Source organism: Bacillus sp. AM1(2019) (assembly GCF_009906915.1).
GTDB classification, from domain to species: Bacteria; Bacillota; Bacilli; order Bacillales; family Bacillaceae; genus Bacillus; species Bacillus velezensis.
Genome location: NZ_CP047644.1, coordinates 3744169 through 3800857, shown reverse-complemented (window position 1 = coordinate 3800857; position 56689 = coordinate 3744169). Strand labels below are relative to the sequence as shown.

68 protein-coding genes (1 of these 68 cut by a window edge) are annotated in these 56689 nt (G+C 46.8%); 53 read left to right on the top strand and 15 right to left on the bottom strand.

Features of this window, described 5'->3' with window-relative positions:
- The 5 genes from rho to GNE05_RS18875 form a co-directional block, all read left to right on the top strand.
- Positions 1–248 carry the final stretch of a transcription termination factor Rho gene (gene rho / locus GNE05_RS18895; protein WP_003151107.1) on the top strand. The gene continues 1039 nt to the left of window position 1, outside the view, so the window shows 248 of its 1287 coding nt (coding positions 1040–1287); the start codon falls outside the window, past its left edge; the stop codon is at positions 246–248.
- A gap of 121 nt (positions 249–369) precedes the next feature.
- Complete coding sequence (gene rpmE / locus GNE05_RS18890) at positions 370–570, top strand: 50S ribosomal protein L31 (RefSeq protein ID WP_003151132.1); 201 nt, start codon at positions 370–372, stop codon at positions 568–570.
- An 84-nt stretch (positions 571–654) separates the two neighbouring features.
- Complete coding sequence (locus tag GNE05_RS18885) at positions 655–1245, top strand: thymidine kinase (RefSeq protein ID WP_160183085.1); 591 nt, start codon at positions 655–657, stop codon at positions 1243–1245.
- Positions 1246–1521: 276 nt separating this feature from the next.
- Positions 1522–3219: an oxaloacetate-decarboxylating malate dehydrogenase gene (malS, locus tag GNE05_RS18880; RefSeq protein ID WP_007407609.1), complete on the top strand. Its 1698-nt coding sequence runs from the start codon at positions 1522–1524 to the stop codon at positions 3217–3219.
- 86 nt (positions 3220–3305) lie between these two features.
- Positions 3306–4262, top strand: coding sequence for an AEC family transporter (locus GNE05_RS18875; protein ID WP_007407608.1), 957 nt, complete (start codon positions 3306–3308; stop codon positions 4260–4262).
- 33 nt (positions 4263–4295) lie between these two features.
- On the opposite strand, the gene racA is transcribed toward GNE05_RS18875, so the two are convergent.
- Both racA and gloA2 read right to left on the bottom strand, forming a co-directional pair.
- Positions 4296–4859 carry a chromosome-anchoring protein RacA gene (racA, locus tag GNE05_RS18870; protein ID WP_021494805.1) on the bottom strand — a complete coding sequence of 188 codons (564 nt, stop codon included), beginning with the start codon at positions 4857–4859 and terminating at the stop codon, positions 4296–4298.
- Between the two features lie 110 nt (positions 4860–4969).
- Positions 4970–5353: an SMU1112c/YaeR family gloxylase I-like metalloprotein gene (gene gloA2 / locus GNE05_RS18865; RefSeq protein WP_007614387.1), complete on the bottom strand. Its 384-nt coding sequence runs from the start codon at positions 5351–5353 to the stop codon at positions 4970–4972.
- A gap of 111 nt (positions 5354–5464) precedes the next feature.
- Here gloA2 and prfA point away from each other — a divergent pair, with 111 nt between their 5' ends.
- From prfA to GNE05_RS18850, 3 genes are all read left to right on the top strand, one after another.
- Positions 5465–6535, top strand: a complete 1071-nt coding sequence (gene prfA / locus GNE05_RS18860; protein ID WP_003151139.1) for a peptide chain release factor 1 — start codon at positions 5465–5467, stop codon at positions 6533–6535.
- A 1-nt stretch (position 6536) separates the two neighbouring features.
- Positions 6537–7397, top strand: a complete 861-nt coding sequence (gene prmC, locus GNE05_RS18855; protein ID WP_021494807.1) for a peptide chain release factor N(5)-glutamine methyltransferase — start codon at positions 6537–6539, stop codon at positions 7395–7397.
- Positions 7398–7467: 70 nt separating this feature from the next.
- Positions 7468–7746 (top strand): DUF5316 family protein, encoded by a 279-nt coding sequence (locus GNE05_RS18850; RefSeq protein ID WP_025649375.1) that lies wholly within the window; start codon positions 7468–7470, stop codon positions 7744–7746.
- Here GNE05_RS18850 and GNE05_RS18845 read toward each other — a convergent pair.
- Complete coding sequence (locus GNE05_RS18845; RefSeq protein WP_003151143.1) at positions 7733–8107, bottom strand: UPF0715 family protein; 375 nt, start codon at positions 8105–8107, stop codon at positions 7733–7735. The two genes, GNE05_RS18850 and GNE05_RS18845, sit on opposite strands and share 14 nt — an antisense overlap.
- A gap of 160 nt (positions 8108–8267) precedes the next feature.
- Here GNE05_RS18845 and spoIIR point away from each other — a divergent pair, with 160 nt between their 5' ends.
- From spoIIR to GNE05_RS18755, 18 genes are all read left to right on the top strand, one after another.
- Positions 8268–8948, top strand: a complete 681-nt coding sequence (gene spoIIR, locus GNE05_RS18840) for a stage II sporulation protein R (protein WP_014419106.1) — start codon at positions 8268–8270, stop codon at positions 8946–8948.
- Positions 8949–9019: 71 nt separating this feature from the next.
- Positions 9020–9463 (top strand): GNAT family N-acetyltransferase, encoded by a 444-nt coding sequence (locus GNE05_RS18835; protein WP_007614382.1) that lies wholly within the window; start codon positions 9020–9022, stop codon positions 9461–9463.
- A gap of 156 nt (positions 9464–9619) precedes the next feature.
- On the top strand, positions 9620–10660 hold the full coding sequence (locus tag GNE05_RS18830) for an L-threonylcarbamoyladenylate synthase (protein ID WP_061861621.1): 1041 nt from the start codon (positions 9620–9622) through the stop codon (positions 10658–10660).
- 68 nt (positions 10661–10728) lie between these two features.
- Positions 10729–11286, top strand: a complete 558-nt coding sequence (locus GNE05_RS18825; protein WP_017418734.1) for a manganese efflux pump MntP — start codon at positions 10729–10731, stop codon at positions 11284–11286.
- 73 nt (positions 11287–11359) lie between these two features.
- On the top strand, positions 11360–11815 hold the full coding sequence (locus GNE05_RS18820) for a low molecular weight protein arginine phosphatase (RefSeq protein ID WP_160183084.1): 456 nt from the start codon (positions 11360–11362) through the stop codon (positions 11813–11815).
- A gap of 133 nt (positions 11816–11948) precedes the next feature.
- Positions 11949–12398, top strand: a complete 450-nt coding sequence (gene rpiB, locus GNE05_RS18815) for a ribose 5-phosphate isomerase B (RefSeq protein ID WP_003151149.1) — start codon at positions 11949–11951, stop codon at positions 12396–12398.
- Between the two features lie 13 nt (positions 12399–12411).
- Positions 12412–12954, top strand: coding sequence for a TIGR01440 family protein (locus tag GNE05_RS18810; protein WP_007407598.1), 543 nt, complete (start codon positions 12412–12414; stop codon positions 12952–12954).
- A gap of 147 nt (positions 12955–13101) precedes the next feature.
- On the top strand, positions 13102–14349 hold the full coding sequence (gene glyA / locus GNE05_RS18805) for a serine hydroxymethyltransferase (RefSeq protein ID WP_014419101.1): 1248 nt from the start codon (positions 13102–13104) through the stop codon (positions 14347–14349).
- A gap of 134 nt (positions 14350–14483) precedes the next feature.
- Complete coding sequence (gene upp, locus GNE05_RS18800) at positions 14484–15113, top strand: uracil phosphoribosyltransferase (RefSeq protein WP_014419100.1); 630 nt, start codon at positions 14484–14486, stop codon at positions 15111–15113.
- A 419-nt stretch (positions 15114–15532) separates the two neighbouring features.
- Positions 15533–15916 carry an ATP synthase subunit I gene (gene atpI / locus GNE05_RS18795; protein WP_003151155.1) on the top strand — a complete coding sequence of 128 codons (384 nt, stop codon included), beginning with the start codon at positions 15533–15535 and terminating at the stop codon, positions 15914–15916.
- Positions 15917–15923: 7 nt separating this feature from the next.
- Positions 15924–16658 (top strand): F0F1 ATP synthase subunit A, encoded by a 735-nt coding sequence (atpB, locus tag GNE05_RS18790; RefSeq protein WP_014419099.1) that lies wholly within the window; start codon positions 15924–15926, stop codon positions 16656–16658.
- A 45-nt stretch (positions 16659–16703) separates the two neighbouring features.
- Positions 16704–16916, top strand: a complete 213-nt coding sequence (gene atpE, locus GNE05_RS18785; RefSeq protein ID WP_003151167.1) for a F0F1 ATP synthase subunit C — start codon at positions 16704–16706, stop codon at positions 16914–16916.
- A 142-nt stretch (positions 16917–17058) separates the two neighbouring features.
- Positions 17059–17571 (top strand): F0F1 ATP synthase subunit B, encoded by a 513-nt coding sequence (gene atpF / locus GNE05_RS18780; protein WP_003151168.1) that lies wholly within the window; start codon positions 17059–17061, stop codon positions 17569–17571.
- On the top strand, positions 17568–18113 hold the full coding sequence (locus GNE05_RS18775; protein WP_003151169.1) for a F0F1 ATP synthase subunit delta: 546 nt from the start codon (positions 17568–17570) through the stop codon (positions 18111–18113). Before atpF ends, GNE05_RS18775 begins: the two co-directional genes overlap by 4 nt.
- 16 nt (positions 18114–18129) lie before the next feature.
- Positions 18130–19638 (top strand): F0F1 ATP synthase subunit alpha, encoded by a 1509-nt coding sequence (atpA, locus tag GNE05_RS18770; RefSeq protein WP_017418736.1) that lies wholly within the window; start codon positions 18130–18132, stop codon positions 19636–19638.
- Positions 19639–19713: 75 nt separating this feature from the next.
- Positions 19714–20577 carry an ATP synthase F1 subunit gamma gene (atpG, locus tag GNE05_RS18765; RefSeq protein ID WP_003151172.1) on the top strand — a complete coding sequence of 288 codons (864 nt, stop codon included), beginning with the start codon at positions 19714–19716 and terminating at the stop codon, positions 20575–20577.
- Between the two features lie 25 nt (positions 20578–20602).
- Complete coding sequence (gene atpD, locus GNE05_RS18760; protein ID WP_003151173.1) at positions 20603–22024, top strand: F0F1 ATP synthase subunit beta; 1422 nt, start codon at positions 20603–20605, stop codon at positions 22022–22024.
- A 23-nt stretch (positions 22025–22047) separates the two neighbouring features.
- The gene (locus GNE05_RS18755; RefSeq protein ID WP_003151176.1) at positions 22048–22446 is read left to right on the top strand and encodes a F0F1 ATP synthase subunit epsilon; all 399 of its coding nucleotides are present in this window, start codon (positions 22048–22050) and stop codon (positions 22444–22446) included.
- A 44-nt stretch (positions 22447–22490) separates the two neighbouring features.
- On the opposite strand, the gene GNE05_RS18750 is transcribed toward GNE05_RS18755, so the two are convergent.
- Positions 22491–22961, bottom strand: a complete 471-nt coding sequence (locus GNE05_RS18750; RefSeq protein ID WP_007407595.1) for a hypothetical protein — start codon at positions 22959–22961, stop codon at positions 22491–22493.
- Between the two features lie 172 nt (positions 22962–23133).
- Between GNE05_RS18750 and GNE05_RS18745 the strand changes: the two genes are divergently transcribed.
- The 16 genes from GNE05_RS18745 to GNE05_RS18675 all read left to right on the top strand — a co-directional run bounded on the left by GNE05_RS18745 (position 23134) and on the right by GNE05_RS18675 (position 36416).
- Complete coding sequence (locus GNE05_RS18745) at positions 23134–23364, top strand: DUF1146 family protein (RefSeq protein WP_007614366.1); 231 nt, start codon at positions 23134–23136, stop codon at positions 23362–23364.
- A gap of 141 nt (positions 23365–23505) precedes the next feature.
- Complete coding sequence (locus GNE05_RS18740; RefSeq protein ID WP_007614364.1) at positions 23506–24246, top strand: YwmB family TATA-box binding protein; 741 nt, start codon at positions 23506–23508, stop codon at positions 24244–24246.
- 33 nt (positions 24247–24279) lie between these two features.
- Positions 24280–25590, top strand: a complete 1311-nt coding sequence (gene murA / locus GNE05_RS18735) for a UDP-N-acetylglucosamine 1-carboxyvinyltransferase (RefSeq protein ID WP_007614362.1) — start codon at positions 24280–24282, stop codon at positions 25588–25590.
- 199 nt (positions 25591–25789) lie between these two features.
- Positions 25790–26821 (top strand): stage II sporulation protein D, encoded by a 1032-nt coding sequence (gene spoIID, locus GNE05_RS18730; RefSeq protein ID WP_063094033.1) that lies wholly within the window; start codon positions 25790–25792, stop codon positions 26819–26821.
- Between the two features lie 264 nt (positions 26822–27085).
- Positions 27086–27772, top strand: a complete 687-nt coding sequence (locus GNE05_RS18725; protein ID WP_007407590.1) for a VWA domain-containing protein — start codon at positions 27086–27088, stop codon at positions 27770–27772.
- Positions 27773–28081: 309 nt separating this feature from the next.
- Positions 28082–28762: a VWA domain-containing protein gene (locus GNE05_RS18720; protein ID WP_201741789.1), complete on the top strand. Its 681-nt coding sequence runs from the start codon at positions 28082–28084 to the stop codon at positions 28760–28762.
- 85 nt (positions 28763–28847) lie between these two features.
- A complete protein-coding gene (locus tag GNE05_RS21070) occupies positions 28848–29012 on the top strand; it encodes a hypothetical protein (RefSeq protein ID WP_007407587.1) in 165 nt (54 codons plus the stop codon).
- 94 nt (positions 29013–29106) lie between these two features.
- On the top strand, positions 29107–29895 hold the full coding sequence (gene fdhD / locus GNE05_RS18715; RefSeq protein ID WP_015240754.1) for a formate dehydrogenase accessory sulfurtransferase FdhD: 789 nt from the start codon (positions 29107–29109) through the stop codon (positions 29893–29895).
- A 17-nt stretch (positions 29896–29912) separates the two neighbouring features.
- Positions 29913–30938 (top strand): GTP 3',8-cyclase MoaA, encoded by a 1026-nt coding sequence (gene moaA / locus GNE05_RS18710; RefSeq protein ID WP_160183082.1) that lies wholly within the window; start codon positions 29913–29915, stop codon positions 30936–30938.
- Positions 30939–31127: 189 nt separating this feature from the next.
- Entirely contained in the window at positions 31128–32258 is a 1131-nt protein-coding gene (locus tag GNE05_RS18705; protein ID WP_160183081.1) for a response regulator aspartate phosphatase, read from the top strand.
- 121 nt (positions 32259–32379) lie between these two features.
- Positions 32380–32859, top strand: a complete 480-nt coding sequence (locus GNE05_RS18700) for a hypothetical protein (protein ID WP_025285407.1) — start codon at positions 32380–32382, stop codon at positions 32857–32859.
- 74 nt (positions 32860–32933) lie between these two features.
- Positions 32934–33122, top strand: coding sequence for a CsbD family protein (locus GNE05_RS18695; RefSeq protein WP_026092293.1), 189 nt, complete (start codon positions 32934–32936; stop codon positions 33120–33122).
- A gap of 353 nt (positions 33123–33475) precedes the next feature.
- Positions 33476–33793, top strand: coding sequence for an urease subunit gamma (gene ureA, locus GNE05_RS18690; RefSeq protein ID WP_007407581.1), 318 nt, complete (start codon positions 33476–33478; stop codon positions 33791–33793).
- Positions 33790–34164, top strand: a complete 375-nt coding sequence (ureB, locus tag GNE05_RS18685; protein WP_017418746.1) for an urease subunit beta — start codon at positions 33790–33792, stop codon at positions 34162–34164. Before ureA ends, ureB begins: the two co-directional genes overlap by 4 nt.
- Entirely contained in the window at positions 34161–35870 is a 1710-nt protein-coding gene (gene ureC / locus GNE05_RS18680; protein WP_007407580.1) for an urease subunit alpha, read from the top strand. Before ureB ends, ureC begins: the two co-directional genes overlap by 4 nt.
- Positions 35871–36011: 141 nt before the next feature.
- Complete coding sequence (locus GNE05_RS18675) at positions 36012–36416, top strand: Rrf2 family transcriptional regulator (RefSeq protein WP_003151203.1); 405 nt, start codon at positions 36012–36014, stop codon at positions 36414–36416.
- A gap of 330 nt (positions 36417–36746) precedes the next feature.
- On the opposite strand, the gene xynA is transcribed toward GNE05_RS18675, so the two are convergent.
- From xynA to cls, 3 genes are all read right to left on the bottom strand, one after another.
- Positions 36747–37388 carry an endo-1,4-beta-xylanase XynA gene (xynA, locus tag GNE05_RS18670; RefSeq protein WP_007407578.1) on the bottom strand — a complete coding sequence of 214 codons (642 nt, stop codon included), beginning with the start codon at positions 37386–37388 and terminating at the stop codon, positions 36747–36749.
- Positions 37389–37831: 443 nt separating this feature from the next.
- Positions 37832–38218, bottom strand: a complete 387-nt coding sequence (locus GNE05_RS18665; protein ID WP_021494822.1) for a DUF5362 family protein — start codon at positions 38216–38218, stop codon at positions 37832–37834.
- 135 nt (positions 38219–38353) lie between these two features.
- Entirely contained in the window at positions 38354–39802 is a 1449-nt protein-coding gene (cls, locus tag GNE05_RS18660; protein WP_007407575.1) for a cardiolipin synthase, read from the bottom strand.
- A gap of 220 nt (positions 39803–40022) precedes the next feature.
- Here cls and GNE05_RS18655 point away from each other — a divergent pair, with 220 nt between their 5' ends.
- The gene (locus GNE05_RS18655) at positions 40023–40460 is read left to right on the top strand and encodes a DUF5392 family protein (RefSeq protein ID WP_014419085.1); all 438 of its coding nucleotides are present in this window, start codon (positions 40023–40025) and stop codon (positions 40458–40460) included.
- A 31-nt stretch (positions 40461–40491) separates the two neighbouring features.
- On the opposite strand, the gene GNE05_RS18650 is transcribed toward GNE05_RS18655, so the two are convergent.
- Together GNE05_RS18650 and GNE05_RS18645 are read right to left on the bottom strand one after the other, a co-directional pair.
- A complete protein-coding gene (locus tag GNE05_RS18650; RefSeq protein WP_007407573.1) occupies positions 40492–40941 on the bottom strand; it encodes a DUF5362 family protein in 450 nt (149 codons plus the stop codon).
- Positions 40938–41429 (bottom strand): GNAT family N-acetyltransferase, encoded by a 492-nt coding sequence (locus GNE05_RS18645; RefSeq protein ID WP_087920810.1) that lies wholly within the window; start codon positions 41427–41429, stop codon positions 40938–40940. The genes GNE05_RS18650 and GNE05_RS18645 overlap by 4 nt, the downstream gene beginning before the upstream one ends.
- A gap of 138 nt (positions 41430–41567) precedes the next feature.
- Here GNE05_RS18645 and GNE05_RS18640 point away from each other — a divergent pair, with 138 nt between their 5' ends.
- Both GNE05_RS18640 and GNE05_RS18635 read left to right on the top strand, forming a co-directional pair.
- Positions 41568–42437: a stage II sporulation protein SpoIIQ gene (locus GNE05_RS18640; protein WP_160183080.1), complete on the top strand. Its 870-nt coding sequence runs from the start codon at positions 41568–41570 to the stop codon at positions 42435–42437.
- A 91-nt stretch (positions 42438–42528) separates the two neighbouring features.
- Complete coding sequence (locus GNE05_RS18635) at positions 42529–42951, top strand: VanZ family protein (RefSeq protein ID WP_007407570.1); 423 nt, start codon at positions 42529–42531, stop codon at positions 42949–42951.
- A 17-nt stretch (positions 42952–42968) separates the two neighbouring features.
- Here the strand turns inward: GNE05_RS18635 and GNE05_RS18630 are convergent, their stop codons facing one another.
- Positions 42969–43544 carry an undecaprenyl-diphosphatase gene (locus GNE05_RS18630; protein ID WP_012118646.1) on the bottom strand — a complete coding sequence of 192 codons (576 nt, stop codon included), beginning with the start codon at positions 43542–43544 and terminating at the stop codon, positions 42969–42971.
- Between the two features lie 164 nt (positions 43545–43708).
- Between GNE05_RS18630 and ftsW the strand changes: the two genes are divergently transcribed.
- On the top strand, positions 43709–44863 hold the full coding sequence (gene ftsW, locus GNE05_RS18625; RefSeq protein ID WP_060562447.1) for a putative lipid II flippase FtsW: 1155 nt from the start codon (positions 43709–43711) through the stop codon (positions 44861–44863).
- Between the two features lie 51 nt (positions 44864–44914).
- Here ftsW and GNE05_RS18620 read toward each other — a convergent pair whose 3' ends face one another.
- Entirely contained in the window at positions 44915–45265 is a 351-nt protein-coding gene (locus tag GNE05_RS18620; RefSeq protein WP_003151222.1) for a P-II family nitrogen regulator, read from the bottom strand.
- 17 nt (positions 45266–45282) lie between these two features.
- Entirely contained in the window at positions 45283–46494 is a 1212-nt protein-coding gene (locus GNE05_RS18615; protein WP_003151223.1) for an ammonium transporter, read from the bottom strand.
- Positions 46495–46746: 252 nt separating this feature from the next.
- Between GNE05_RS18615 and GNE05_RS18610 the strand changes: the two genes are divergently transcribed.
- From GNE05_RS18610 to GNE05_RS18600, 3 genes are all read left to right on the top strand, one after another.
- The gene (locus GNE05_RS18610; RefSeq protein WP_012118644.1) at positions 46747–47313 is read left to right on the top strand and encodes an isochorismatase family protein; all 567 of its coding nucleotides are present in this window, start codon (positions 46747–46749) and stop codon (positions 47311–47313) included.
- Complete coding sequence (locus GNE05_RS18605) at positions 47310–48674, top strand: MFS transporter (RefSeq protein WP_160183079.1); 1365 nt, start codon at positions 47310–47312, stop codon at positions 48672–48674. Before GNE05_RS18610 ends, GNE05_RS18605 begins: the two co-directional genes overlap by 4 nt.
- Before the next feature lie 164 nt (positions 48675–48838).
- On the top strand, positions 48839–50272 hold the full coding sequence (locus tag GNE05_RS18600; RefSeq protein WP_160183078.1) for an NCS1 family nucleobase:cation symporter-1: 1434 nt from the start codon (positions 48839–48841) through the stop codon (positions 50270–50272).
- Positions 50273–50307: 35 nt separating this feature from the next.
- Here the strand turns inward: GNE05_RS18600 and GNE05_RS18595 are convergent, their stop codons facing one another.
- On the bottom strand, positions 50308–51504 hold the full coding sequence (locus GNE05_RS18595; protein WP_012118641.1) for an MFS transporter: 1197 nt from the start codon (positions 51502–51504) through the stop codon (positions 50308–50310).
- 24 nt (positions 51505–51528) lie between these two features.
- Complete coding sequence (locus tag GNE05_RS18590; protein WP_007407562.1) at positions 51529–51942, bottom strand: MarR family winged helix-turn-helix transcriptional regulator; 414 nt, start codon at positions 51940–51942, stop codon at positions 51529–51531.
- Between the two features lie 331 nt (positions 51943–52273).
- Between GNE05_RS18590 and spoIIID the strand changes: the two genes are divergently transcribed.
- The 4 genes from spoIIID to GNE05_RS18570 all read left to right on the top strand — a co-directional run bounded on the left by spoIIID (position 52274) and on the right by GNE05_RS18570 (position 55540).
- Entirely contained in the window at positions 52274–52555 is a 282-nt protein-coding gene (spoIIID, locus tag GNE05_RS18585) for a sporulation transcriptional regulator SpoIIID (protein ID WP_003151236.1), read from the top strand.
- 180 nt (positions 52556–52735) lie between these two features.
- On the top strand, positions 52736–53737 hold the full coding sequence (mbl, locus tag GNE05_RS18580; RefSeq protein WP_003151237.1) for a cell shape-determining protein Mbl: 1002 nt from the start codon (positions 52736–52738) through the stop codon (positions 53735–53737).
- Positions 53738–53896: 159 nt separating this feature from the next.
- Complete coding sequence (locus GNE05_RS18575; protein ID WP_007614310.1) at positions 53897–54694, top strand: flagellar hook-basal body complex protein FlhO; 798 nt, start codon at positions 53897–53899, stop codon at positions 54692–54694.
- A 24-nt stretch (positions 54695–54718) separates the two neighbouring features.
- Complete coding sequence (locus GNE05_RS18570) at positions 54719–55540, top strand: flagellar hook-basal body protein (RefSeq protein ID WP_160183219.1); 822 nt, start codon at positions 54719–54721, stop codon at positions 55538–55540.
- A gap of 17 nt (positions 55541–55557) precedes the next feature.
- On the opposite strand, the gene GNE05_RS18565 is transcribed toward GNE05_RS18570, so the two are convergent.
- Positions 55558–56622 (bottom strand): tetratricopeptide repeat protein, encoded by a 1065-nt coding sequence (locus tag GNE05_RS18565; RefSeq protein ID WP_017418759.1) that lies wholly within the window; start codon positions 56620–56622, stop codon positions 55558–55560.
- Positions 56623–56689 lie beyond the last annotated feature (67 nt).

Here is a 56689-nt window from a genome sequence, read left to right as displayed (position 1 = left end):
CTCTTGCGGAAAGACGGATTTTCCCGGCGATCGATATCCGCCGCTCCGGCACACGGAAGGAAGAGCTGCTCGTGCCGAAAGAGCATCTTGACCGTCTATGGGCGATCCGCAAATCGATGTCTGATTCTCCGGACTTCGCAGAGAAGTTTATGAGAAAAATGAAAAAAACAAAAACGAATCAAGAATTCTTCGATCTGATCAACCAAGAATGGAAGCAGGCGAACCTTTCATCATCAGCCCGCCGCTGATAAAAAATGTATTTGCAAATGCAGTAAATGACTGATATAATTCTCTCATATGCGTTCCGGATTACTCCGGAATAATAACTCTGTTTCCACACGGGATTCAGGGCGGAAGGAGATGGATACAATGAAAGCAGGAATTCATCCTAATTTCAAAAAAGCAACAGTTAAATGCGCTTGCGGAAATGAATTTGAAACAGGCTCAGTAAAAGAAGAGGTACGCGTTGAGATTTGCTCTGAATGCCACCCATTCTACACTGGACGTCAAAAATTCGCTTCTGCTGATGGTCGTGTTGATCGCTTTAACAAAAAATACGGTCTTAAGTAATAATAGATTTTACAGGCAGGCAAGAATTGCTTCTTGCCTGTTTTTTATGTCCATAAACAGGAAAAAAAGGGGAGCGGATAGCCTATGTACATAATGAAGCAAAGCGGATGGCTTGAGCTGATATGCGGCAGCATGTTCTCTGGGAAATCAGAAGAGCTGATCCGCAGAGTGAAAAGAGCGACATATGCGAAGCAGGAGGTCAAGGTGTTCAAACCTGCTATTGATAATCGCTACAGTGAGGAGGCCGTCGTTTCTCACAACGGCACATCCATGACAAGCCACGTCATCTCGTCTTCGGCTGAAATATGGGATCATATCAGTGAAAGCACGGACGTCATCGCGGTAGATGAAGTGCAGTTTTTCGGCGAATCGATCATCGGCGACTTATCCTCGCTTGCGGATAAAGGCTATCGTGTCATCGCGGCCGGACTTGATATGGATTTCCGGGGAGAGCCTTTCGGCGTGGTGCCGATTCTGATGGCGGTTGCCGAATCGGTGACGAAGCTGCAGGCGGTCTGCTCCGTTTGCGGGTCGCCGGCAAGCCGTACGCAGCGTTTGATTGACGGGAAGCCCGCTTCCTATGATGATCCGGTCATTTTAGTCGGCGCATCGGAGTCATACGAAGCGAGATGCAGACATCATCACGAAGTGCCGAAAAAACAGTCTGATAAATAACCCTTTTCATGAAAACATCGGTAAAAAATCCGGTGTTTTTTTGACGTTTTTTCAAAAATTGTAGTTAAATAACTTAAAAAAGAGTATGAAAAAATTAAGTAATTTTCATCTCTTGAATTTTCATTTTTACAGGCATAAAATGACTAAGTAATGTAAATAGTTATGAGACATTGTTCGAATAATTGTCAAAAAAAGATATAGCAGATCGCGATCACACTAGCCAAAACGGGTAATTACTTAACTTTGTTAACTATTTGAAGAAAGAAGGAGATTTTCTTGAATAATATTAAAGTAACGAAGGAAGGCAACTTAGAAACTACTTTAAGAGGAAAAGAAGTTCTATCTATCCCTACTTTAAATAAAGGTGTTGCGTTTTCAGCAGAAGAAAGAAAAAGCCTTGGATTAGACGGGCTGCTTCCTCCGACAATTCTGTCTCTTGATGAGCAGGCAAAACGCGCATACGAGCAGTTTCAAGCTCAGCCGGACCGCCTTCGCCAAAACGTGTATTTGAATGATTTGCAAAACCGTAACGAAGTTCTTTTCTTTAAATTGCTTCAAAACCATCTTCGTGAAATGCTGCCGGTTGTTTACACACCGACTGTCGGTGAAGCGATTCAAGAATACAGTCATGAGTACAGAAGACCTCAAGGAATTTACCTTTCTATCGACAACGTGGAAGGAATTGAAGAGGCATTTGAAAACCTTCATGCCACTGCCGGAGATATTGATCTGATCGTTGCGACAGACTCAGAAAGCATCCTTGGAATCGGTGACTGGGGTGTAGGCGGTATCAACATCGCCATCGGTAAATTAGCGGTATACACAGCTGCTGCCGGTATTGACCCAAGCCGCGTCATTCCTGTCGTTCTTGACGTCGGTACGAACAATGAAAAACTTCTGAACGATCCTTTATACATCGGTAACCGCCATGAACGTATCCAAGGCGAACGTTACGAAGCTTTCGTTGACGCTTATGTAAAAGCTGCGCTTAAATATTTCCCTAAAGCTCTTCTTCACTGGGAAGACCTTGGAAACAAAAACGCGCGCAATATCATGAAGAAATACAACCATGAAATTCTTACATTCAACGATGACATTCAAGGAACAGGTGCGATTACGCTTGCAGGTGTGCTTGCGGCTATGAAGAAAACAGGCGCGTCTATTAAAGACCAGCGTGTGGTTGTCTTCGGTGCGGGATCTGCCGGAATCGGAATCGCTGACCAAATCCGCGACACTATGGTGCTTGCCGGTCTTTCTGAAGAAGAAGCCAACAAAGCGTTCTACACAATGGACTACAGAGGCTTGTTAATTGAAGGTATGGAAAACATTCTTGATTTCCAAGAGCCGTACCTGCGCACAGCTGAAGAAATTAAAGATTGGAAACGCGATGAAAATGGACAAATTCCTTTCATTGAAGTGATCCGTCAAGCGAAACCGACAATCTTAATCGGTACATCAGGCCAAAGCGGCGCGTTCAGTGAAGAAATCGTCAAAGAAATGGCAAAACACGTTGAGCGTCCGGTCATCATGCCGATGTCTAACCCGACACCGCTTGCTGAAGCCGTTCCTAGCGATCTTTTCAAATGGACTGACGGCAAAGTGCTTGTGGCGACAGGAAGCCCGTTTGACAATGTAGAGTACAATGGCGTTTCTCATGAAATCGGACAATCTAACAACGCATTCGCGTTCCCTGGACTTGGTCTCGGTTCAATCGTTGTAGAAGCGAAAGTGATTACTCCTGCAATGTTTGCGGCAACTGCTGACGCAATCGCAGAAAGCGTTGATTTTGAAACACCGGGTGCAGGCCTTCTGCCGAGCATGAGCGACTTACAAGAAGTTTCAATTAAAGTTGCGATCGCCGTAGCGGAAACTGCCATTAAAGAAGGCGTGGCAAACCGCATTCCTGAAAATGTAGAACAAGCCGTTCTTGATGCAATGTGGAAACCGCAATATAAGCAAGTTGTCGCTAAATAATTTTTACGATTAATTTTACAGTCCGAGGGAAAGCTTTTATGTAAAGGCTAAAGTATACGGACATTAAGGATTTGGAGGAGAACATTTTGAGCTTCTTAGATATTTTAATCCTCCTGGCGCCGATCTTTTTCGTGATCGTGCTGGGATGGTTCGCAGGTCGCTTCGGAAGTTATGACGCGAAGTCAGCAAAAGGGGTAAGCACCTTAGTTACGAAGTACGCGCTTCCGGCGCATTTTATCGCAAGTATTTTAACCACTTCAAGAAGTGCGTTTTTATCACAGGTTCCTTTGATGGTCGCTTTGATCATTGGGATTGTCGGATTCTTTATCGTCATTCTGTTGGTTTGCAAATTTATCTTCAAGTATGATTTAACGAATTCATCTGTATTTTCTTTAAACTCTGCACAGCCGACATTTGCTTTTATGGGTATTCCCGTACTAGGAAGCTTATTCGGAGCAAGCGAAGTAGCGATTCCTATCGCCGTTACGGGTATCGTGGTTAACGCCATCCTTGACCCGCTTGCGATCATTATCGCTACTGTCGGTGAGTCATCTAAGAAAAAAGACACTGAAAACGAGAACTTCTGGAAAATGACTGGTAAGTCTATTCTTCACGGTCTTTCCGAACCGCTTGCGGCTGCACCGCTTATCAGTATCATTCTGGTACTCTGCGGTGTAACACTCCCTGGCTTGGGAGAAAAAATGCTTGATCAGCTCGGAAGCACAACATCAGGTGTTGCGCTCTTCGCCGTCGGTGTAACTGTCGGTATCCGCAACATTAAGCTCAGTCTGCCGGCTTTCGGTATCGCTTTGTTAAAAGTTGCCGTTCAGCCTGCGCTGATGTACTTAATCGCTCTTGCAGTCGGACTTCCGGCTGACCAGATCACGAAAGCGGTATTGCTCGTTGCATTCCCTGGATCTGCGGTAGCGGCGATGATTGCCACACGTTTCGAAAAACAAGAGGAAGAAACTGCGTCCGCGTTTGTAATCAGTGCGATTTTATCTCTAATCTCACTGCCGATCATCATTGCGCTGACTGCATAATGAAAAGCTCCCTGTTTCAGGGAGCTTTTTTAGTTAGAATTGAAATTTAAAAGGCGAAAATCTCGTTTTTTTTCTGGGTTTCTTATGTTCAGAAGAAGCGGCTGTTTCTGAGAGGGGAGCTGTCTGGGCAAGTTCCTGGATGCGGGAGGCCAATGTCTGCAATTCGGAATTGAGGTCGTCAATTTCCCGTCTGTGCTGAAGAAGCTGATAAGACACCCCTTCATCCGCCTTTTGTTTCAGCTGGCGTTCAAGCTCCTCTATCCTTGAAAGCAGATGGTTCTCACCTTGTTTCTCTTTCGTGAGAATGTCCAGTTTGCGCTCCAGCTCTGCCAATCTTTGTTCAGCGCCGCCATTGATTTTCGGACGCTGCAAAATGAAGCCCGTCCGTTTTTTCGGCTGCCGGGGCACTTGAACATCCAGAAGGGCAGTGCCTTCAGAAATTTGCCGTTTGACCGATTTCAGCACATCAAGATCCTCAGGTGTAAAGGAATAATGTCCGAGCTCATTCCGTTCAGCCGGAAGATTCAGCTGCTTGACCCACCTTTGCACCGTTTTTGCGGAGACACCGAGCTCTTTCGCGGCCATGTTTGTATTCATGATCACATACCTCCTTTTTGCTAGGTATTCGACCATGAGGCGGCGTTCCCTTCATGTTAGACAAAACAAGAAGGAATTCGCCAAAGAAAGCGGCATTTCTTCAAAAAACGTTACGCTTCATACAATTCAAGCGGAAGCTTGTCGGGATCGAAGAAGAAGGTAAACCGTTTCCCTGTCAGCGGATCGGTTCTGATCGGTTCTGTGCCGACGCCCTTTTCCTTTAACTCCCTGACGGCTGCTTCAAGATCGTTTACGGTGAAGGCGAGATGCCGGAGACCCGCGGCTTCCGGTCTGGTCGGCCGTTCGGGCGGATCGGGAAAGGAAAACAATTCAATCGCGTACGCGCCGTCCAGCGCAAGATCAAGTTTATAAGATCCGCGATCCTTTCGGTATGTTTCTTTTATAATGCCGAAACCGAGAATCTCGGTGTAAAAAGCTTTCGACTTTTCATAATCAGAGCATATGATTGCTATATGGTGGATGGATTTCAGCATATCCGCTCCTCCTTTTTTGCTTCAGTATAACAGAGGCGAATTGCTTTTGACTGGCGATAAGCCCTATACTATAATGAGAATGTTACGCACAGGAAAACAGAGGTGAAGACCGTGTTAGACCGTTTACAGTCAATTGAACAACGATACGAAAAATTAAATGAGCTTTTAAGTGATCCGGAAGTGGTCAACGATCCGAAAAAGCTTAGAGAATATTCGAAAGAGCAATCTGATATACAAGAAACCGTTGAAGTCTATAGACAATACAGAGACGCATCAGAACAGCTTGCCGATGCGAAAGCGATGCTTGAGGAAAAGCTTGATGCCGATATGAGAGAAATGGTGAAGGAAGAAATCTCCGAACTGCAGGGAGAGACGGAAACCCTATCGGAGCGTTTGAAAGTGCTCCTCATCCCGAAAGACCCGAACGATGACAAAAACGTAATCATGGAGATCCGCGGAGCAGCGGGAGGAGAAGAAGCCGCGCTGTTTGCGGGAAATCTCTACAGAATGTACTCCCGTTACGCCGAAATCCAAGGCTGGAAGACTGAAGTCATGGAAGCAAACGTGACCGGAACGGGCGGTTACAAAGAAATCATCTTTATGATTACGGGAAAAGGCGCATACTCCAAGCTGAAGTATGAAAATGGCGCGCACCGCGTACAGCGTGTTCCGGAAACGGAATCAGGCGGCCGTATTCATACATCCACGGCGACGGTGGCGTGTCTTCCTGAAGCGGAAGAAGTAGAAGTGGACATCCACGAAAAAGACATCCGCGTCGATACATTTGCATCAAGCGGACCGGGCGGACAAAGCGTAAACACGACGATGTCGGCCGTACGCCTGACGCATTTACCGACCGGTGTCGTCGTATCCTGTCAGGATGAAAAATCTCAGATTAAAAACAAAGAAAAAGCGATGAAGGTGCTCCGCGCCAGAATTTATGACAAATTCCAGCAGGAAGCTCAGGCTGAATATGATCAGACCCGCAAATCAGCCGTCGGTTCAGGCGACCGTTCCGAGCGTATCCGCACATACAATTTCCCGCAAAACCGTGTGACGGATCACCGCATCGGCCTGACGATTCAAAAGCTGGATCAAATCCTGGAAGGCAAGCTTGATGAAGTGGTTGAAGCGTTAATCGTAGAAGACCAGTCAAGCAAGCTCCAGCAGGCGGAAAATTAAGATGAAGACCGTTTTTGAAGCCCTAAGCTGGGCTTCTTCTTATTTAACCGAAGCGGGAAGAGAAAAAAACGCGGCCGAGCTGCTGCTGTTAAATGATACCGGAATGGATCGGAGCAAACTTCTCGCAAGTCTGCAGGAGACCGTCGGCGAGGATGAGCTTTATCGATTCAGACGGCACGTGGAGATGCATAAAGAAGGTATTCCGATTCAATATATTATCGGGAAAGAACAGTTTTACGGCAGGGAATTTTTTGTGAATGACGATGTTCTCATTCCGCGTCCGGAAACGGAAGAAGTCGTCTTTCATCTGCTGGACAGACAGAAGCGGGCATTTTCCGAGGCAGAACGCCTGAACGTCATTGATATCGGTACGGGGAGCGGAGCCATTGCGGTGACGCTCGCGCTTGAATGCGGACATTTTTCAGTATCGGCTTCGGATATTTCAAAAGAAGCGCTGCAGGTGGCGGAAAGAAATGCGCAAAACCTCGGAGCGGACGTGTGTTTTTTGCAGGGAGATCTGTTAACTCCTTTTATTTCATCAGGAAAAAAAGCGGATATTATTGTTTCCAATCCGCCGTATATTTCTGAAGAAGAAATGGCGGATTTGTCGGATATCGTCCGTTTCCATGAGCCGCTTCATGCTCTTACGGACGGCGGTGACGGTTTGAAATTCTACAAGCGGTTTATGGAGGAGCTGCCTCTTGTCATGAAAGATAAAGCGCTTGTCGTCTTTGAAATCGGATATAATCAGGGAAAAGCCGTGAAAGACCTGTTCCGTCATTCCTTTCCGAATGCGGAAGTGGAAGTCGTACAGGACATCAACGGAAAAGACAGAACCGTATCCGCGGTCATCACATCATGAAAAAAGCCCGCCGGTGACGCACACGGCGGGCTTTTGTTACAATGGAAAGAAAATGAAAGGGGCATCCGCCTTGAAAAAAGCGTTCGCCTTCGGATGTATACTCGCCGCCGCAGCTTATGCGGCGGGGTTTGTTCTGCCGTTTGGCTTTGGCATCATTTTCGGCGCCGTTACGGCTGTTCTTATCGTCACAGCGATCATCGTTTCCGGGTTGGCCGTAAGCGGAGCGGAGCAGCGGGCCAATTATCATTCTGAAACAGAAGAAGGACGGCACGCCCGTTTAAAGATGGCCGCCGTTTTCTTTTGCGCCGCTCTCCCTTCAGCCGGCTGTCTGCTGATTACGCTTCTGTAGCCGGATTTTGTCTTTGCAGCAATACGGAATCCCATACCCAATAGACGACGGCTGTTAAAACCGCAAAGATATAAAAGGCTGAATTAGAAAACAGAGATTGGCCTGACGGCTGCAAAAGACCGAAGATGATCCCGTTTGCAATGAATGACACCCCTAAATAATAAAGAAAATACAGCGGATGAAATCTCTTCGGCTTTTTATTCAGAAAGTATTGAAGCGGCAGCGCAAAAATCAAATAAGGAAACAAAAAATAAAACGCCATCGAAATGAAAGCCGCGATAATGAATTGATGAACATACAAAATAGAATAAATGACAGACATACATGCCGCCGACAGCAGCACGGTGTAATTATATTTCATCTGAAAACCTCCTATCAAAATAATATCGTACCATATTTTGAATCTGTCAATGCAGATTATCAGCTTGCTAGATTTTTTTCTTCCCGCCGGTTTAAACCTTTTCCGTCATGTCCATAATGGGACTAGATAAAAAAAGCACGGAGAGGAACGGTGGGGACCGATGAAACAGACGATGATGATCTGCATATATATTTTTCTTTTATTATCAGGAGCGCTTGCGGGTTTGACAAAAGAAGAAACGGCGCGGGCATCAGCCGATGAGCCCGTCGTCATACCGGATGAAGCGATCCGGCTCAGGATTTTGGCCAACAGTGATAACGATGAGGATCAAAAGCTCAAGCGCCAGATCAGAGATGCTGTAAACAAGCAAATCACGGACTGGGTGAAAGATATCACTTCCATTGAAGAAGCGCGGCGGCTCATTCGTTCGAAGCTTCCTGAAATTAAAGAAATCGCCAAACAAACGATGAAAGAAAAGGGTGCGCATCAATCCGTTTCAGTTCAATTCAATAAAATCTCGTTTCCGACAAAGCTGTACGGCAATATGGTCTATCCGGCCGGAAAATATGAAGCGATTTTAATTACACTCGGCAATGGCGAGGGCGCCAACTGGTGGTGCGTTTTGTTTCCGCCGCTGTGCTTCCTTGATTTCTCAAACGGCGAAGCGGTGAAAGATCAGGAAGACGGCGGACAGAAGCAGGAAGAAACGCAGAAACAGACTAAAAAAGTGCTGGATGACGTAAAAGCAAAGGCTGATAAAGCGAAGAAAGAAAAGAAAGATGACGATGATACGGAAGTGAAGTTTTTCCTCGTCGATTGGATTTCAGATCTATTTTCCTAAAAGCAAAAGGCATAAATCCGGATTCGATTCATAGATTGGAAGAAAGAGTTGATCGAAACGGAGGGAAATATATGTTTTATCAGCTGAGAGTGGCAAGAGATCAAGATACGGAGGCGCTGGAGGCCTTTTTGAAAAAGGCTGATACGGCACATGCGGAAATCGATCAGCAGATCAGCCGGTTTATCGTGCTGGAAGACAGTGAAAAAAAGATTGCCGCCTGTCTCGGGATCGAAAAATTCAGCGGCGGAAAAGGGCTTCTCCGTTCACTCGTCATGTCGGACAGGCTGAATCAAAGCCATATCGTTACACTGTTTCAAAGTATGGATGTGCTGTGCAAAAAACATGAGATTCAAGATGTCTACTTAGTCGCCAATCAGCCCTCATCTGCTGAGTTTCTGAATGTGATGGGATTTGAAGCGTGCGCCGATGCGCCTGATGAACTGTATACGTCCGAACATTTCCGCAATTCGTTATGCACAGAAGGTTCGTTTTTAATGGTGAAAACCTCTGCCTGATCTAACTTATACACAAGGTTATCCACTTATTAAAAAGTGTTGTCCACAGTTTGTGGATAACACTTGTTTTATTAAAGGACATCTTTTATACTTTCAAAAGGAATACACGAGAGAAAATAAAGTTTTACCGCTTTAAAATAAGGAGTTTGGTTATACATGAAAACAAAAAGATGGTTTGTGGATTGTTCGCGCGAATTATCCACAACCGATCCCCAGATTACACAAGCCGCGGAATTGCTCCGGCAGAATGAGGTTGTGGCTTTTCCGACAGAAACCGTTTACGGACTGGGTGCTAACGCTGAAAATACGGAAGCCGTAACGAAAATATATGAGGCGAAAGGAAGGCCGAGCGATAACCCGCTGATTGTGCATATATCCCATATCAGCCAGCTTGATCGTTTTATCAGCCATATTCCTGATACGGCGAAAAAGCTTATGAAGCTATTCTGGCCGGGGGCGCTGACCCTTGTCCTGCCGTGTAAGCCCGGTGTGCTGTCACCCCGTGTCACCGCGGGACTTGAGACGGTAGCGGTCAGAATGCCTGATCATCCGGTGGCATTAGCCCTCATCAGCTCGGCCGGACTGCCGATCGCAGCGCCGAGCGCCAATTTATCAGGAAAACCGAGCCCGACGAAGGCCGAGCATGTAGCTCATGATTTAAACGGCCGCATTGCCGGTATTGTGGACGGCGGCGCGACGGGAATCGGAGTGGAATCAACCGTTCTGTCCTGTACGGGGAAACAGCCCGTGCTGCTTCGTCCGGGCGGCGTGACAAAAGAGCAGATTGAATCCGCCGCCGGTCCGGTTCTTGTGGATAAAGGGCTGACCGAAGAAGATGAGGTTCCTATTTCTCCGGGTATGAAATATACACATTACGCGCCTTCTGCGCCGATGGCTATTGCCGACGGCGGCGCCCGGAGAATTCAAGAACTGGCAGACACATATAAAAGCCGGGGAAAACGAATCGGCATTTTGACAACAGAAGAGAACGCCGATAGTTACCAGGCTGATTATATCAAGGTCTGCGGCAGACGCGCCGACCTTGAAACAGTGGCGTCCGCCTTATACGATGCGCTCCGCAGCTTTGATGAAGCGGAAGTGGACATGATTATTTCTGAGTCCTTTCCGGATACCGGAGTGGGGCTCGCCGTTATGAACAGGCTGATGAAAGCCGCAGGCGGCACCGTTATCCATTAACTTGTTCTACCCCTTATCGGACATGCATAAGCTAAACAAGCGGGCACGTCCAAGGGGGTTTTTATTTCATGTCGAATCTATTCATCGGGGAACTTGTCTCCTTAAGCATCATGGCATTTGCTTTGGGGACGGATGCCTTTTCCGTCGGGCTCGGGATGGGAATGATTCAGCTGAAGAAAAAACAGATTTTTCATATAGGGGTTGTCATCGGGCTGTTTCATGTCATGATGCCGCTTACGGGAATGGCGGCCGGGCATCTGCTGTCCGGTTTTCTGGGGATGCTCGCCGTTTACATCGGCGGATCTCTTCTTTTCATTTTAGGGGTGCAGATGATCATTGCCGCGTTTAAACAATCAGACGGGCCGCTCATATCTCCGGCAGGCTCGGGACTGTTGCTGTTTGCGGTCGGTGTCAGTCTGGACAGCTTTTCTGTCGGGCTCAGTCTCGGGATGAACGGCTCCAATCCGTTTCTGGCCGTTACGCTGTTCGGGGTTTTCAGCACCGTTTTAACATGGGCGGGCCTTTTGGCTGGAAGAAAGGTGCAGTCGTGGCTCGGCTCCTACAGCGAAGCGCTCGGCGGAGCCATTTTGATCGGATTCGGGCTGAAACTGCTTTTACCGATATAAGATACGTAAAAAAAGAAACGAAGATGCCGTTTCTTTTTTCTTCATTTATAATAGGCAGTAAGAGGTGACGGACATGAAAATAATCTTTGTATGTACAGGCAATACGTGCCGCAGTCCCATGGCTGAGGCTCTTTTTAAATCCATTGCAGAAACGAAAGGGCTGGATGTCAGCGTAAGCTCGGCCGGCGTATTCGCGTCTCCGCACGGAAAAGCGTCGGCCCATGCCGTAGAAGCGCTGTTTGAAAAACGGATCGCTCTCAATCACAGTTCATCTCCCTTATCGGAAGAACATATCGAGACGGCTGATCTGGTGCTGGCGATGACTGAACAGCACAAACAGCTGATTGAAGGCCGATATCAAAACAGGCAGGGCAAAGTCTTTACCATTAAAGAATACGTAACGGGGGAAAACGGCGATATCTCTGACCCGTTCGGCGGTCCGCTTGATGTTTATAAACAGACGCGGGACGAACTGGAGGAGCTGCTGACCCTTTTGGCTGATCAATTGCTTGACGGAAAAAGCAAGTAATCTGTCAGAAAATCTGCAAACAGGTCATTTGCAAAACGAATGTGAAAGAGTAGAATGAAATCAACGGATTTCGTAATAAAAAGGACAAGCACACTGGGCTGTCTTCGCCCAGCCACACCTAGGAGGTAAATGAATGAAAGTAGCTATTGCGTCAGATCACGGCGGCGTCCATATCCGCGAAGAAATAAAAAGTCTTTTGGATGAATTGCAGATTGAATACATTGATATGGGCTGTGAATGCGGCGCCGGCTCTGTCGATTATTCAGACTACGCTTTTCCGGTAGCGGAAAAAGTGGTGAACGGCGAAGCTGACAGGGGAATTTTAATTTGCGGCACAGGCATCGGCATGAGCATCTCCGCAAATAAGGTAAAGGGCATACGCTGTGCGCTTGCCCATGACACCTTCAGCGCAAAAGCGACGCGTGAACACAATGACACGAATGTTCTTGCGATGGGCGAACGCGTCATCGGCCCGGGGCTGGCGCGCGAAATCGCAAAAGTCTGGCTGACGACTGAATTTACGGGCGGCCGCCACGAACGGCGGATCGGCAAAATCGCAGATTACGAAGAAAAAAATCTGTAAGAGGTGCTGGACAATGGAAGAGATGAAGCAAAAATGGACGGACATGCTGACTGAGTTTCAAGAGCAGGCAGGACTGACGGACGGCAGTCTGCTGGTGATCGGGTGCAGTACAAGTGAAGCCGCCGGAAGCCGGATCGGCACCGCCGGAAGCGGGGATTGGGCTGAATTGATATACGGCGGACTTAACCGGTTTAAGGAAAAAACGGGTGTGCATCTTGCTTTTCAATGCTGCGAGCATTTAAACAGGGCGCTTGTCATTGAAGCGGAAACGGCCGAGCGGTTCAGGCTCCCCATTGTTTCAGCCGTCCCCGTCCCGAAAGCGGGCGGAGCGATGGCCTCTTATGCATACCGGCAGATGCGTTCTCCCGTGCTCGCCGAATCGATTCAGGCTGACGCCGGGATTGACATCGGCGATACGTTCATCGGCATGCATCTGAAACCCGTTGCCGTCCCTGTCCGGATATCGAGCCGTGAGCTTGGAGAAGCACATGTGACGATGGCCCGGACAAGGCCGAAGCTGATAGGCGGGATTCGCGCCGTTTATGAATGCGAATGATGAAAATACTTTTCCTATATAATGTTCGTGTTTTCTAATTAAATTTTGTGATTTTTTTAAATAAGCTGTTACATTCACCTGAAAAACCATGTACAATAAGGGTGGTAAAAATAAAGAACAGGAAACGGATAGGAGAGGATCTCGCTGATGAAACATTTACCTGTACAAGACAAACAAGTGTTTAACGCCATCAAAGATGAGCGTAAGCGTCAACAGACTAAGATCGAATTAATTGCTTCTGAAAACTTCGTGACGGAAGCGGTAATGGAAGCACAAGGCTCTGTTTTAACAAACAAATATGCTGAAGGCTACCCCGGCAAACGCTACTACGGCGGCTGTGAGCATGTTGATGTCGTTGAGGACATCGCCCGCGACCGCGCGAAAGAGATTTTCGGAGCTGAGCATGTAAACGTTCAGCCGCACTCAGGCGCTCAGGCGAACATGGCTGTTTACTTCACGATTTTAGAGCACGGCGACACGGTGCTCGGGATGAACCTCTCCCACGGCGGCCACTTAACACACGGAAGCCCGGTTAATTTCAGCGGCGTTCAATACAACTTTGTAGAATACGGTGTCGATAAAGACACGCAATATATAGATTATGAAGATGTGCGTGAAAAAGCGCTGGCGCATAAGCCGAAACTCATCGTTGCCGGAGCGAGCGCGTACCCCCGCACGATCGACTTTAAAAAATTCCGTGAAATCGCTGATGAAGTCGGCGCTTACTTCATGGTCGACATGGCGCATATCGCGGGTCTTGTCGCAGCCGGTCTTCATCCGAATCCGGTTCCTTACGCTGACTTTGTAACGACAACGACTCACAAAACACTTCGCGGACCCCGCGGAGGAATGATCCTTTGCCGTGAAGAGTTCGGCAAAAAGATTGATAAATCCATTTTCCCGGGAATCCAAGGCGGACCGCTTATGCATGTCATCGCGGCCAAAGCCGTTTCTTTCGGAGAAGTGCTTGAAGATGAGTTCAAAACATATGCACAAAACGTCATCTCGAACGCGAAGCGCCTGGCTGAGTCTCTGAACAAAGAGGGCATTCAGCTCGTATCAGGCGGAACGGATAACCACCTTGTGCTTGTTGACCTCCGTTCTCTCGGTCTGACCGGAAAAGTCGCTGAACACGTTCTTGATGAAATCGGCATTACATCTAATAAAAACGCGATCCCTTACGATCCGGAAAAACCGTTCGTCACAAGCGGAATCCGTCTCGGTACGGCAGCTGTGACAAGCCGCGGCTTTGACGGTGACGCCCTTGAAGAAGTCGGCGCCATCATCGGCCTCGCACTGAAAAATCATGAAGACGAAGCAAAACTTGAAGAAGCGAGACAGCGCGTATCTGCCTTGACTGAAAAGTTTCCTTTATATAAAGAACTGGACTATTAATAAGGAAGAAACCCGCCGGAACCTTAATCCGGCGGGTTTTTTTATGATTTTCTTGAAACTGTTTGTCTTTTTCTGTAGAATCAATAGAAGTGTGAAAAAGTCACTCGGACAACAAAAAAGGAGCTGAACACAGTATGGGAAAGGTTTACGTATTTGATCATCCTTTAATCCAGCATAAGCTGACATATATTCGGAATGAAAATACAGGCACAAAGGATTTCAGAGACCTTGTGGACGAAGTCGCATCACTGATGGCGTTTGAAATTACACGTGATCTTCCTCTTAAAGAAGTGGAAGTGAAAACACCTGTTCAAACAGCGACATCCAAAGTGATTTCAGGGAAGAAACTCGGTATCGTGCCGATCCTGAGAGCGGGTCTCGGAATGGTTGACGGCATGCTGAAATTAATCCCGGCCGCTAAAGTGGGACATGTCGGATTATACCGTGATCCGGAAACCTTAAAACCGGTGGAATACTATGTCAAGCTTCCTTCTGATGTAGAAGAACGCGAATTTATTGTCGTGGATCCGATGCTTGCTACGGGAGGCTCTGCGGTGGAAGCGATAAACAGCCTGAAAAAGCGCGGCGCGAGAAACATTCGTTTTATGTGTCTTGTAGCGGCTCCGGAAGGCGTGGAAGAGCTGATGAAACATCATTCTGACGTTGATATTTATATCGCCGCCCTTGATGAAAAACTGAATGAAAAAGGCTATATCGTTCCGGGCCTCGGTGACGCGGGTGACAGACTGTACGGAACCAAATAAATCGGAAAACCTCATTCAGGGGTTTTCTTTTTTTTATCCAGATATTTGCTGAATGGGCAGAGTTCATACATTTATAGGTGAATTTGTGAACATTCTGTGTATGCTTCCGGTATAAAAAGTTTTTTAACTTTAAACAGATTGACACATGTTAGGGGCTATTGTATGCTAAACGAGGGTATTATGAGAAGGTTTTCATTCCTTTCATTTCTAGTATCCATCCTCATTTTAAATCCTCCAAAAAACCCGTTATATGAGGATTTATCTAAGCGAATGAAACAGCATCCCGTGGCATCAGGAGGATGAGTGGTTTTTTCGAACAGGCCGTTTTGCGGACAAAAAAGGCCTTCTGCAAAGGGTTAACCGCATGTTTTGCCGTATCCAGGAATTATATTACATTTTCATCAGGAGACAGATAGTTGATGGACGATCCCAATCTTACATTCAGCAGACAACGAAGATATGTATTTGTGATCTTAGCAATCTATTTGCTGGGATATGGTCTTACGGCGTATAAAACTGTTTTTTTAGGCCTCTTTTTGGGAACTGTTTTCAGTTTGTTTAATTTGTGGCTCTTGACCAGAAGAATGAATGCTTTTGACAAGGCCGTGGCGAAAGGAAAGTCCATACGATCACTCGGGAGCGCAGCGCGTTGGTGCAATGCGATACTTGCGATGGCTGTCGCCTTTAAATATCCCGATAAAGTCAGTGTGGCAAGTGTGATTATTGGATTAATGACAATTTATCCCGTCATTATGATAGATTCCATTATTCAGCTCAAACGTTCATCAATGGAAGAGAGGTGAAAACCCATTGAATCACGATTACAGAACTATTGATTTGTTTGGTCTTACTTTTAATCTGACAAACATTCTGATGATTACTGTGGCAAGTGTGATTGTGCTGCTGATTGCGATTCTTACTACGAGAACGCTGTCTATACGTCCGGGAAAAGCCCAGAACTTCATGGAATGGATTGTTGATTTTGTCCGCAATATTATAGGCAGTACAATGGATTTAAAAACAGGGGCTAACTTCTTGGCGCTTGGTGTAACCTTGCTGATGTACATATTTGTATCAAATATGCTGGGGCTGCCGTTTTCTGTAACGGTCGGACACGAGCTTTGGTGGAAATCACCGACGGCCGATCCGGCTATTACTCTGACTCTAGCCGTTATGGTTGTGTCGTTAACGCACTATTACGGCGTGAAGATGAAAGGTTTGAAGGAATACTCTAAGGATTACCTCAGACCGGTTCCGCTTATGTTCCCGATGAAGATCATTGAGGAGTTTGCGAATACGCTGACACTCGGACTTCGTCTTTACGGTAACATTTTCGCCGGGGAAATTCTTCTTGGCCTGCTTGCGAATCTGGCGACGAATTTCTACTCAAACAGCTTCTTTCTCGGTTTGGTCGGCACAGTCGGAGCCATTCTTCCGATGCTTGCATGGCAGGCGTTCAGCTTGTTCATCGGGACCATCCAGGCATTTATCTTTACGATGCTGACGATGGTGTACATGTCACACAAAATCAGTCATGATCATTAAAATCATATATCCATTCGGATAACATTTTAAAGGAGGAACTTTTTCATGAATTTAATAGCAGCTGCAATTGCAATCGGTTTAGGTGCACTTGGTGCAGGTATTGGTAACGGTCTGATCGTTTCACGTACGGTAGAGGGAATCGCCCGTCAGCCGGAAGCAGGAAAAGAACTTAGAACTCTTATGTTCATGGGTATCGCATTGGTTGAGGCCCTTCCGATTATCGCTGTCGTTATCGCGTTCTTAGCGTTCTTTGGCTAAGCAAAAAAGCCTTATATGAACTAAAAATGGCGAAGATCACTCTAAGAGAACCTTCGCCATTGCTTTATGTCTGATAAGCAGGCCGTACCGAAACGGCTTTTTATCAGCAGAGAAAACCTGCAGAAGGGAGTTGCCGTAGTAGATGTCTCAATTACCTCTTGAATTAGGACTGTCGTTTAACGGCGGAGATATCCTATTCCAATTGTTAGCTATGTTAGTTTTATTAGCGCTTCTCAAGAAATTCGCTCTTGGACCGCTATTAAATATAATGAAACAGCGTGAAGATCATATCGCCGGCGAAATTACGTCCGCTGAAGAAAGAAATAAAGAAGCGCAGAAGCTGATTGAAGAGCAGCGCGTTCTTTTAAAAGAAGCGAAACAGGAATCACAATCACTCATTGAAAATGCGAAAAAACTGGGTGAAAAGCAGAAGGAAGACATTATTCAGGCTGCACGTGCCGAGTCTGAAAGATTGAAAGAAGCGGCGAGAACCGAAATTGTCAAAGAAAAAGAACAAGCGGTTTCCGCACTTCGCGAGCAAGTCGCATCACTTTCTGTCTTAATCGCATCGAAAGTGATTGAAAAAGAGCTTGATGAACAAGCCCAGGAACAACTGATTCAGGACTATCTTAAAGAGGTAGGAGAAAGCCGATGAGTGGATCTGCTGTCTCTAAACGATACGCGTCAGCGCTTTTCGACATTGCCGTTGAGACTTCTCAAATCAATGAAATCGAAGAAGAGCTTACCGTACTAAAAGAAGTGTTCCGGAACGAAGCCGGATTACAGGAAGTGTTAAGCCATCCGAAGGTATCGGCCGCTAAGAAAAAAGAGCTGATTCAGCAATCGTTCGGCGCACTGTCTGAGTCTGTGCTGCATACGATTTTTCTTCTGATTGACCGCCGCCGGTCTTCGATTGTGCCTGATCTCACAGACGAGTTTATCAAACTTGCCAATCAGGCCCGTCAGACAGAGGACGCGGTTGTTTATTCAGTAAAACCGCTGTCAGAAGCGGAAATGTTATCATTGTCTCAAGTGTTTGCAAAGAAAGCCGGAATCGCTTCGCTCAGAATCAGAAATGAAGTGCAGACGGATTTAATAGGCGGCATTAAAGTCCGCATTGGAAACCGGATTTATGACGGAAGCGTGAGCGGAAAGCTTGAGCGCATGGAACGTCAACTTGCCGGAGGAAATCGATAGAAGGGGTGAAACCTAAGTGAGCATCAAAGCTGAAGAGATTAGCACGCTGATAAAGCAGCAAATTCAAAATTACCAATCTGAAATTGAAGTTCATGACGTAGGTACAGTCATCCAAGTCGGAGACGGTATTGCGCGTGTGCACGGCCTTGACAATTGTATGGCCGGTGAACTTGTTGAGTTTTCAAACGGCGTTTTGGGTATGGCTCAAAACCTTGAAGAATCCAACGTAGGTATCGTTATCTTAGGACCTTACAGAGATATCCGTGAAGGTGATGAGGTCAAAAGAACGGGCCGCATCATGGAAGTTCCTGTAGGTGAAGAATTAATCGGACGTATCGTCAACCCGCTCGGACAGCCGGTAGACGGACTGGGTCCGATTCTGACAAGCAAAACACGTCCGATCGAAAGCCCGGCTCCGGGCGTAATGGACCGTAAATCAGTACATGAGCCGCTGCAAACGGGTATCAAAGCGATCGACGCGTTAATTCCGATCGGCCGCGGACAGCGTGAGCTGATTATCGGGGACCGTCAGACAGGTAAAACATCTGTTGCGATTGATACAATCTTAAACCAAAAAGATCAAGACATGATCTGTGTGTACGTAGCGATCGGTCAAAAAGAATCTACAGTGCGCGGCGTAGTGGAAACACTTCGTAAGCATGGCGCGCTTGATTACACGATTGTCGTGACGGCGTCCGCTTCACAGCCGGCTCCGCTTCTGTACCTTGCACCGTATGCAGGGGTGACAATGGGTGAAGAATTCATGTACAACGGCAAGCACGTTCTCGTCGTATATGATGATTTATCCAAACAAGCGGCCGCTTATCGTGAGCTGTCATTGCTTCTTCGCCGTCCGCCGGGCCGTGAAGCATTCCCTGGGGATGTATTCTATCTTCACTCCCGTCTGCTTGAGCGCGCAGCCAAGCTGAGTGACGCAAAAGGCGCAGGATCAATTACGGCGCTGCCGTTCGTCGAAACACAAGCAGGAGATATCTCCGCTTATATCCCGACAAACGTCATTTCCATTACTGACGGACAGATTTTCCTTCAATCCGACCTATTCTTCTCAGGCGTGCGTCCTGCGATCAATGCCGGATTATCCGTATCCCGTGTCGGCGGATCAGCCCAAATCAAAGCGATGAAAAAGGTAGCGGGAACATTGCGTCTTGACCTGGCTTCATACCGTGAACTTGAAGCGTTCGCCCAATTCGGATCTGATCTTGACCAGGCGACTCAGGCGAAACTGAACCGCGGTGCGCGTACAGTTGAAGTGCTGAAGCAAGACTTGAATAAACCGCTTCCGGTTGAAAAACAGGTAGCCATTCTTTATGCGCTGACAAAAGGATATCTTGATGATATTCCGGTTGCGGATATCAGACGTTTTGAAGAAGAGTACTACATGTACCTTGATCAAAACCATAAAGATTTGCTTGACGGCATTGCGAAAACAGGAAACCTTCCTGCTGATGAAGACTTCAAAGCTGCAATCGAAGGCTTCAAACGCACATTTGCACCAAGCAACTAACCCTTAGAAGATGAGAGAAAAAGGTTCTCTTTTTCTCTCTTTTTACGCAAATGAAGAATAAAGGTGGTGAAATCTTTGGCCTCATTACGCGATATTAAGTCAAGGATCACGTCAACGAAAAAAACAAGCCAGATTACAAAAGCCATGCAGATGGTATCCGCTGCGAAGCTGAACCGTGCGGAAACCAACGCGAAGTCATTTGCTCCGTATATGGATAAGATCCAGGAGGTTGTGTTTAACGTCGGAAAAGGCGCGAAAAACGCGAAACACCCGATGCTTGTCTCAAGAGAAGTGAAAAAGACGGCGTATCTCGTCATTACGTCTGACCGCGGGCTTGCGGGTGCGTTTAACAGTTCGGTTTTGCGAAACGCTTACCGCACCATTCAAGAACGCCATCAGTCTAAAGATGAATACACGGTGATTGCAATCGGCAGAGTCGGCCGCGATTTCTTCAAAAAACGGGAGATGCCGATTTTGTCTGAGTTAGTGGGGCTTGGCGACGAGGTCACTTTTGCTCAGATTAAAGATTTGACCCGTCAGACGGTTCAAATGTTTATCGACGGCGCTTTTGATGAACTGCATTTGGTGTATAACCATTTCGTCAGTGCGATTTCACAGGAAGTGACGGAGAAAAAAGTGCTGCCTTTAACGGATTTCGGAACGAGCGGCGGGAAGCGCACGGCTTCTTACGAGTTCGAACCGGATGAAGAAGAGGTGCTCGAAGTGCTGCTTCCTCAATATGCGGAAAGCTTAATTTACGGCGCGCTTCTTGACAGTAAAGCAAGTGAACACGCTGCGAGAATGACAGCAATGAAAAATGCGACGGATAATGCGAAAGAACTCATTGATTCACTTTCGCTTTCATATAACCGCGCGCGTCAAGCGGCGATTACACAAGAAATTACCGAAATTGTCGGCGGTGCAGCCGCTTTAGAATAGAAAGATTTTGTCAGGAGGGATAGCGATGAAGAAAGGACGCGTAAGTCAGGTGCTTGGACCGGTTGTCGACGTACGTTTCGAGGACGGCCACTTGCCTGCGATTTATAATGCGATTAAAGTTTCACAGCCAGCTACAGGCGAAAATGAAGTAGGCATCGACCTAACGCTAGAGGTTGCTCTTCATTTAGGCGATGATACAGTCCGTACAATTGCCATGGCATCTACGGACGGAATTCAGCGCGGAATGGAAGCTGTTGATACAGGTGCGCCGATTTCCGTTCCTGTCGGTGATGTGACTCTCGGACGCGTATTTAACGTACTGGGAGATAAAATTGATTTAAATGAACCGCTGCCTGCGGATGCTCAAAAGGACCCGATCCACAGATCAGCTCCTTCATTCGATGAGCTTTCAACTGAGGTTGAAATTCTTGAAACGGGAATTAAGGTTGTTGACCTGCTCGCTCCTTACATCAAGGGCGGTAAAATCGGATTGTTCGGCGGCGCCGGCGTAGGTAAAACCGTATTAATCCAGGAATTAATCAACAATATCGCGCAAGAGCACGGCGGTATTTCCGTATTCGCCGGTGTAGGAGAGCGTACTCGTGAAGGGAACGACCTTTTCTACGAAATGAGCGATTCAGGCGTTATTAAGAAAACAGCCATGGTCTTCGGACAAATGAACGAGCCGCCGGGCGCACGTATGCGTGTAGCACTGACGGGTCTTACAATGGCTGAGCATTTCCGTGATAAACAAGGACAGGACGTACTATTCTTTATCGATAACATTTTCCGTTTCACACAAGCGGGTTCAGAGGTTTCCGCGCTTCTCGGCCGTATGCCTTCTGCGGTTGGTTATCAGCCGACGCTTGCGACAGAAATGGGTCAGCTTCAAGAGCGTATTACGTCTACAAACGTTGGTTCAGTTACATCTATCCAGGCGATCTACGTGCCTGCCGATGACTACACTGACCCGGCTCCGGCGACAACGTTCGCTCACTTGGATGCGACGACTAACCTTGAGCGTAAATTAACTGAAATGGGTATCTACCCTGCGGTTGATCCGCTGGCTTCCACTTCCCGCGCGCTTGCTCCGGAAATTGTCGGAGAAGAGCATTATGCGGTGGCGCGTGAAGTCCAGTCAACGCTTCAGCGTTACAAAGAACTTCAGGATATTATCGCGATTCTCGGTATGGACGAATTAGGTGAAGAAGACAAGCTTGTCGTTCACCGCGCACGCCGTATCCAGTTCTTCCTTTCTCAAAACTTCCACGTAGCTGAGCAGTTTACGGGACAAAAGGGTTCTTACGTGCCTGTTAAAGAAACGGTACGAGGCTTTAAAGAAATCCTTTCCGGTAAATATGACCATCTTCCGGAAGATGCATTCCGTCTTGTGGGACGCATTGAAGAAGTCATTGAGAATGCAAAAGAGATGGGTGTAGAAGTTTAATCTGGTCCTAGGAGGGTAAAAGCATGAAGACCGTTAAAGTCAATATCGTTACTCCCGACGGCCCAGTATATGATGCTGATATTGAAATGGTAAGTGTAAGAGCCGAGAGCGGTGATCTCGGTATCTTGCCTGGCCATATTCCGACCGTGGCTCCGCTTAAAATCGGCGCTGTCCGCCTTAAAAAAGACGGGCAGACCGAATTGGCGGCTGTCAGCGGCGGATTTTTAGAAGTCCGTCCTGATCAGGTCACTATCCTTGCACAAGCCGCTGAAACAGCGGAAAGCATTGATAAAGAGCGCGCCCTTGCTGCGAAAAAGCGGGCGGAAGACCGTTTGAACAAACGATCAGATGATACTGACATTCGTCGGGCTGAGCTTGCGCTACAGCGGGCTGTAAACAGATTGGATGTTGCAGGAAACTAAAAAAGAATCCTTCTCGGCTGTCTGAGAAGGATTCTTTTTCTATATTAACGCATAAGAGATTCATAGACGCCGATAAGCGGATGATCCTCTTCTTTTTGCAGATATAAATGTTCGCAGCAGTTGTCGGTGTGCCACGTTTTGTTTCCTCTCCGCACACCCGTCGTATAAGCGCCGTCCGTATACGGATAAGGTTTGACGACCCATTCGGCATCGTCATGGTGTCTGATGGCGCAATCGATGACATACACACTGAGCATTTTCTCAAATTCGTCAATCGGCAGGTTCCAATCCGCCAAAAGCAGCTCTTGTATGCTGCGGAAGTAAAGAGCTTCCACTTCCAGCAGGCTGCCGCGTGAATAATCAAGAGAAATATTGAAAAACTGACATAATTCTTTCAGTTCCTCTGTTTGAGACTGTCTATAATCATAGTAGAATGCTATCGCTTCCCACTCGTGGTCAAATACGGGAAGAGTTTCTCCATACTGCTTTTCCGGATGAAAAAAGGAATGATTCATATTCCCATCTCCTTTCCAAAAAAGTATATCATGCCGGAGAACGGACATTTAAGCGGGGATTGCCCCTAATTTTGGATAAAAATTCTGATGTAAAAATGATCATCTTTCTCTCTTCTTCTTATATAATAAGAGAGGATATGAGGGGCGGAAAAAATGAAAGGAGATGGGATTTGTGAATGTATTGGGGCAGCAGGCCGCAATCAGCATCCTGGTTCACCTGGTATGCATTGCGGTGACATGGTGGGCGCTTCAGGCCGTCAACTTTGATCCGCTGATCCGAAAAGGAAAAATAGTGCAGGCGAGGCTGCTGATCATTCTTCTTACCATTGCGATCGGTACGGCAGTCGCTGACTTCTTTTTAGATTATCTTACCTATTCGAAACAGCTTCCATACTTATTTTAAGATGTTTCGTTTGTTAAAATGAAGGGAATCGCTGGGTGAGAAACCAATTTTTCTTCACCCGCTTGGCGAGTTTTGACGAAGTTTTCCATGTATTGCTTTCCCCGGCTCCGGCAAAAATGGGAGTAAGGGGGAGAGATCGATATGAAGAAAAAAAGAGCAGGCCGCATCATCTTGTTTTTTGTTTTTTTAAGCGCCTTAATAGCGGTATTTCATTCCATTCATGCAAGTGAGCTGTCTCCGCTTGCCCAGATTGCCGAAGGAATGGAGCGGCAGCAGGTCACTGTAGATGAATGGACGCTTCATGCGAAAAAAAATCTGAACCTGTCACTGAGTGAATTTGATGACAAGGTAAAAGAACTGAAGACGCAGTATCCGCAATATCATTGGGAATCCGCGCGGGAAGATAAAATCGTAAAGGCCGTCGGCACGTATTCTGACAAAAAAAATCACACAACTTTTAAACTGCAGCTCGTCACTACCCTCAAAAACCAGAACCCAACTTCGTATTTATTATATGAGCAAATGAGCCCGGAGCAACCGGAAAACTGGAATGATACATATGAACAGTTTGAACGGCAGGCACATGACATATTTCAAAATAAAGTATTTATTTTTACTTGTCTAAAGGGTCATTTAAATGATAATATGAGTATTGTTTTGCAAAAAAAAGCAGAACAGCTCATGAAAGAATTTGAAGCAAGTCCAGTTGAACATGTAGTTGAGCCTCATTTCGTTTCTGTTTCTGCATTTACATATAAGTGGACAGATTACATCATGACATCGAAACATAAGATGAATGTGCAAGTTGCGCTTAGAAGTGCGGGAATGGGCGAAAAACATACCGTTACGGTTGGCACACCAATCGTGACGACTGAATATTAATATAGAGAATATAGGGACGCGGAGGGGAATACCTTGGAAAAAATCATCGTCCGCGGCGGTCAGAAGTTAAACGGCACAGTGAAAGTTGAAGGAGCAAAAAATGCCGTTTTACCAGTTATCGCTGCATCTTTATTAGCAAGTGAAGAAAAAAGCGTAATATGTGATGTACCTACGCTCTCCGATGTATATACAATCAACGAAGTGTTGCGTCATTTAGGAGCAGATGTGCATTTTGAGAATAATGAAGTTACCGTAAACGCTTCTTACGCTTTAGAAACAGAAGCACCTTTTGAATATGTGCGTAAAATGCGCGCGTCAGTGCTTGTTATGGGCCCTCTGTTAGCCCGTACGGGTCATTCAAGAGTAGCGCTTCCGGGCGGCTGCGCAATCGGCTCAAGACCGATTGATCAGCATTTAAAAGGCTTTGAAGCAATGGGTGCAAAAATCAAAGTAGGCAACGGCTTTATTGAAGCAGAAGTGGAAGGCCGTCTGCAGGGCGCAAAAATCTATTTAGATTTCCCAAGTGTGGGTGCGACAGAAAACTTGATTATGGCAGCTGCTTTAGCTGAAGGAACAACAACGCTTGAAAACGTGGCAAAAGAGCCTGAAATCGTTGACTTAGCGAACTATATCAATGCGATGGGCGGAAAAATCCGCGGAGCCGGCACAGGCACCATTAAAATTGAAGGTGTCGAGAAGCTTCACGGCGTAAGACACAACATCATTCCTGACCGTATTGAAGCGGGTACTTTCATGGTGGCTGCGGCTATCACGGAAGGAAATGTATTAGTCAAAGGTGCGGTTCCTGAGCATCTTACGTCTTTAATTGCGAAGATGGAAGAAATGGGAGTCAAAATTACGGATGAAGGAGAAGGCCTTCGTGTCATCGGTCCTGCCCAGCTGAAGCCGATCGACATTAAAACGATGCCTCACCCAGGATTCCCGACTGACATGCAGTCGCAAATGATGGCGCTGCTTCTCCGTGCGAGCGGAACAAGCATGATTACTGAAACTGTGTTTGAAAACCGTTTTATGCATGCTGAAGAATTCCGCCGGATGAATGGCGACATTAAAATTGAAGGACGTTCTGTGATTATTAACGGTCCTGTACAGCTGCAAGGCGCAGAAGTTGCCGCTACGGACCTGCGTGCGGGCGCGGCGCTGATTCTTGCGGGATTAGTGGCTGAAGGTCATACACGCGTCACGGAACTGAAGCACTTGGATCGCGGTTATGTGAATTTCCATCAAAAACTTGCGGCTCTCGGCGCTGATATCGAGCGTGTCGTTGATGAAACGGCCGCTGAACAAGAAAGCAAAGAAGTCGTAACTGACCTAAACGCATAATGGCTGTAAAAACAGTATGTCAATCTGGCATACTGTTTTTTTATGGTTTATCATCATTATTATGCTCTGATTTCCAAAAAAGAATACGTTTTTCGCGTGAAAAATGGAATAAAGATTCTGTCCAAAAGGAAGTCATATTAGCTTGTCCCTGCCCATAAGATGAAGTAGAGTCGAATCCCAAGCAGGAGGCAGCTGATATATGAAACCGATTGTATTTCTACTATCCGGGCTGTGTATACTTATTCTTCTTGTCCCCACCATTCTCGTCCTTCCGTTTCAGGCAGAAAAAGGAGCAGCCGTAAACAGAGAGCCCGGACACAAAACAGCACACACCACACGAGAAACAAAAGGAGCAGAAACATTGAAAGAATCACCTGTATCCATTCCGGTTTATCGGACATCCAATCAATCTGTAGAAAACATTCCGCTTGAAGAGTACGTGATCGGTGTCGTGGCTTCCGAAATGCCCGCAGATTTTAAACCGGAGGCCTTAAAAGCCCAGGCGCTCGCCGCCCGGACATTCATCGTCAGACTGATGGTCGCTGACTCAGCCGTTCAGGCGCCGAAAGGATCACTGGTGGATGATACGCAAATGTTCCAAGTCTATCAAAGCAAAAGCCAGCTGAAAAAAGAATGGGGTTCTAAGTACGCACACAACCTCAAGAAAATCACAAACGCGGTGGCCGGCACGCAAGGAAAGATTTTAACGTACGATAACAAGCCGATTGAGGCATCTTTCTTCTCTACGAGCAACGGGTATACAGAAAATGCGGAAGCCTATTGGACAAGCGCCATTCCTTATTTAAAAAGCGTGAAAAGTCCGTGGGATAAGCAATCGCCGAAATATCTCGCCACCCAGACCTTCAGTGTGCCGGAGTTTCAGCAAAAGCTCGGCGTACAGCTCTCGGGACAAAACACGGTGGGACAGATTACAGCCAGAACGCCGGGCCATCAAGTGGCAACGGCCGTCATCAACGGCAAAAAGCTGAAGGGAAGAGACATCCGGGAAAAACTCGGACTCCGTTCTGCCGACTTTGAATGGAAACGAAACGGCGGCAGCATCACCATTACGACAAAAGGATTCGGCCACGGCGTCGGCATGAGCCAGTACGGGGCCAATTACATGGCGGAGCAGGGAAAATCAGTGGCGGACATCGTCAAGCATTATTATCAGGGAGTAGACATTTCCGAAGCAGATTCATTTTTAAACAAATATATGGCGAAAAAATAGACGCTTTCATGAGCGTCTGTTTTTTTGAAAACTATTCCATAAACGGTAAAGCAACCAACAGACTCATATAACGAAAGCCTAAAGGCTGACAAATGCCGATTGAAGGCTGAGCGCCGGGTGTAAATCACTGATAAAAATGCCGCTTCTATGTGAATATACGCAAAAATAATGAGGAACGCCGTCCTATTTATTTCCCTTTTCATCTCATTTACGATAAATATTGTTCGGCGTTGAACGTAAATCTATTGAAAAGGGGAAAAAGCAATGAAAAAAACATTTTCACTCATACTCATGCTCGGATTGATGCTGACTGCTGCATCTCCTGCTTTTGCTGCCGAGAATGCAAACGAGAAGACTCTTTCATTTAAAAACAATACCGCCATTTTACTTGATGCGAGCGGCAGTATGGCAAAACGGATTGACGGTGTTTCTAAATACAACATGGCAAAAGAAGAAATTGTCCGTTTTGCGGATCAAATTAAATCTAAATCACAGGTCAGAATGACGGTTTTCGGTTCGGAAGGCAACAATAAAAACTCCGGAAAGGTTCAATCTTGTGAATCCATTCGCGGTGTGTACGGATTCCAAAGGTTTGACAGACAGAGCTTCCTTAACTCTCTTAACGGAATCGGGCCTACGGGCTGGACACCGATTGCAAAAGCATTAGAGGATGCGAAGGCTTCCTTTACCGGTTTGCACAAACTTGGCAGTAAATCCGTTTTCCTGTTGACGGACGGCGAGGAGACATGCGGAGGAGATCCTGTTAAGACAGCGAAAGAACTTCGCAAACAGCATATTAAAGTTAACGTGATCGGCTTTGACTTTAAGGAAGGCTTCAACGGCCAGCTTCACGAGATTGCCAAAGCGGGCGGAGGAAAATATTACGAAGCTCACAGCCAAAAGGATATGAACCGCATCTTTACAATGGCAGCGAGTTCATTAGCGGAATAAGAAAAGGTGCCGTTTATCGGCCCTTTTTTTTATCTTTATTTAACAAAAATTTCAAGAAAAGATGAAGAGAAAACTGTAAAAAGCATCAGATTCCGGACTTATATTACAAAAAGGGCGAAAAAGGCATTAAATCTGTCATCATTTATCCAATCTTTTTAGGATGATGCGCATAATTCTGTTCATTTTTAACGGTGTACAGCCGCTTATACAAAAGGAATCCCGCCCTATATCTTTTTGCATACACGTCATCTAGCATAGAGAAGAGCCGGGGGCCCATCGGCCAAAAACAAACGGAGAGGAATGAAGGAAATGAAAAAAATGTTCACTGCGGGGATTGTCGGACTTTTGACGCTTTCACTCGGATCACCTGTTTTTGCAGCTGAGAAAAAGCACGAAGAAACAAACGTTGCCGTGCTGTTTGATGCAAGCGGAAGCATGATACAAAAAACAGGGGGAGAGCGTAAAATAGATGTCGCGAAAGAGTCTGTCACTTCTTTTGCGGAAGTTCTTCCTGAAGACACGAATCTGATGCTTCGGGTATTCGGGCATAAGGGCAATAATAAAAACTCAGGCAAAGCCGTATCATGTAATGCGACAGAAACGTTATATGGCCTTCAGCCGTACGCCGTGACTCCATTTGAGCAATCACTCAGCAAGATTAAACCGACAGGCTGGACACCGATTGCGAAAGCGCTCTCTGATACGCGTGAAGAATTTGAGCGGGCCGGCGCCGCGGGGAAAAACGTCGTATATCTGATCACAGACGGTGAAGAAACATGCGGAGGTAATCCTCAGGCCGAAATTCAAAAGCTCCGTAAAGTGAACGTCAACACGATCGTCAATATCATCGGCTTCAACTTCGGCATGAAAGGAAGCGAAAGCCTTGAAAAAGCGGCGGAAGCGGGAGGCGGCACATATGTCTCAGCTGACAGCGCGGACGAGTTCAAACAGGCTTGGGAAGACGCTGCAAAGGATTTAGCAAAAGAATAGGTTAAAAAAGGACGCCCGCGCGGCGTCTTTTTTGTTTAGAAAACGGAACCGCGGGAATGATACGGATAAAAGGAGATGAACGCTGTTGTTAAAAGGAGCAGGCATTATATTAGTGCTGGCGGCAGTCGTTTTTGTTCTGATGGGAATTTTTCTGAAGCTTGCCGCCTTCATATTCGTCAGTATATTGGCCATTATCGCCGCAGTTATTTTATTCACCATTCTGAGCAGACATCATCGCAATGAAACATAGAGTCCTAAGAGGGCTCTTTTTTTAAACCGCAAATTCGACAAAATACAGGGATTGTGGAAGAATAAAAGAGAAGGATACTGCGGAGGGGAAAACAGTGGATGAAAAAACAACAGCGGTAAGAGACATATACCGCTATGAAAAAGGGGTATTAACAAAGACGGCAGATCGGATGGTTTCAGAGTATCCGCTGACCGTCATGGTGAACGGGCAGGAATTTGTTACGCTCGTCTGCACGCCTGACCATTTAGAGGAACTCGTCATCGGATTTCTCGCATCAGAAGGCGTCATTCGTTTTGAAAAAGAAATCAAAAGCTTTACTATAGATGAAAGTCTCGGGTTTGCATATGTTGAACTGACGAATCCCGGAGTGCTTGAGCAAAAAGACTATACGAAGAGGGTCATCGGTTCATGCTGCGGGAAAGGCCGCCATTTTTACTTTCAGCAGGATGTGAAAACGGCCAAAACCGCCGTCAGCCGTATCACCATAACTCCTGAGACGTGCCTTCGCCTGATGAAGGAGATGCAAAGCGGGAGCGGCACCTTCCAGGAAACGGGCGGCGTCCATAATGCGGCGCTGTGCGATACGGAAAAGCTGCTCTTCATGAGGACGGACATCGGGCGCCACAACGCGCTGGATAAGCTGTACGGCTGCTGTTTGAAAAACGGAATGCCGGTCCGTGACAAGCTGATCGTCTTCAGCGGCCGGATTTCCTCAGAGGTTTTATTAAAAGCCGCAAAAATCGGCGTGTCGATTGTCATTTCAAAATCGGCGCCGACGGAGCTCGCGCTGCAAATGGCGGAAGAGCTGAACATAACCGCGATAGGTTTTGTCAGAAACGGATCATTTAACGTATACACACATCCTGAACGGGTTGAACAATAGAAAGGGGTCTTGGGCTTATGAATACAGAAACGCGCCGGGTGACAGACAAAAGGGAAAGGCCGCTCAGGGATCTTCGTATCTCTGTAACCGACCGCTGCAACTTCAGATGCACGTACTGTATGCCAGCCGAATTATTCGGACCGGATTATCCATTTTTACAAAAGACGGAATTGCTCTCCTTCGAGGAGCTTGAGCGGCTTGCGAAGCTGTTTGTCGGCCGCTTCGGCGTTGAAAAAATCAGGCTGACGGGCGGAGAGCCGCTCATGAGAAAAGATATGCCTGAATTGATCAAAAAACTTGCGCGCATCCCCGGACTTAAAGATATCGCGATGACGACAAACGGCTCTCTGCTTCCCGTGTATGCGGAAAAACTGAAGCAGGCGGGGCTGCATCGCGTGACAGTCAGCCTCGATTCTTTAGAGGATGAGCGGTTTAAGGCCATTAACGGCCGCGGGGTTTCGGTGAACAAGGTGCTTGAGGGCATTGAGGCGGCAAAAGCGGCCGGACTTGGTGTGAAAATCAATATGGTTGTTCAAAAGGGCGTCAATGAAAATGATATCCTGCCGATGGCCCGCTATTTTAAAGAAAAGGGTCATATTCTCCGGTTTATTGAATTTATGGATGTAGGCAATACGAATCAATGGAATAAAAAAGACGTGATCACGAAGGCAGAGATTATTGATCTGATCAACCAGCACATGCCGACGGAGCCGATAGAAGCGAATTATAAAGGAGAGGTCGCTTCCAGGTTCCGCTATCTTGACGGTTCCGGCGAAATCGGCGTGATTTCCTCCGTCTCGGATGCATTCTGCGCCTCCTGCAACAGAGCGCGCCTGTCGGCGAGAGGCGAGCTGTTTACGTGCCTGTTTGCGTCAAGCGGCTATGATGTTCGGAAACTCGTGCGCGGCGGTCTGACCGATGATGAATTGACGGAATCCATCGCTTCTGTCTGGAGAAATCGCACGGATCAGTATTCAACTGACCGCGCGCTTTCTAAAACGGATGGAAAAAAGAAAGTGGAAATGTCTTATATAGGCGGATGAAGAAAAGCTTGCCCGGACAAGGGCAGGCTTTTTTATTCACAATATAGAGCGGTCTGTTCAAAAAATACCGATGACAGCCGAAATATATGATAGGAATTTTGATGCAGGACAATCAAGTTATGCAATTCCAAAGCCATACAATATGTTAAAATATAACCAATAGAAATTAGAAAAGGTTGTGAAAGGGGCATGACCGCATACGAGATTCCGTCATCTCAAGTTGGAGTCAAGATCAACAAATGGTACAAGCACATTTTAGCGTTTCAAGCGGCTGATGCCATAAAGCTGAAAGAAGAAATTGATGAGGATATACAACGTATGGAGGAAGACCAGCTGCTGCTGTTATATTATCAGCTGATCAGCTACCGCCATCATATTATGCTTGATTACGTCAAGCCGGAATGCACCGAACAATCACAGATTCAGTACAGCGAGCTGCAAAAGACGATCGAAAGCACGGACAGCATATCGGGACTGTCTGAGTATTATTTCCATTTGTTCAGAGGGATGTATGAATTCGATCACAATAACTATGTTGCGGCTATTTCTTTTTACCGGAAAGCGGAAAAACTCCTTTCATTTGTCGAGGATGATATAGAGAGGGCGGAATTCCATTTCAAGATGTCTGAAGTGTTTTATGTCATGAAGCAGACTCATTTTTCCATGAATCACGGGATTCAGGCGCTGGATACGTATATGAAACACGATTTCTATAGAGTGCGGAGAATTCAATGCCATTTCGTCATCTCAGGAAACTACATCGACTGCAAAAACTACGACAAAGCGCTTGAGCATTTAGACGAAGCCCTCCGCCTTTCTTTGCTTGAAGGACAGCCCCGCCTGATCGGGTCTTCGCTTTACAATCTGGGGAATTGTTATTCTGAAAAGCGCGATCTGGATGAAGCGGCCCGGTACTTTAGAAAAGCGGTTCCCGTTTTTGAAGAGCATCAGCTTGAACAGCTTCCGAAGGCGCTGTTCAGCTTAACGCACACCCTTTTCAGGATGCATGATGACCAAGCGGCCCTTACCTATTATGAAAGAGGGGTCATGATCGCGAAAGAACGGGGCGATCGATTCAGTTTAGAGAAGTATAAGTTTTTACAAGCGCTTTATTTAGAGTCACTCAATATGGATTTAATCCATGAAGTGTTTGACTATATGAATGAAAAATCGCTGTATGTGTATATCGAAGATTTCGCCTTGGAGGCCGCCGTTTACACAAGCGCACATGAGCAATATAAAGAAGCGGCGTATTTTTATGAAAAAGCGATTCGCATGAGAGAAAACATTCAAAAAGAACAATGTTTATACGATATATAATTTTCTTAACCATCTGATCAGCAGATGGTTATTTTTTTATGCACATCATAACGTTTGACCATAGAAAAAAACGGAAAAATCGCAAAAGAGAGAAAAAAGTACGATGGGAAGGAGGGATTTGTTGTTCGGATTCAATGATATGATAAAGTTTTTCGTATCATTTCTCATCATTCTGCCGATGGTGTCTGTCATTCATGTGTCGGGACACAGCTTTATGGCCATGCTGTTCGGAGGCAAGGCATCATTGGATATCGGAATGGGGAAACGTCTTTTAAAAGTAGGGCCGATTCAGGTTCGGCGTATCTACTTCATAGATTCTTTCTGCAAGTTCGGCGAATTGCGGATAGATAACCGTCTGACGAGCGCGCTCGTCTATTCCGGAGGCTGTCTGTTTAATATCGCTTCTATCTTTTTAGTAAATCTGCTGATCATGAAAGATGTCCTCGAGCCAAACTTATTTTTTTACCAATTTGTCTATTTTTCAACTTATTATGTTTTCTTTGCCCTTCTGCCGGTGCAATACGGGGATAATAAGCTGTCAGACGGATTGGCTGTTTACAAAGTGCTCCGCTACGGGGAACGCTGTGAAATCAATAATTGAGAGTTTACATGTTTGTGTTCGGGCTGAAAGGGAAGAAAACAAGTACACAGAACAAAAAAGGAGCTGAAGAGATCATGAGTGAAGATAACGGTTTAAAAGACAAAGTAAAAGGCGGCATGAACAAAATGAAAGGGGAAGCAAAGGACAAAGCAGGCGACATGGCAGACAAGTCCGACTTAAAAGCGGAAGGTAAAAAAGACAAAGCGAAAGGCAGCCTGCAAAAGGGTGTCGGCAAAACGAAAGATAAACTCAGTGATGATTAATTTGATAGTGAAACACAGCAAAAGCCCAAAATATTTTGGGCTTTTTGTTATGAGAAATGACAAAAATTCCAGTTCATTTGGTTAATATCCACTAAATTTTTAAATATTCTATAAATTCCCCGGCGATTTCTTTATAATATTCACATAGAATGTAACCTTTCTTCACATTTGATTAAACGTTTGTTGAAGAAAAAAATGAGAAATCGGTAATTTCTGCAAAAGGAATCGGGTCGTTCACCGTCGAATAACTTTTATCACTTAACATTTCATGAGGTGAAGGGGGTGACGGCCGCCTGCATCGTTTCGGTATGACCATGCGGATTGTGTTTGACTATCACTAAGGGGGAATACAGATGAAACTGACACCGGTTGAACAAGAAAAATTGCTTATTTTTACGGCGGGAGAGCTCGCTAAGCAGCGGAAGGCGCGCGGCGTTCTGCTGAATTATCCCGAAGCCGCCGCATATTTGACCTGTTATCTGATGGAAGGCGCGAGAGACGGAAAAAGCGTTGCTGAGCTGATGGAATCCGGCCGCAATGTATTGACGGAAAAAGATGTTATGGAAGGCGTTCCGGAAATGCTGGACAGCATTCAGGTGGAAGCGACGTTCCCGGACGGGGTTAAGCTTGTCACCGTTCATCAGCCGATCAAAGCGGAGGTGAAGTCATGAAGCCGGGAGCGATTCAAGTCGCAAAGGGAACCATCACCATTAACGAAGGCCGGAAGACGCTGGAGGTGTCAGTCACCAATAACGGAACACGGTCAGTGCAGATAGGATCGCATTTTCATTTTGCCGAAGCCAACGGCGCCCTTTCCTTCAATCGGGACAAAGCAATCGGCATGCGCCTTGATATTCCGTCAGGCACATCTGTCCGTTTTGAACCGGGAGAAGAGAAAACCGTCACGCTCGTGGAAATCGGAGGGCGAAAAACGGTCAGAGGTCTCAACGGCATGGCCGATACGTATATGGATGAGCGGGGAAAAGAGAAGACTCTGTCAAATCTTAAAAAAGCCGGATGGATGGAGGAGGCGATCCGATGAAAATGTCACGTGAGCAATACGCAGAACTGTTCGGACCGACAACGGGAGACAAAGTCAGACTCGGAGATACGGATTTATGGATTGAAGTCGAAAAAGATTTCACGAATTACGGTGAAGAAATGATTTTCGGCGGAGGGAAAACAATCCGGGACGGCATGGGGCAGAACGGGCGTATCACCGGGAAAGACGGAGCGCTTGATCTGGTCATTACAAACGCCGTTATCCTGGATTATACCGGAATCGTCAAGGCGGATATCGGGGTGAAGGACGGCCGGATTGTCGGCGTCGGAAAAAGCGGCAATCCTGATATTATGGATGGGGTGGACCCGCACATGATTATCGGTGCCGGAACAGAAGTTATTTCCGGCGAAGGGAAAATCGTAACGGCCGGCGGGGTGGATACGCATATCCACTTTATCTGCCCGCAGCAGATGGAAGTCGCGCTTTCTTCAGGCGTGACCACGCTTCTCGGCGGCGGAACGGGTCCTGCGACGGGAAGTAAAGCGACGACTTGTACATCCGGTGCATGGTACATGTCGAGAATGCTGGAAGCGGCCGAGGAGTTTCCGATCAACGTCGGTTTCTTAGGAAAAGGGAATGCATCCGATAAAGCGCCGCTGATCGAGCAGGTGGAAGCAGGCGCGATCGGCCTGAAGCTGCATGAAGATTGGGGATCAACGCCAAGCGCCATTAAAGCTTGCATGGAAGCAGCGGATGAGGCGGACATTCAGGTGGCGATCCACACAGACACGATTAATGAAGCGGGCTTTTTAGAAAATACGCTTGATGCGATCGGCGACCGGGTTATCCATACATATCACATAGAGGGAGCCGGCGGAGGCCACGCACCGGATATTATGAAACTCGCATCTTACGCCAATATCCTGCCGTCCTCTACGACGCCGACGATCCCGTATACCGTCAACACGATGGACGAGCATCTTGATATGATGATGGTCTGCCATCATTTAGATTCAAAAGTGCCTGAAGACGTGGCGTTCAGTCATTCACGCATCAGAGCGGCCACCATTGCGGCGGAGGATATTCTGCACGATATCGGCGCGATCAGCATGACGTCGTCTGACTCGCAGGCGATGGGCAGGGTGGGAGAAGTGATTATCCGGACATGGCAGGTTGCCGATAAAATGAAAAAACAGCGCGGCGCTCTATCAGGAGAAAACGGCAATGACAATGTGCGCGCCAAACGCTATATCGCCAAATACACGATCAACCCGGCCGTCACTCACGGCCTGAGCCATGAAGTCGGTTCCGTTGAAAAAGGAAAGCTCGCCGACCTTGTACTATGGGACCCGGTTTTCTTCGGCGTCAAACCTGAACTTGTGCTCAAAGGCGGCATGATCGCCCGCGCCCAGATGGGAGATCCGAATGCTTCCATTCCGACGCCTGAGCCCGTGTTTATGCGGCAGATGTACGCATCATACGGTAAAGCAAACCGAAATACCTCTATTACATTTATGTCCCAGGCCGGTATCGCAAACGGTGTGCCGGAAAAGCTCGGCCTTGAAAAAATGATTTCTCCCGTACGGAATATCCGTAAGCTGAGTAAGCTCGACATGAAGCTGAATGACGCGATGCCGAATATACAAGTCGATCCGAAAACCTATCAGGTGTTCGCCGACGGAGAAGAGCTGGCATGCCAGCCCGTCAGCTATGTTCCGCTCGGACAGCGTTATTTCTTATTTTAATCCCTCTCCGGCCGGTTTCCCGCCGGCCTATTTACACTTCTATTGCCAACTTGATTTCATCCTGCCGCCCGTTTTAGTGTATATTAGTAGTTGACAAACAAATGAAATGTAACTATTGTGGTTACAACGGTGGTGAAAAACATGATTAACAGCCGTCTTGCTGTGGCCATTCACATTCTATCGCTGATCTCAACGGATGAACGGGCGTCATCGGATATGATTGCGGGTAGCGTAAACACCAATCCCGTCGTCGTGCGGAGAACGATCAGCCAGCTGAAAAAAGCGGGTATTCTGACATCCCGGGCGGGTGTTCCGGGAGCCAGCCTGAAAAAAGATCCGTCGGAGATCACCCTCTTAGAGGTTTACAGGGCGGTGCAGAATAAGGAAGAGCTTTTTGCGGTTCACGACAATCCGAACCCCGACTGTCCGGTCGGCAAAAATATTCAGCGCGCGCTCGATGAGACGTTCGGAAGCGTACAGCGGGCAATGGAGAATGAACTTGCGAGCAAGTCCCTTTACGATGTAATGAATCATCTCTTTTGTTAAAAAGAGATGGGTTCATGCCGCTAGCGGTGTAACAAAAATGGTTACAATTAGTAATGAGGAAATCGCGGTTTTGGCTCCATATTCAGACACGCCTGGATGCGGATTGCGATCTGTTTAATGAAGAAATCCTCCGAAACTAAAGGAGGTGGTTACCGGGATATTTTTATTTTGCTTAAGACTTATGTGAAGGTGTCAGCTGTGAGCAAGTTAAACAAAAAATGATACCCTGCCTCCAGCAATGCCAAAACCGTTCGCCTCTTAACAATGATTATAAAATTTCTCTAGGAACGATCAGCAGCCCGTTAGCTGCCCCTAATTAAAGATGAGCTGTTACCACACTGTTACATTAGAACTTCCGCTGCTTTTATATCCTTCTGTCGCTAAGACTTGATAAGCCCAATTACTGCCCAGATTCATTCCATGGCTCTTCCATGCGTTAACATGATTGCTGAAAGTGATTGCAGCGTTGCTTCCAGTCGGCCTCTTCGACTGGCGAACACTCCAGTACTGCGTAAAAGTAGTGTTATCGCCATCAATGGAAGGTGCGTTATAACGTGTCGTTGTATATATGTCATATGTACCTCCATCACTCTTTACAGTACCTTTATACGTTCCGGTAGGTCTGTAAGTACCCCATGAATCCACTACATAATATTCGATGAGAGGTGCTCTCGTCCAGCCATATAAAGTCAAATATCCATTGCCATTCGGCGCCCAGACTCCGGCATTATAGTTTATTGTTCTAAATGGCGAGCCTGTAGTCCAGCCTTTACCAACAACGAAATTTCCGGTATTAGACCAATTAACACTGTAATTCCCGCCAGATCCATTGACTGCGTTTACTGTTCCGCCCCCATCAGTCCAATTTTGCCAGTAATCTGTGCCGGCTGCAGAGGCGGTTGCCGAAAACATGCTGATACTCATGAAAGCTGCCGTTAATCCAACTAAGAATTTCTTTTTAAACTTAAACATATGTTACCTCCTATACTATTTTTTCTGACTTTGACATGAGGCAGCACTCGTAAATATTTAACGAACGCCAACGCTTTTGATCGTTCCTTTCAATATAATAGCATGAATACATGAGTGAATATTAAGAGCAATTGTAATTTAATTACAAAGACCCAAAAAAATGTATTAAAAGTGGTCTTGTTCCGCCATGGCTTTTATCCTTATTTTGCAGAATCACAATTCTTGCTTCTAAACCTGATCAGGAACAGTCGAACAATTGAGTGATTTCAGTTGAAACTCTGAGGAAAAGTTTTATTTGAAAAAACTTTTTTGAGCTGAAGCCGGAATGTCCGAAAAAATATCTGCAGACAGCGTTATTGGAAAATCCAAAGCAGAAAAACTTTCCCGTTACCGAAGAAGCGGAATAAGAAAAAATCCCGGGCGGATGCGCCGGGATTTTCTTTTTAATATGTATTGGCATCAATATTATTAAACGCGTCGTCCACGATGCCGAGCGTCATGAGGATAACGAAAAGAACGATGCCGAGAACGGACAAGCCGACCGTCACAATCAGGTAGATCCCCTGCATTTTCACGAACTTTGCATAATTCTCCAGCATATGTTCCTCTGTCAGTTCATTGAACTGCTCCGCCATCTGTCCCGCTTCATTTGCCGAGCGCATCAGAAAAATGCCGGCAATGATCTGCAAAACGCCGGGAATGGCTCCGATTAAAAAGAAAAACGCGCCTGACAGCGCCGCAAACGCACCCACGATAATAAATAAAATACCTGTCGCTTTTCCCCATTTCGAAATAGAAATAAGCGAGCGATTCACTGATTCAGGTTTCAAACTATGGCACTCCTTTACAAAAAAATACTCACTTTTCATTTATACACTATTCGGTCATTCTTTTGAATATAAAATGTGTTTTTTCATGCCGTGTCCGTTTTTGTATCAGAAAATTCCCGAGAAACACCCCGGGAATTACAAAATCGGCGAAAGAAGTCTTGAAATCGATTCTTTAATGCGGATCCGCAGCGAACGCTCCTGATATTCTTCATACGTATATTTTCTGGAGACGAGCAGATCTTCTTTAAATGAGGAAATGAGTTTTTTCGCGATGGTGACGTCATAAATAAAGGCGTTGACTTCAAAATTAAGTCTGAAGCTTCTGACGTCGATATTCGCCGTACCGACGGAAGCCGTCTCATCATCGACGACAATCGTTTTTGCATGAATAAAGCCGTTATCGTAAATGTAGACTGAGGCTCCGGCTTTTAAAAGATCGCCGATGTAAGATAAAGTCGCCCAGTAAACGAAAGCGTGATCCGGCTTGTTCGGAATCATGATTTTGACGTCGATGCCTGACAGACAGGCGATCCTGAGGGCATCTAAAAGACTTGAGTCAGGAATAAAGTAAGGCGTCTGAATCAGGATCGACCGTTTGGCCGTTGAGATCATCTTGATATAGCCGTTTTTAATTTGTTCCCATTCTGAGTCCGGTCCGCTCGTGACAATCTGCATCCCGACATTGCCCTTCGGCTCGCATTCCGGAAAATGATTCGGAACGTATGTGAGCGTATGATGATGGGAGGCTTGGTTCCAATCGAGGATAAACCGTGTCTGAATGGCGTGTACCGCCGTGCCTTGAAGCCTGAGGTGCGTATCGCGCCAGTAGCCGAATTTCGGATTCAGGCCGAGATATTCATCTCCGACGTTAAAGCCGCCGACATAGCCGGTTTCGCCGTCAATGATGACGAGCTTGCGGTGATTCCGATAATTGAGCCGCAAATTAATCGGACGAAGCCTGGAAGGAAAAAAGACTTCCACATGGCCGCCGGCGTCCCGCAGCGGTTTGAAGAATTTTTTTCTGAGTGATCTTGAACCGAGTTCATCATATAACACTCTGACTTTTACGCCTTCCCGTGCTTTTTTTACTAAGGCATCGCGCAATTTTTTTCCCAGTTCATCACCTTTATAAATATAGTATTGAAGGTGAATGTGATCTTTTGCGTTGGAAATGTCCTTCATTAAGCGTTTGAACTTATCGCGCCCGTCCGTCAAAATCTCCACCGAATTATCCTCTGTAAAGACTGCGTGGTTGTTCATGACAAGCATATAGATGAGGTCTTTATTATCCACAGTCGCTCTGTTGTTAAATTGGAATTGCCTCGACTTCAGATCTTTCAGCTGAGACTTCAGCAGCTTTTCAATCCCGATTTTTTTACGGTCCTCCCATTGAAACAGATGCTTGCGTCTCAGGTTATGGCCGAATAACAGGTATAAAATAAACCCTAAAATGGGAATAAAAAAAAGAACCAAGAGCCAAGCCCATGAAGCGCTGGCATCGCGTCTTTCTTTGAAAATCATGATGACGGCCAAAAGTATATTTAAAACGAAAAAAAATCCGAATAAAATAAATGAAATGCTCACTTTGCAACCCCGCTATATCATATTTATCAAGACTGTGCCCATTAGTATTCCGACAAGTGCAGCAATCTGATTCCCATTTCAAATTATAACATTGACATTTTGAAAGAATAAAGAGCCGGAATCAAAGATGAATGCAGTTTTCTTTCAAAGAAAGTTCCGGGTGCGGTAAAATATGCATATATGAAAAAGAAGACAAAAATGACAGCAAAGGGGAGAGGGCATGAAGCTGGAGCATGCGGAACAATTGCCGGGATTCATAAAAAAAGAAATTCAGAAAATACAAATTGCCATTGCGCCGCTGATGAAAAAAAGCATCATTTACCGTTTTCTTGCTTTCCCGCTCGCCGCTTTTAGTCTGTTTCATCTGGCATCGCTTTTGATTCAGGCCCCTTCCGGGAGAGGAGCTCTCGTGTCGGCCGGCATTTTTGCCCTCCTTGCGGCCTTGGGTCTTGCGTTGTTTAAGGAAGCCGGCTATCAGCGGAAACAGGTGCAAAAAACGATCCGCCTTTATATGCTGAACAGAATCAGAAAAAGCGATATTCTGTCCGAGGAACGGAAAAGCGCCTATACCCGGCTGATTGCCGAGGAGCCGTCTGCGATGAAGAGCTTTATTGAATTTTTAACGGAAGAAGACCGGAAAAAAGAAATGCTTTATTAAAAAAGAGCTGACGCGCGATCAGCTCTTTTTGTCATTCAAACACAGGGTCGTTCTCATAGTAATATGAATCAGGCGTGTCATACGTATCAGTGCTGTGATAAGCGATAATTCCGATGACAGCGAAAATGACGACTAAAATAAAAGCGAGAATGCCCAATACCACACTGGAAGCCGCGTAAAAAAACTGCATTTTGATAAATGACGCGTAATGTGCAAGCATATTTTCTTCCGCGTTTTCTTCTAGTCCTTCCTGAAGGGCGGCCGCCGCTTTTGCCGAGCGCATCAGCATGACGCCGGAAATGATGAGCAGGACCCCCGGAATGGCTCCAAGCAGCGTCACAATGGCTGACAGAGCGGAAAGAGAGCCCGTGATGATCAGAAACACGGCGGTGATCTTTCCCCATTTGGCGATGTCGGCAAGGGAACGGGCTTTTTTATTGAGCGGCTGGTTTTCGTCTTTGTCTTTATCGATGGTGATCATGACAGTTCTCTCCCTAAAATGTTCAAGTCATATCGTTTTCCGTCCATTTCGGCGATACCCGGGAATACGCCCCATTCGGTAAAACCGAATTTTTCAAACAGCTTAATGCTCGGCACATTATGTCCGAAGATAAAAGCCATCAGGCTGCGGATGCCGATTGCCGGAGCGAGTGCCAGGGCTTCTTTCAGCAGAAAGCTTCCTGCTCCTTTGCCGCGGCAATCCTGATGCAGATAGATGCTGATCTCCGCCGTTTTGTCATAGGCCGGACGGCCGTAAAACGTTTCAAAGCTGATCCAGGCCGCCACTTTGCCGGTCTCATCTTCCGCGACCATCAGCGGGCGCCGGTCCGTGTGCCGCAAAAACCAATCCATCCGGTCTGCGGGCGTCACTTCTTCCGTATCAGCCGTTACCATCCGTGAGGCAATCGTCGAGTTGTATATGGCCACCACCGCATCTAAATCCTCCAATACGGCTTTGCGCAGGGTCAAATTCATATTCCGGGATCTCCCTTCACATTTCATTACATAAATAAGTGCAATCTGCACATACTATTTCCAAAAAAGTTTTTTATGGATGTGTATATATTTTCAGAAAAGTGTTCAGAATGTTGCTGAGGTGATGAACAAATGAGAGAGGAAGAAAAGAAAACTTCTCAAGTCAAAAAACTTCAGCGGTTTTTTCGCAAACGCTGGATATTCCCTGCAATCTACTTAGTCAGTGCGGCCGTCATTTTAACAGCTGTCCTTTGGTATCAATCCGTTTCGAATGATGTGAAGGACAATCTGACGAACAACGGCGGAAACTCCGCGTATGACAGCGGCAAAGACGATGCCGTCGAAGTAGGCAAGTCAATGGAAAACGTCGCAATGCCGGCTGCTCATTCTGAAAATGTTTCTGTTGTGAAAAAGTTTTATGAAACTGATGCCGCAAAAAAAGAGAAAGAAGCAGCACTTGTTAACTATAATAACACGTACAGCCTCAGTAAAGGAATTGACTTAGCTGAGAAAGACGGAAAATCATTTGATGTTTCTGCTTCTCTGAGCGGTACGGTTGTTAAAGCTGCTAAAGACCCGGTACTGGGACATGTGGTTGAAATTGAACACTCAGACGGCCTGTCTACTGTCTATCAGTCTTTATCTGAAGTCAGCGTCGATCAGGGCGACAAAGTAAAGCAGAACCAGGTCATCGGTAAATCCGGAAAAAACCTTTACAGTGAAGAAAGCGGAAATCACGTGCACTTTGAAATCCGCAAGGACGGCGTAGCGATGAACCCGCTCAATTTTATGGACAAGCCGGTAACATCTATTGAAAAAGCGGCGGCTGAAGAGAAAAACGCTGTGACAGAAGAAACGGAAGGGTCAATTCAGCAGTCTTCCGAGAAAAAAGATGTGACGCCTAAAAAAGAAACCGAAGAAAAACCGGGTGACAAAGAGGACGGCACAAAAGACAAGACAGATGGTAAAGATGACGGCTCAATGAAAGATTCGGGCAAGTAATCTTGATCCCAAAGCGCCTATCAGCTCAGATAGGCGCTTTTCATATTGCCGCATGTGCCTTTATACTAGTAGAAAACGAAGGAGATGCTGAATGAATAAATGTCTGGCGGCCGGGTGGCTCGTCTTTGTTTTCGTTTCGGCTTTGACTGAAAGCTTTCACGATATGATTGTGTCGCAGACGGTGTCCTTCCGTTTCACGCCCCATCCGGATGTGTCCGGTTTCTTTGTGTTCGATATGGCGGAGCTCGCCATACCGGAAGCGGCGATTCAAAAGCTCGGGCACGCGTTTTCATTTTTTGTGCTCGCCTATTTGTTTTTCAGAGAGCGCAGGCGCATGAAGAGGGCAGTGCTGTATGCATTGGCCGCCGCTTTCCTGACAGAAATCGTCCAGCTCTTTTTCGGCAGAAACGGATGTCTCCGCGATGTGCTGATTGACAGTCTCGGCATTGCCGCATTCTGTGCTTTACAAAGGAAAAAGCATACAGCCAAACATACAAAAACCGGCAGTCTGTGACAGACGCCGGCTTTTTTTTATATATTATGGTTTGTCGATTTGCTTTTATGAACGATACTTTCATAGATTCGCACGATCAGATCGACAATCGGACGAAGCACATTTGAAAATCTGAACAGCAGGAATCCGACAATGAGGGAAACGATAATGCTTCCGAGCACATCGATCGGATAATGGTGGCCGACCCAAATTCTTGAGAAGCCGGTCAAAAGGCCGAAAATCACAAGCGGCCAGCCGAGTTTTTTGTTGCGGAACAGAATCGCAATTGAAATCGCCAAAGCGCCTGTCGTATGGTCACTTGGAAATGAAGCATCCGCGGCATGAGGGATCAGCGTATGAACCGTATGCTCGACAAAGGGGCGCGGCTCGATATAGACCTTCGTGATGAGGTAGTTGACGATAAGCGCTGCAACACCCGTGAAGCCCGCGTACAGGGCGTTTTGTCTGCCTTTTGTGCTTCCGAACAGCCACATGGCAAGCAGGAAAAGGGCGTAGGCGTAAATGGCGTATTCCGTAATAAATACCATGATAGAGTCGAGAATGGCACTATGGTGCGACAAACCATTGATCGCTTTAAATAGTTCGTAATTCACAAATATCACCTTTTATCTTTATTTTATATGAACAGTGTAATGCTTTTTTCTATGAGACACAATTGGTATTAAAAATAATCATAAAAAAGTAAACAGAATGAAACGTGACTGTATTACTGTGCGTCAAGTATGCGGGAAAAGAATAGCCGAAGGAGTTTTGTCCGTTGCTGAAACGTTTGAAAAACGCCGATCTGCCGCTTGTGTTTGTCATTATGCTGCTTTGCGGATTCGGCTTGTTAATGGTGTATAGCGCCAGTGATGTGATGGGGTCTCAGCGGTACGGAGATCCATCCTATTTCTTCCATAAGCAGAGTGTCTCTTTACTGATCGGATTATGCTTATTTCTATTTGCCGCCTGTCTGCCGTATAAGCGGTATGCGCGGCTTGTACCGCTGTTTGTGGTCGGTTCGCTGGTATTGCTGCTGCTCGTATTGATACCGGGAATCGGGCTGGAGCGGAATTTCTCCCGCAGGTGGCTGGGAGCGGGCCCGCTTGTCGTACAGCCGTCTGAATTGGCGAAGATCGCGATGATTTTGTATTTCGCTTCGATTTATACGAAAAAGCAGCCGTACATTCATCAATTTGTGAAAGGGGTTCTGCCGCCTTTAGTGATTTTGGGAACTGCTTTTCTGCTGACATTGGCGGAGCCTGATTTAGGGACGGCTTCCTTAATCCTGGCGGCGTGCGGGTCGATTTTATTATGTGCCGGCTTGAAAAAGCGCCATCTGTTCGTGCTCGGCGCGACGGCGGTGTCCGGGGTTGTTTATCTCGCATTTTCCGCCTCCTATCGTGTGAAGCGCCTCGTTTCCTTTACCAATCCGTTTGGTGACGCGAACGGGGACGGCTATCAGCTGATTCAATCCTATTTTGCTATTTCCGGAGGCGGATTTTTCGGAAGAGGGCTTGGAAACAGTGTTGAAAAAATGAACTATCTGCCTGAGGCGCATACCGATTTCATTATGGCCGTGATCAGCGAAGAGCTGGGGATATTCGGTGTTCTGATCGTTTTGGGATTATATTTTGCGTTAATGCTTCTCGGCGTAAAAACGGCCGTGCGGGCTGATGACCCGTTCGGGAAGCTTCTTGCCATCGGAATTACGTTTCAATTAATGTTTCAGGTTGTATTGAATTTGGGAGCGATGAGCGGACTTCTCCCGGTTACGGGTGTGCCGCTTCCGTTTATCAGCTACGGCGGTTCTTCATTAATTATGACGCTGTTTTTGTGCGGCATACTGGTCAATATCAGTACATATGCGAAAAAACAACCCGTACGGCATAAGCGGCCTGTCCCGCATGAAAAAAAGGTTTCTTCTTTTTAATGAAGCTGAAAAAACGCCCGGGACATTTCTGTCTCCGGGCGTTCTGCCTGTTTATAAAGCTCCTGGTCCTTCTTCTCCGGTGCGGATATTAATCGTGTTTCCGATTTCATAGACGAATATTTTGCCGTCTCCGGGCTCTCCCGTTTTTAGCACTTTTTTCGCCGTTTCCACCACTTGATCAACGGGGACCTTGCTGACAACGATTTCCACTTTCAGCCGTTCATACACATTGCTCTCAATTTTGACTCCGCGGTACAGTTCGGTGTGGGCTTTTTGAAGGCCGCATCCGTGTACGTTGGAGAAGGTCAGCGATGTGACTCCGATTTTACCGAGTTCCTGTTTCAATGTTTCAAACTTAGCCGGACGCGTAACGATTTCTACCTTGAACATTTGACCGCTCATCTAAGCCACTCCTCACTTTATAAGTCCTGATATGCTTTTTCCCCGTGCATCGTTAAATCAAGCCCAAGTGACTCTTCTTCTTCACTGGCGCGCAGGGGAATGAACAGACCTACAATTTTAATGATAACGAAAGTGACAATAAATACAAATACATAGGTTGCCGCAATGGCCGCAATCTGCTTCCAGAGCAGTCCCGGATCGCCGTAAAACAGCCCGTTTGCCCCGCCGTCATTGACGGAAGTGGTTGCGAATAAACCGGTCGCGATGCCGCCCCATGTCCCGCCGATCCCATGCAGGCCGAAAGCGTCAAGCGCATCATCATAACCGAAAGTCTTTTTGAGCCAATAAACGCCCCAAAAGCAGACAAGCCCGCCGATGAAACCGATTACGATGGAAGAGAACGGCGTAACGAACCCGGCAGCCGGCGTAATGGCGACAAGCCCTGCGATTGCGCCCGATACAGCGCCCAGCATGGTCGGTTTTTTATTCAGCATCCATTCGATTAAAATCCAGCCGATAATTCCGGCTGCAGCCGCGGTGTTTGTGTTAATGAAGGCAAACATCGCGATACTGTCAAGCGTGAGGGCGCTGCCGACATTGAAGCCGAACCATCCGAACCAGATGAGCGCTCCGCCCAAGAACGTGTAAATTAAGTTGTGAGGCGAAGCAGCCGTGCCGTCCTTGCGTTTCCCGAGCACAATCGCCAGCACAAGCCCGGCGACTCCGGAAGAAATGTGGACGACGTTTCCGCCTGCGAAGTCAAGAGCGCCCATTTGGCCGATCCAGCCGCCGCCCCATACCCAGTGCGCAACGGGCGTATATACGAGGGAAGCCCACAAAAAGGAAAATACAAGAAAAGCACTGAATCTCATGCGTTCAGCAAATGCTCCGGAAATAATGGCTGTCGTCAGTACGGCAAACGTCATTTGGAACATCATGAACAAGGAATGCGGGATCGTATCACTGTAACTTCCGGGTTCAAAGCCGACCCCCTTCAGCCCCGCCCATTCAATCCCGCCAAGCCATGTATTGCCGGGGGCAAAAGCAAGTGAATATCCGTACAAAACCCAAACGACGGATACGATGGCGAGAGAAGAAAAACTATGCATCGCCGTGCTGAGCACATTTTTGCTTTTTACCATTCCGCCGTAAAACAAAGCCAGCCCGGGGGTCATCAGCCACACGAGTAAAGCGCAAAAGAACATAAATACTGTATCGCCCATCTGCATGTTGTATTCCTCCGTCTCATTCAGAATGTAATTGTGATTAATTCATTATTATAGAGAAAAAAGAACGATAAAACATTTTCGTGTAAGGTTATCTGACATGGTTTTTTGCGTTCATAATGCTGCTTTTTCAAATGGGTGTCGTGCGACTTTATATCCATAAAAAGAGCGCCGGAGCACGGCGTAAGAAATCCTGTCCGGGAAAGAGTAAAATAAACGGGGTGAGAAACACTAACTGCATCAGGAGGAATCATTATGACAACATCATTAAATCTGCAATTTGAAAAAACGGCTTTGGTCCTTATTGATTTACAAAAAGGCATTGTGCCTATTGATAAAAGCGGTACCGTTGTGCCGAACGCGAAAAAATTAATTGATGTGTTCCGGGAAAAAGGCGGATTTATCAGCTTTGTGAACGTGGATTTTCATGACGGAGCGGATGCGCTGAAGCCGCTGACGGATGAAGAGGCGGCGGGCCATTCGGCTCCGCCGGCGGACTGGGCTGAATTTGTGCCTGACATCGGAGTAAAAGAAAATGATTATACGGTAACAAAACGGCAGTGGGGCGCGTTTTTCGGCACGGACCTGGACCTTCAGCTCAGAAGACGGGGAATCGACACGATTGTGTTATGCGGGATTGCGACAAACATCGGGGTGGAAAGCACGGCGCGGGAAGCTTTTCAGCTCGGGTATCAGCAAGTTTTCGTAACTGACGCGATGGCGACATTCAGCGATGAACAGCACGAAGCGACACTCAAGTTTATCTTCCCGAAAATCGGCAGAAGCCGGACGACGGAAGAATTTATCGCACAGACAAAATGACAATCTCTAAAAAAAGCCGCGTCCTGTTCTTGACGGCCGTAGCTTCGGGGACGATGCTGAACCCATTGAACTCGTCGATGATTTCTCTTGCGCTTCACAGTATTCAGCATGAATTTCACCTGTCGTTTACAACGGTGTCCTGGCTGATATCGTCCTTTTATCTGGCCAGCGCGGTGGCGCAGCCTGTTACCGGGAAGCTCGGTGATATGCTCGGCAGGAAGAAGCTGTTTTTGATCGGGCTTCTGCTTGTTGCCGTCTCGGCGGTCGGCGCGCCGTTTGCGCCGACTTTTATGACTTTGCTGATCATGCGGCTTTTTCAATCAATCGGAAGCAGCGCGATATATCCGTCCGGCGTCGGATTGATCCGTTCCAATATACGGGAGAAGCAGGCTTCGGCGCTGGCCGTCCTGTCAATCTTTGCATCAGCCATGACGGCGCTCGGTCCGACTCTCGGCGGTTTTCTGATCGTTTGGGGAGGGTGGCCGGCAATCTTTTTCGTCAATCTGCCGTTTATCATTCTCAGCTTTTTTCTCGGAATGTATATGTTTCCGAAAGATGAAAAACGCGAGATCGGCGGCTTGAAAGGCGTGCTCCGCCAGCTTGATACGATCGGGATACTCCTGTTTGCCGGAGCGATTATCCTTCTCCTGTCGTTTTTATTGTCCTTCAGTACGAAGCCTCACTATACAGAAGGCGTATTCGGGCTTTTGTTTGTCGGGCTGTTTATCTGGCGCGAGCTGAAAACAGAGAAGCCGTTTATTGATGTCAGGCTGTTTAAAACGCATCGGAAACTATCGTCGGTGTATATTCAATTTATTTTGCTGAATATATTCTTTTACTGCATCTTTTTCGGGCTTCCGAGCTATTTTCAGGATGAAATGCATTTGTCCGTTCAGACAAGCGGATTGATTATGCTGTTTATGTCGGGCATGAGTATTCTGGTGTCGCCTCTGACCGGAAAATGGATAGATAAGAAAGGGCTTCTTCAGCCGATTATTGCCGGAACCTGCCTGACCGCGATCGGGGCGGTGCTGTTAACGTTTTTCTTTCTTCAGGCGCCCATGATAGGAAAAGGGCTGATCCTGTCCGTGCTGGGTGTCGGCTACGGCTTCGGGAATGTCACGTTTCAGGCGGCCATGCTGACAACGAGCCCCGCCGACATGGTCGGAACAACGTCCGGCCTGTTTCAGACCTGCCGGTATCTCGGTTCGATTTTGTCTTCTGTCATTTTGGGCATTCTTTTCGGAAAAGAAATTACCGCCGGCCATTTTCATATGCTTGGGACGATTCTTATCGTTGTCGGCGCTGTAAGCCTTTTGATGGCGTTCCGGTTTTCGGTTCTCCTCAAAAAAGCCTCTTAACAGGCGCAACAAAAAGAGACGGGCTCTCCCCGTCTCTTTTTGTTGTGTAATGTGCTCAAAAATCAAAACGATTATTGTCGACAGCGACCAATGTTATTTACGGAATTTTCAGTTATATTTTTTCACATGTGATGTAAGGAAAACGCACATGCGGGAGGGAGAAAATGAAAAAAACAACGAGTGATCGGCTAAGCAACAAAGATTTACTGCCTTTAGAAGACGGCGAACGGACATGGAAAGCGGTGAATTTTGCATCCATCTGGATGGGTTGTATTCATAATATCCCGACCTACGCGACTGTGGGCGGGCTCATTGCGATCGGTCTTTCTCCGTGGCAGGTGCTCGCCATTATCGTGACGGCGTCACTCATTTTGTTCGCCGCTTTGGCCTTGAACGGCCATGCCGGAACGAAATACGGACTGCCTTTTCCGGTCATTATCAGGGCTTCTTACGGAATATACGGCGCTAACATTCCGGCGCTTCTCAGGGCGTTTACAGCCATCATGTGGCTCGGAATTCAAACATTTGCCGGGAGCACGGCTTTGCACATTCTGCTTTTGAACATATGGCCGGGCTGGGGGAGTCTCGGCGGAGATTGGAATATATTCGGGCTTCATCTGCCGGGTTTTCTGTCGTTTATTTTCTTTTGGGGCATTCATCTGCTTGTGCTGCGGCACGGAATGGAATCGATCAAAAAATTTGAAGTGTGGGCGGGCCCGCTTGTTTATCTCGTCTTCGGCGGTATGGTCTGGTGGGCGATAGATATTGCCGGCGGGCTCGGACCGATTTACTCACAGCCGGGAAAGTTCCACACCTTTTCTGAAACGTTTTGGCCGTTTGCCGCCGGAGTGACGGGCATTATCGGAATATGGGCGACGCTGATCCTGAATATCCCTGACTTCACCCGGTTCGCCGCGTCGCAAAAAGAACAGATTCGCGGCCAGTTTTACGGGCTGCCGGGAACGTTTGCGCTGTTCGCGTTTGCAAGCATCACGGTGACATCAGGATCACAAGTAGCATTCGGAGAACCGATTTGGGATGTGGTGGAGATTTTGGCCCGGTTTGATAATCCTTTTGTTATCGCTCTTTCGGTCATCACACTTTGCATCGCCGCCGTCTCGGTTAACGTGGCGGCAAACATCGTGTCACCGGCCTATGACTTGGCGAATGTCCTGCCGAAGTATATTACATTCAGGAGGGGAGGGTATTTGACCGCCGTTTTGGCTCTGTTCACAATACCGTGGAAGCTGATGGAGAGCGCCACGAATGTTTATGCGTTTCTCGGACCGGTGGCCGGGGTGATGATGGCTGATTATTTTATCATCAGAAAAAGGCGGCTCTCAGTTGAAGACCTTTATTCGGAAACCGGACAGTACACTTATTACAAAGGCTATAATTACCGGGCCTTTGCCGCGACCTTTCTCGGCGCGTTTATTTCTTTAATCGGAATGTACGTCCCGGCGTTCGCCGGCATCTATGATATTTCCTGGTTTGCGGGTGTCATTTTGTCATGTCTCGGTTATACGGCGCTTATGTATATTCATCCTCCTTATGTAAAAGCGGCGGGACGAATCGTGCGGGAAAGAGCGGCCGAATAAAAAAAGCCGGGGGCTGCCCCCGGCTTTTTGTCATATCAGTCTGCGATTGAAACGTTGCCGTCCGCTTCAAGCGGCGTTCTTTTTTTCTGGCTCCAGCCATACAGGAGCAAAGCAATCAGGACGAACAGCCCCGCGGCCAGATAAATCGAATGGAATCCGGCCGAAGCGACAAAGAGGCCGAATACATATGACCCGCCGGCAATCCCGCTGTCAAAGAAAGTGAAGAAGGTAGCCGTCGCAAAGCCTGAACGGTGTCCGGGCGAGTTCTGAATCGCCAGTGTCTGCATACACGGTACGATAGAGCCGTATCCGAGACCGATTACGGCACCGGACAAGAGAAGCATGAGGGCGCTGTTTGTCATCGCCAGCATGCAAAGCCCCGCGGAGAACACGATAATCGACGGATAGATGACGATTCCCGGCCCCACTCTGTCAAACAGCTTTCCTGTGAAAGGACGGGCGGCCATCATCGTCACGGCGAAACAGACGAAGAAATAGCCGCTGACATCCAACAGGTGGATCGTCTTTGCATAAACGGATAAATATGAAGTCACACTTGAATAACAGAAAGAAATGGACAACCCGACAATCGCGATTTTAAGCGCGCCTTTTTCAAACATGTCGGAGAAAGAAAAACGGAAGACAGTCGTTCCGCTGTTGTTTTGATCCGGCACACGAATCATAAAAGCAATCAGCAAGCCTAAAGAAACAAATACGGCAAAAATCGTAAAGAAAACCGGGAACGAAATGACTTTCACAAGACTCAGCCCGAGAAAAGGACCGATCGCCATGGCAAGGTTCATAGACATCGCAAAATAACCGAGCCCCTCGCCGCGCCGCTTGGCGGGAATAATGTCAGCGGCAATTGCGCCCGTGACCGTCGTTAAAATGCTGAACCAGATGCCTTGGAAAAAACGCAGTCCGAGCAGCAGATAGAAATTGTGTAGCGGCAAATACAGATAAGAAGACAGGGCGAACAGCGCCAAGGATACAATCGTCATTCTTTTCTTGCCGAACCGTTCAATAATCGCCCCTGAAAAAGGACGGGTAATAATAGCAGATAACAGGAACAGGCTGATCAAAAGCCCTCCTTGCGATTCACTGCCGCCAAGCTCCTGAATCATATAGATAGGCAGCACGGCCAAAAATGTATAAAAGAACACAAAGACAAATAAATTCACGAGTACGACCATAATAAAATCTTTGGTCCAGATCGAGTCAGATTTACTCAAAAGTACAGCACTTCCCTTTCTTTTCTATTTCGTTAAAAACACATTCAGAAACTCAGAAAAAGCTTCCTTATCTCCATCTTGGAAATCCGCAAGCATGTCTTCCTCGAACTTCAGCATCTCTTGATTGATGCTGTCGTATTTCAATTCAGCTTCCTTCGTCAGGACGACGAGCTTTTCCCGCTTGTCTTCTCCCTGTTCCCGCTGAATCCAGCCGTTTTCTTCAAGGCGTTTGATCGTTCTGGTAACGGTCGGCGCCTCTACGTTCAGATAGGACCAGATTTCTTTTTGGGTCATCGGTCCGATCGTTTTTAAGCAATATAGGATTGACCATTGAGAGGAGTACAGGCCGAATGGTTCCAGCCGTTCATTGGCTTTCTTCGTAATCAGGCGGGCGCATTGATTGATTTGATGAATGAGGCGTCTGTTGACGTGGATCATTTCCGTTCTCCTTTTCAAAAAACTTACCTAAGTAACTAATTGTGCTGTTTCATTCTACAGCAGGATCGCGCGGATGTAAACCCCCCGTTCAAAAAGCAGAAAATTATGACCCGCCCCTTGTCCTTATTGAGTTTTTAGCATATTCCCAATTCATTGCTAATACACTGTTACAAACCTATCAAAGAGAGTGTTTGAGGTGAGGGATCGTGGGCATATTTCTAAAACCTTCTTATATAATCGGACAACGAAGAAGCTGCATCATCAGTGAATCTGTTACAGAATACGGATCTCATTTCACACTTCTCACATCCAACTGGGGAGGTCGAGTGGTGTGCACGATTACATCAAAGAGCGAACAATCAAGATTGGTAAGTATATCGTGGAGACGAAAAAAACCGTTCGTGTCATTGCGAAAGAGTTTGGTGTTTCCAAAAGTACCGTACACAAAGATCTGACGGAGCGCCTGCCTGAAATTAATCCTGACTTGGCGAATGAAGTAAAAGAAATACTCGATTATCATAAATCCATCAGACATTTAAGAGGGGGAGAGGCGACGAAATTAAAGTACAAGAAGGATGAAATTCTTGAAGGGGAGCCCGTTCAGCAGCCGTAGCGCCTGACGTCTGCCGGGCCCTTTTTTCTCCTCCCGGGCGGTTTCGCGAATATCCGCAAAATTTTGTCAAGAACTTATATCGTTCAGCAGCTTTTTTTTGATAAATTATGATAATATATATAATTAGGGCACAATGTGGATATTTTACTGTGAAACAGATATCAAGGAGGATATAAATAGATGTTTGCAAGGGATATTGGAATTGACCTCGGTACTGCAAATGTACTGATCCATGTAAAAGGAAAAGGAATTGTTCTGAATGAGCCTTCCGTTGTGGCACTTGATAAAAACAGCGGCAAAGTGCTGGCTGTCGGTGAAGAAGCCAGACGAATGGTTGGACGTACACCTGGGAATATTGTTGCGATCCGTCCGCTGAAAGACGGCGTAATCGCAGACTTCGAAGTAACAGAAGCCATGCTGAAACATTTCATTAATAAGCTGAATGTAAAAGGACTTTTCTCAAAACCGCGCATGCTGATCTGCTGCCCGACGAATATTACATCCGTTGAGCAAAAAGCGATTAAAGAAGCAGCTGAAAAAAGCGGCGGAAAGCATGTGTACCTTGAAGAAGAACCGAAAGTTGCCGCTATCGGCGCGGGTATGGAAATCTTCCAGCCGAGCGGTAACATGGTTGTTGACATCGGAGGCGGTACGACAGATATCGCAGTTATTTCTATGGGCGATATTGTCACCTCCTCTTCTATTAAGATGGCTGGGGACAAGTTTGACATGGAAATCTTAAATTATATCAAACGCGAGTATAAGCTGCTGATCGGTGAACGTACCGCTGAAGATATTAAGGTGAAGGTCGCAACGGTTTTCCCAGACGCACGTCATGAAGAAATCACCATCCGCGGCCGTGACATGGTTTCCGGTCTGCCGAGAACGATTACAGTAAACAGCAAAGAAGTAGAAGAAGCCCTTCGTGAATCAGTTGCCGTCATTGTGCAGGCCGCCAAGCAGGTTCTTGAAAGAACACCGCCTGAATTGTCCGCTGACATCATTGACCGCGGCGTTATCATTACCGGCGGGGGAGCGCTGTTAAACGGGCTTGACCAGCTTCTTGCCGAAGAGCTGAGGGTGCCTGTTCTTGTCGCTGAGAACCCGATGGATTGTGTTGCGGTCGGAACCGGCGTCATGCTGGATAACATGGACAAGCTTCCAAAACGCAAACTGAGCTGATGATAAAACCTCATTCTGAAAAAGAATGGGGTTTTTTTCTGCCAAACCCTTCACGAACGGGAATGTAAATCCGATAATAAGAAAAAATGCTGATTTTCATTATAGAACAAATGTTCCGGTGAGGCAACTGGAAATAATGCTATTTCAGAGGTGGAAGACTTGTTAAAAGGATTATATACCGCAACGTCCGCAATGATTACACAGCAGAGAAGAACGGAAATGCTGTCAAATAACATCGCAAACGCGAATACATCAGGGTACAAAGAGGATCAAGGTTCAATCCGCGCCTTTCCCGAGATGCTTCTGAGCCGAATAGAAGGCGATAAAAAAACGAAAATCGGCTCCGTCAACACAGGCGTATACATGCAGGAGCTGAAACCGTTGTTTACGCAGGGAAGCCTGAAAACGACCGATCAGCCGACGGATATCGCGCTGATGGAGAATCAGGTTCCCAAGAATGCCGAAACGAATGAAAACGCCGAGCTGTTTTATCCCGTGCAGACCGCGGGCGGCGTCCGCTATTCAAAAAGCAGCACTTTCTCATTAAATGAAAACAATCAGCTTACGATAAACGGAAACCTTGTGTTATCAACAAACGGACAGCCGATTACAGTCGACAATGAAAAATTCACCGTATCAGAAAACGGAACGGTCACGACAAACGGCCGGCCGGCGGGGCAGATTGATATCAGAATGGAAGAAGACGTGCGCAATCTGAAACGGGACGGCAATGACCTATACAGCACGGCCGACGGCTCTGAACTGCCGAGCGCGGCGGCGAATCCCCAAGTCTCGTATTCATTAAAGCAAGGCGTCTCGGAGCTTTCGAACGTGGACGTGACGAGCACGTATACAGAAATGACGGAAGCATACAGATCATTTGAAGCCAATCAGAAAGTCATTCAGGCTTACGATAAAAGCATGGATAAAGCCGCAAATGAAATCGGCAAAGTGTAACAAAATGGGGGACGTTCAATTATGATGCTCAGATCAATGCTGACGGCTTCAACAGCCTTAAATCAGCTTCAGCAGCAGATGGATACAGTCAGCAGCAACCTTTCAAACAGTGATACGACAGGCTATAAAGCGAGGGACTCCCGCTTTTCCGAGCTGATCAGACAGCAGTATGACCATATAGATGACAAAAAGGAAAATTCGCCGGACATGCGGAAAACGCCGCCCGGCCTGCGTCTCGGCGCCGGAACGGTCATGACTCCGCAGCTGGACTCAGGGCAGGGAAGCATCAAAAAAACCGACCGTGACCTTGATATCGCGTTCACATCACCTTATCAATATCTTCAGGCAGAAGCGGACGGACGGCGGGTGTATACAAGGGACGGCTCACTTTCCCTCAAGCCGGCAGGCGGAAATGACCGGCTGCTTCAGCTGATGACAGCGGGAGGCAATCCCATTCTCGATGAGAACGGTCAGCCCATACAAATTGACAGTTCGCTGACTCAGCTGAAAATCAGCAAAACCGGAACGCTGACTGCTTCAGACCAGGCGGGAACCCGTTCGCAGACGTTTAATCTCGGCATCGTCAATGTCAATAATCCTCAGGCGCTTCATGCGGAAGGGGATAATCTGTTTTCCGTAAACGGCGCGGGGGCTTCAGCGATTGAAGAGCTTACCGGCGCAAACCGGCAGGCAATCGGCATGGAGCAGGGCGCGCTTGAAAGTTCAAATGTCGATATGTCAAAAGAAATGACCGGCTTAATCGTGTCTCAGCGTTCCTATCAGCTGAACAGCCGCACGATTACATTGGGAGACCAAATGCTGGGCTTAATCAACTCAGTCAGATAAAAGAAGGGGCGTTTTGATCAGCCGCGCATGATAAAAAATGCGGCTTTCTCAAAATCGCCCTTTTTTTTGTAGTAATCAGTAATATCCTGAAGCAGCACTTCCAAATCCACCCACGCTTCAATTTTCTGCAGCTCCAGCACAAGCTTCTGCAATCGGTCGTACGGGTCCTCCTGAGCGGTGTACAGTATGTTGAGTGCGGTCAGCTTCAATTTCATAATCTTGTTCTGCACTTTTTCAGATATGTATAAACCTTTCTGCAGCACGGTTTGTCCTTCGGCGGCAGAACCGGTTTTAAAAAGTGCTCTGACCGCTTCGTATACACAATGAAGGTAGGAAACGGGAGACTCTTTCTCGAAACGCTGATTGCCCAATACCTTTTTGTAAAAAGGGAGGGCCTCTTTATCTTTTTTCTGGGCGGTCTTTAAAAAACCAAAATTATAATAGGCGTGGCACAGCAGGTTATTGTCATTGATCCGGTCCGTTATCTTTATGGATTCATTAAAGAGCTGTTCTGCGTCTTCATAGCGTGCCTCGTCTATATAATTCACGGCGAGAAGCAGCCGGCAGCTGAGCGTTTTTTTGATGTAGCCGGCTTCATCTTGATAGATTTCCAGCGCTTTATTGACATATTGAATGGAGAGCGCAGGCGACTTCATCATGTAATATGCACCCGCTGTTTTATAATAAAATTCAGCGGCTTCGAAACGGTCCTGTATGGCCGGCAGGTACTGTTCAGCTTCTTTAAAGCGGCAGACAGCACGGTTCGGAGCGCCATTCACCATATGGAATAACCCTTTGAAAAAATAGAAATAATAAGTTAATTCATGATCCATCTCATCTTTGCGCCGCTTCAGCTCGCAGAACAGTTTATTCAGACCGTCTTTTTTCTCAAACAGCAGCTGAAACCGTGCGAAAAACAGCTGATATCTGAGTTTGAGCTTTGCATTCTTTTGTAATTTGGGGAGATGCTGATTGATTTGTTCGTGAAGGGAACGGGCTAGATCGAATTGGCGTTTTCCCATGGCGTCATACCACTCATTCAGCATCACCCGCGTACGTTTTTCAGTAAACTTAGCAATCATCTTCCAACCTCTTTGCATAGGGTAAAAATCTTTATTTATCATAACACATTAATGGACGAGGCTCATT

Bases quoted from the DNA above. Each gene is read 5' to 3' on its own strand.
- GNE05_RS18640 (WP_160183080.1), top strand. From the start codon at position 41,568: ATGAGAGAGGAAGAAAAGAAAACTTCTCAAGTCAAAAAACTTCAGCGG.
- spoIIR (WP_014419106.1), top strand. From the start codon at position 8,268: ATGAAACAGACGATGATGATCTGCATATATATTTTTCTTTTATTATCA.
- upp (WP_014419100.1), top strand. From the start codon at position 14,484: ATGGGAAAGGTTTACGTATTTGATCATCCTTTAATCCAGCATAAGCTG.
- GNE05_RS18635 (WP_007407570.1), top strand. From the start codon at position 42,529: ATGAATAAATGTCTGGCGGCCGGGTGGCTCGTCTTTGTTTTCGTTTCG.
- GNE05_RS18755 (WP_003151176.1), top strand. From the start codon at position 22,048: ATGAAGACCGTTAAAGTCAATATCGTTACTCCCGACGGCCCAGTATAT.
- GNE05_RS18565 (WP_017418759.1), bottom strand. From the start codon at position 56,622: ATGATTGCTAAGTTTACTGAAAAACGTACGCGGGTGATGCTGAATGAG.
- ureB (WP_017418746.1), top strand. From the start codon at position 33,790: ATGAAGCCGGGAGCGATTCAAGTCGCAAAGGGAACCATCACCATTAAC.
- GNE05_RS18650 (WP_007407573.1), bottom strand. From the start codon at position 40,941: ATGATCACCATCGATAAAGACAAAGACGAAAACCAGCCGCTCAATAAA.
- prmC (WP_021494807.1), top strand. From the start codon at position 6,537: ATGAAGACCGTTTTTGAAGCCCTAAGCTGGGCTTCTTCTTATTTAACC.
- GNE05_RS18885 (WP_160183085.1), top strand. From the start codon at position 655: ATGTACATAATGAAGCAAAGCGGATGGCTTGAGCTGATATGCGGCAGC.
- racA (WP_021494805.1), bottom strand. From the start codon at position 4,859: ATGAATACAAACATGGCCGCGAAAGAGCTCGGTGTCTCCGCAAAAACG.
- rpmE (WP_003151132.1), top strand. From the start codon at position 370: ATGAAAGCAGGAATTCATCCTAATTTCAAAAAAGCAACAGTTAAATGC.
- gloA2 (WP_007614387.1), bottom strand. From the start codon at position 5,353: ATGCTGAAATCCATCCACCATATAGCAATCATATGCTCTGATTATGAA.
- GNE05_RS18655 (WP_014419085.1), top strand. From the start codon at position 40,023: ATGAAGCTGGAGCATGCGGAACAATTGCCGGGATTCATAAAAAAAGAA.
- GNE05_RS18775 (WP_003151169.1), top strand. From the start codon at position 17,568: ATGAGTGGATCTGCTGTCTCTAAACGATACGCGTCAGCGCTTTTCGAC.
- mbl (WP_003151237.1), top strand. From the start codon at position 52,736: ATGTTTGCAAGGGATATTGGAATTGACCTCGGTACTGCAAATGTACTG.
- GNE05_RS18590 (WP_007407562.1), bottom strand. From the start codon at position 51,942: ATGATCCACGTCAACAGACGCCTCATTCATCAAATCAATCAATGCGCC.
- GNE05_RS18845 (WP_003151143.1), bottom strand. From the start codon at position 8,107: ATGAAATATAATTACACCGTGCTGCTGTCGGCGGCATGTATGTCTGTC.
- xynA (WP_007407578.1), bottom strand. From the start codon at position 37,388: ATGTTTAAGTTTAAAAAGAAATTCTTAGTTGGATTAACGGCAGCTTTC.
- glyA (WP_014419101.1), top strand. From the start codon at position 13,102: ATGAAACATTTACCTGTACAAGACAAACAAGTGTTTAACGCCATCAAA.
- GNE05_RS18820 (WP_160183084.1), top strand. From the start codon at position 11,360: ATGAAAATAATCTTTGTATGTACAGGCAATACGTGCCGCAGTCCCATG.
- GNE05_RS18750 (WP_007407595.1), bottom strand. From the start codon at position 22,961: ATGAATCATTCCTTTTTTCATCCGGAAAAGCAGTATGGAGAAACTCTT.
- GNE05_RS18695 (WP_026092293.1), top strand. From the start codon at position 32,934: ATGAGTGAAGATAACGGTTTAAAAGACAAAGTAAAAGGCGGCATGAAC.
- GNE05_RS18675 (WP_003151203.1), top strand. From the start codon at position 36,012: ATGATTAACAGCCGTCTTGCTGTGGCCATTCACATTCTATCGCTGATC.
- GNE05_RS18570 (WP_160183219.1), top strand. From the start codon at position 54,719: ATGCTCAGATCAATGCTGACGGCTTCAACAGCCTTAAATCAGCTTCAG.
- GNE05_RS18620 (WP_003151222.1), bottom strand. From the start codon at position 45,265: ATGAGCGGTCAAATGTTCAAGGTAGAAATCGTTACGCGTCCGGCTAAG.
- atpI (WP_003151155.1), top strand. From the start codon at position 15,533: ATGGACGATCCCAATCTTACATTCAGCAGACAACGAAGATATGTATTT.
- moaA (WP_160183082.1), top strand. From the start codon at position 29,913: ATGAATACAGAAACGCGCCGGGTGACAGACAAAAGGGAAAGGCCGCTC.
- GNE05_RS18825 (WP_017418734.1), top strand. From the start codon at position 10,729: ATGTCGAATCTATTCATCGGGGAACTTGTCTCCTTAAGCATCATGGCA.
- ureA (WP_007407581.1), top strand. From the start codon at position 33,476: ATGAAACTGACACCGGTTGAACAAGAAAAATTGCTTATTTTTACGGCG.
- GNE05_RS18600 (WP_160183078.1), top strand. From the start codon at position 48,839: ATGAAAAAAACAACGAGTGATCGGCTAAGCAACAAAGATTTACTGCCT.
- GNE05_RS18835 (WP_007614382.1), top strand. From the start codon at position 9,020: ATGTTTTATCAGCTGAGAGTGGCAAGAGATCAAGATACGGAGGCGCTG.
- GNE05_RS18615 (WP_003151223.1), bottom strand. From the start codon at position 46,494: ATGCAGATGGGCGATACAGTATTTATGTTCTTTTGCGCTTTACTCGTG.
- GNE05_RS18605 (WP_160183079.1), top strand. From the start codon at position 47,310: ATGACAATCTCTAAAAAAAGCCGCGTCCTGTTCTTGACGGCCGTAGCT.
- rpiB (WP_003151149.1), top strand. From the start codon at position 11,949: ATGAAAGTAGCTATTGCGTCAGATCACGGCGGCGTCCATATCCGCGAA.
- GNE05_RS18810 (WP_007407598.1), top strand. From the start codon at position 12,412: ATGGAAGAGATGAAGCAAAAATGGACGGACATGCTGACTGAGTTTCAA.
- GNE05_RS18725 (WP_007407590.1), top strand. From the start codon at position 27,086: ATGAAAAAAACATTTTCACTCATACTCATGCTCGGATTGATGCTGACT.
- spoIID (WP_063094033.1), top strand. From the start codon at position 25,790: ATGAAACCGATTGTATTTCTACTATCCGGGCTGTGTATACTTATTCTT.
- GNE05_RS18830 (WP_061861621.1), top strand. From the start codon at position 9,620: ATGAAAACAAAAAGATGGTTTGTGGATTGTTCGCGCGAATTATCCACA.
- atpD (WP_003151173.1), top strand. From the start codon at position 20,603: ATGAAGAAAGGACGCGTAAGTCAGGTGCTTGGACCGGTTGTCGACGTA.
- atpF (WP_003151168.1), top strand. From the start codon at position 17,059: ATGTCTCAATTACCTCTTGAATTAGGACTGTCGTTTAACGGCGGAGAT.
- GNE05_RS18740 (WP_007614364.1), top strand. From the start codon at position 23,506: ATGAAGAAAAAAAGAGCAGGCCGCATCATCTTGTTTTTTGTTTTTTTA.
- GNE05_RS18705 (WP_160183081.1), top strand. From the start codon at position 31,128: ATGACCGCATACGAGATTCCGTCATCTCAAGTTGGAGTCAAGATCAAC.
- GNE05_RS18720 (WP_201741789.1), top strand. From the start codon at position 28,082: ATGAAAAAAATGTTCACTGCGGGGATTGTCGGACTTTTGACGCTTTCA.
- ureC (WP_007407580.1), top strand. From the start codon at position 34,161: ATGAAAATGTCACGTGAGCAATACGCAGAACTGTTCGGACCGACAACG.
- GNE05_RS18610 (WP_012118644.1), top strand. From the start codon at position 46,747: ATGACAACATCATTAAATCTGCAATTTGAAAAAACGGCTTTGGTCCTT.
- atpE (WP_003151167.1), top strand. From the start codon at position 16,704: ATGAATTTAATAGCAGCTGCAATTGCAATCGGTTTAGGTGCACTTGGT.